59 protein-coding genes and 1 pseudogene (1 of these 60 only partly in view) are annotated in these 56,461 nt (G+C 65.4%); 37 read left to right on the top strand and 23 right to left on the bottom strand.

Going from position 1 to position 56,461, the window contains the following annotated elements; genetic code table 11:
• The 5 genes from EV648_RS34560 to EV648_RS34540 form a co-directional block, all read left to right on the top strand.
• On the top strand, positions 1-253 hold the 3' portion of the coding sequence (locus EV648_RS34560) for an MXAN_6230/SCO0854 family RING domain-containing protein (protein ID WP_132299304.1). 2,300 nt of this gene lie to the left of the window's left edge; 253 of the gene's 2,553 nt are visible here — the last part of the coding sequence; the start codon falls outside the window, past its left edge; the stop codon is at positions 251-253.
• 268 nt (positions 254-521) lie between these two features.
• Positions 522-821, top strand: a complete 300-nt coding sequence (locus EV648_RS34555; protein ID WP_132299303.1) for a hypothetical protein — start codon at positions 522-524, stop codon at positions 819-821.
• Positions 818-2,515 carry an amidase gene (locus tag EV648_RS34550; protein WP_241995887.1) on the top strand — a complete coding sequence of 566 codons (1,698 nt, stop codon included), beginning with the start codon at positions 818-820 and terminating at the stop codon, positions 2,513-2,515. The genes EV648_RS34555 and EV648_RS34550 overlap by 4 nt, the downstream gene beginning before the upstream one ends.
• Before the next feature lie 104 nt (positions 2,516-2,619).
• Positions 2,620-3,120 (top strand): hypothetical protein, encoded by a 501-nt coding sequence (locus EV648_RS34545; protein ID WP_132299302.1) that lies wholly within the window; start codon positions 2,620-2,622, stop codon positions 3,118-3,120.
• Between the two features lie 134 nt (positions 3,121-3,254).
• Positions 3,255-4,235, top strand: coding sequence for a type IV toxin-antitoxin system AbiEi family antitoxin domain-containing protein (locus EV648_RS34540; RefSeq protein WP_132299301.1), 981 nt, complete (start codon positions 3,255-3,257; stop codon positions 4,233-4,235).
• Positions 4,236-4,342: 107 nt separating this feature from the next.
• Here EV648_RS34540 and EV648_RS34535 read toward each other — a convergent pair whose 3' ends face one another.
• Positions 4,343-5,113 (bottom strand): FadR/GntR family transcriptional regulator, encoded by a 771-nt coding sequence (locus tag EV648_RS34535; protein ID WP_241995886.1) that lies wholly within the window; start codon positions 5,111-5,113, stop codon positions 4,343-4,345.
• A gap of 174 nt (positions 5,114-5,287) precedes the next feature.
• Between EV648_RS34535 and EV648_RS34530 the strand changes: the two genes are divergently transcribed.
• The 11 genes from EV648_RS34530 (at position 5,288) to EV648_RS34485 (ending at position 16,297) form a co-directional block, all read left to right on the top strand.
• Positions 5,288-6,799 carry an ABC transporter substrate-binding protein gene (locus tag EV648_RS34530; protein WP_132299300.1) on the top strand — a complete coding sequence of 504 codons (1,512 nt, stop codon included), beginning with the start codon at positions 5,288-5,290 and terminating at the stop codon, positions 6,797-6,799.
• A gap of 27 nt (positions 6,800-6,826) precedes the next feature.
• Positions 6,827-7,771 (top strand): ABC transporter permease, encoded by a 945-nt coding sequence (locus tag EV648_RS34525; protein ID WP_370452761.1) that lies wholly within the window; start codon positions 6,827-6,829, stop codon positions 7,769-7,771.
• The gene (locus EV648_RS34520) at positions 7,768-8,586 is read left to right on the top strand and encodes an ABC transporter permease (protein WP_132299298.1); all 819 of its coding nucleotides are present in this window, start codon (positions 7,768-7,770) and stop codon (positions 8,584-8,586) included. Before EV648_RS34525 ends, EV648_RS34520 begins: the two co-directional genes overlap by 4 nt.
• Entirely contained in the window at positions 8,583-9,545 is a 963-nt protein-coding gene (locus EV648_RS34515; protein ID WP_132299297.1) for an ABC transporter ATP-binding protein, read from the top strand. The genes EV648_RS34520 and EV648_RS34515 overlap by 4 nt, the downstream gene beginning before the upstream one ends.
• A complete protein-coding gene (locus EV648_RS34510; protein ID WP_241995885.1) occupies positions 9,538-10,437 on the top strand; it encodes an ATP-binding cassette domain-containing protein in 900 nt (299 codons plus the stop codon). The genes EV648_RS34515 and EV648_RS34510 overlap by 8 nt, the downstream gene beginning before the upstream one ends.
• Complete coding sequence (locus EV648_RS34505; protein ID WP_132299296.1) at positions 10,434-11,960, top strand: aldehyde dehydrogenase family protein; 1,527 nt, start codon at positions 10,434-10,436, stop codon at positions 11,958-11,960. The genes EV648_RS34510 and EV648_RS34505 overlap by 4 nt, the downstream gene beginning before the upstream one ends.
• A gap of 73 nt (positions 11,961-12,033) precedes the next feature.
• Positions 12,034-12,807, top strand: coding sequence for an SDR family NAD(P)-dependent oxidoreductase (locus EV648_RS34500; RefSeq protein ID WP_132197390.1), 774 nt, complete (start codon positions 12,034-12,036; stop codon positions 12,805-12,807).
• A gap of 20 nt (positions 12,808-12,827) precedes the next feature.
• Complete coding sequence (locus EV648_RS34495) at positions 12,828-14,213, top strand: amidase (RefSeq protein WP_132299295.1); 1,386 nt, start codon at positions 12,828-12,830, stop codon at positions 14,211-14,213.
• Positions 14,214-14,289: 76 nt separating this feature from the next.
• Positions 14,290-14,436 carry a hypothetical protein gene (locus tag EV648_RS44445; RefSeq protein ID WP_241995884.1) on the top strand — a complete coding sequence of 49 codons (147 nt, stop codon included), beginning with the start codon at positions 14,290-14,292 and terminating at the stop codon, positions 14,434-14,436.
• Positions 14,433-15,290: an RNA polymerase subunit sigma-70 gene (locus tag EV648_RS34490; protein ID WP_370452760.1), complete on the top strand. Its 858-nt coding sequence runs from the start codon at positions 14,433-14,435 to the stop codon at positions 15,288-15,290. Before EV648_RS44445 ends, EV648_RS34490 begins: the two co-directional genes overlap by 4 nt.
• 53 nt (positions 15,291-15,343) lie before the next feature.
• Positions 15,344-16,297, top strand: coding sequence for a nitronate monooxygenase family protein (locus EV648_RS34485; RefSeq protein ID WP_132299294.1), 954 nt, complete (start codon positions 15,344-15,346; stop codon positions 16,295-16,297).
• On the opposite strand, the gene EV648_RS34480 is transcribed toward EV648_RS34485, so the two are convergent.
• The 5 genes from EV648_RS34480 to EV648_RS43475 form a co-directional block, all read right to left on the bottom strand.
• Entirely contained in the window at positions 16,298-17,110 is an 813-nt protein-coding gene (locus EV648_RS34480; RefSeq protein ID WP_132299293.1) for a L,D-transpeptidase family protein, read from the bottom strand. It lies immediately after the preceding gene.
• A gap of 89 nt (positions 17,111-17,199) precedes the next feature.
• On the bottom strand, positions 17,200-17,589 hold the full coding sequence (locus tag EV648_RS34475; protein WP_158294151.1) for a VOC family protein: 390 nt from the start codon (positions 17,587-17,589) through the stop codon (positions 17,200-17,202).
• Positions 17,590-17,696: 107 nt separating this feature from the next.
• On the bottom strand, positions 17,697-18,209 hold the full coding sequence (locus EV648_RS34470; protein ID WP_241995883.1) for a GNAT family N-acetyltransferase: 513 nt from the start codon (positions 18,207-18,209) through the stop codon (positions 17,697-17,699).
• A 243-nt stretch (positions 18,210-18,452) separates the two neighbouring features.
• Positions 18,453-18,857: a hypothetical protein gene (locus EV648_RS34465; RefSeq protein WP_132299290.1), complete on the bottom strand. Its 405-nt coding sequence runs from the start codon at positions 18,855-18,857 to the stop codon at positions 18,453-18,455.
• A 58-nt stretch (positions 18,858-18,915) separates the two neighbouring features.
• Positions 18,916-19,809, bottom strand: coding sequence for an SEC-C metal-binding domain-containing protein (locus EV648_RS43475; protein ID WP_199234975.1), 894 nt, complete (start codon positions 19,807-19,809; stop codon positions 18,916-18,918).
• A 218-nt stretch (positions 19,810-20,027) separates the two neighbouring features.
• Between EV648_RS43475 and EV648_RS34455 the strand changes: the two genes are divergently transcribed.
• A complete protein-coding gene (locus EV648_RS34455) occupies positions 20,028-20,915 on the top strand; it encodes a LysR family transcriptional regulator (protein ID WP_132299289.1) in 888 nt (295 codons plus the stop codon).
• Between the two features lie 167 nt (positions 20,916-21,082).
• Here EV648_RS34455 and EV648_RS34450 read toward each other — a convergent pair whose 3' ends face one another.
• Positions 21,083-21,778: a hypothetical protein gene (locus EV648_RS34450; RefSeq protein WP_132299288.1), complete on the bottom strand. Its 696-nt coding sequence runs from the start codon at positions 21,776-21,778 to the stop codon at positions 21,083-21,085.
• Positions 21,779-21,820: 42 nt separating this feature from the next.
• On the bottom strand, positions 21,821-22,312 hold the full coding sequence (locus EV648_RS34445; RefSeq protein WP_241995882.1) for an aldo/keto reductase: 492 nt from the start codon (positions 22,310-22,312) through the stop codon (positions 21,821-21,823).
• Positions 22,313-22,452: 140 nt separating this feature from the next.
• On the opposite strand from EV648_RS34445, the gene EV648_RS34440 reads away from it, so the two are divergent.
• Entirely contained in the window at positions 22,453-22,662 is a 210-nt protein-coding gene (locus tag EV648_RS34440) for a hypothetical protein (RefSeq protein WP_132299287.1), read from the top strand.
• A gap of 387 nt (positions 22,663-23,049) precedes the next feature.
• On the opposite strand, the gene EV648_RS34435 is transcribed toward EV648_RS34440, so the two are convergent.
• The 3 genes from EV648_RS34435 to EV648_RS34425 form a co-directional block, all read right to left on the bottom strand.
• Positions 23,050-23,484 (bottom strand): hypothetical protein, encoded by a 435-nt coding sequence (locus EV648_RS34435; RefSeq protein WP_132299286.1) that lies wholly within the window; start codon positions 23,482-23,484, stop codon positions 23,050-23,052.
• Positions 23,485-23,492: 8 nt separating this feature from the next.
• On the bottom strand, positions 23,493-23,945 hold the full coding sequence (locus tag EV648_RS34430; RefSeq protein ID WP_132299285.1) for a hypothetical protein: 453 nt from the start codon (positions 23,943-23,945) through the stop codon (positions 23,493-23,495).
• Between the two features lie 286 nt (positions 23,946-24,231).
• Positions 24,232-24,492 (bottom strand): hypothetical protein, encoded by a 261-nt coding sequence (locus tag EV648_RS34425; RefSeq protein ID WP_132299284.1) that lies wholly within the window; start codon positions 24,490-24,492, stop codon positions 24,232-24,234.
• A 161-nt stretch (positions 24,493-24,653) separates the two neighbouring features.
• Between EV648_RS34425 and EV648_RS34420 the strand changes: the two genes are divergently transcribed.
• From EV648_RS34420 to EV648_RS44435, 6 genes and pseudogenes are all read left to right on the top strand, one after another.
• Entirely contained in the window at positions 24,654-25,748 is a 1,095-nt protein-coding gene (locus tag EV648_RS34420) for a helix-turn-helix transcriptional regulator (RefSeq protein WP_241995881.1), read from the top strand.
• Between the two features lie 73 nt (positions 25,749-25,821).
• Complete coding sequence (locus tag EV648_RS34415; RefSeq protein ID WP_132299283.1) at positions 25,822-26,340, top strand: HD family hydrolase; 519 nt, start codon at positions 25,822-25,824, stop codon at positions 26,338-26,340.
• Positions 26,341-26,377: 37 nt separating this feature from the next.
• Positions 26,378-26,554: pseudogene (locus tag EV648_RS45365) on the top strand (helix-turn-helix transcriptional regulator); the annotation flags it as partial.
• A gap of 108 nt (positions 26,555-26,662) precedes the next feature.
• A complete protein-coding gene (locus tag EV648_RS44440) occupies positions 26,663-26,899 on the top strand; it encodes a hypothetical protein (RefSeq protein WP_241995879.1) in 237 nt (78 codons plus the stop codon).
• Between the two features lie 461 nt (positions 26,900-27,360).
• On the top strand, positions 27,361-27,636 hold the full coding sequence (locus EV648_RS34405) for a hypothetical protein (protein WP_199234973.1): 276 nt from the start codon (positions 27,361-27,363) through the stop codon (positions 27,634-27,636).
• Positions 27,633-28,241, top strand: a complete 609-nt coding sequence (locus EV648_RS44435; protein WP_199234972.1) for a dihydrofolate reductase family protein — start codon at positions 27,633-27,635, stop codon at positions 28,239-28,241. Before EV648_RS34405 ends, EV648_RS44435 begins: the two co-directional genes overlap by 4 nt.
• Before the next feature lie 179 nt (positions 28,242-28,420).
• Here the strand turns inward: EV648_RS44435 and EV648_RS34400 are convergent, their stop codons facing one another.
• The 4 genes from EV648_RS34400 to EV648_RS34385 all read right to left on the bottom strand — a co-directional run bounded on the left by EV648_RS34400 (position 28,421) and on the right by EV648_RS34385 (position 31,339).
• Positions 28,421-29,269 (bottom strand): hypothetical protein, encoded by an 849-nt coding sequence (locus tag EV648_RS34400; protein WP_199234971.1) that lies wholly within the window; start codon positions 29,267-29,269, stop codon positions 28,421-28,423.
• Positions 29,236-30,222, bottom strand: coding sequence for an SEC-C metal-binding domain-containing protein (locus EV648_RS34395; RefSeq protein WP_132299281.1), 987 nt, complete (start codon positions 30,220-30,222; stop codon positions 29,236-29,238). Before EV648_RS34395 ends, EV648_RS34400 begins: the two co-directional genes overlap by 34 nt.
• 123 nt (positions 30,223-30,345) lie before the next feature.
• On the bottom strand, positions 30,346-30,852 hold the full coding sequence (locus tag EV648_RS34390) for a hypothetical protein (protein WP_132299280.1): 507 nt from the start codon (positions 30,850-30,852) through the stop codon (positions 30,346-30,348).
• Between the two features lie 28 nt (positions 30,853-30,880).
• Positions 30,881-31,339, bottom strand: a complete 459-nt coding sequence (locus EV648_RS34385) for a hypothetical protein (RefSeq protein WP_132299279.1) — start codon at positions 31,337-31,339, stop codon at positions 30,881-30,883.
• A gap of 156 nt (positions 31,340-31,495) precedes the next feature.
• Here EV648_RS34385 and EV648_RS34380 point away from each other — a divergent pair, with 156 nt between their 5' ends.
• The 3 genes from EV648_RS34380 (at position 31,496) to EV648_RS34370 (ending at position 35,834) form a co-directional block, all read left to right on the top strand.
• Positions 31,496-33,490 carry a sensor histidine kinase gene (locus tag EV648_RS34380; RefSeq protein ID WP_158294149.1) on the top strand — a complete coding sequence of 665 codons (1,995 nt, stop codon included), beginning with the start codon at positions 31,496-31,498 and terminating at the stop codon, positions 33,488-33,490.
• Positions 33,487-34,149 carry a response regulator transcription factor gene (locus EV648_RS34375; protein ID WP_132299277.1) on the top strand — a complete coding sequence of 221 codons (663 nt, stop codon included), beginning with the start codon at positions 33,487-33,489 and terminating at the stop codon, positions 34,147-34,149. The genes EV648_RS34380 and EV648_RS34375 overlap by 4 nt, the downstream gene beginning before the upstream one ends.
• 125 nt (positions 34,150-34,274) lie before the next feature.
• On the top strand, positions 34,275-35,834 hold the full coding sequence (locus EV648_RS34370; RefSeq protein WP_132299276.1) for a plasmid pRiA4b ORF-3 family protein: 1,560 nt from the start codon (positions 34,275-34,277) through the stop codon (positions 35,832-35,834).
• Between the two features lie 131 nt (positions 35,835-35,965).
• Here EV648_RS34370 and EV648_RS34365 read toward each other — a convergent pair whose 3' ends face one another.
• Together EV648_RS34365 and EV648_RS34360 are read right to left on the bottom strand one after the other, a co-directional pair.
• Positions 35,966-36,940, bottom strand: coding sequence for an aldo/keto reductase (locus EV648_RS34365; protein WP_132299275.1), 975 nt, complete (start codon positions 36,938-36,940; stop codon positions 35,966-35,968).
• Between the two features lie 90 nt (positions 36,941-37,030).
• Entirely contained in the window at positions 37,031-37,486 is a 456-nt protein-coding gene (locus tag EV648_RS34360) for a very short patch repair endonuclease (protein WP_241995877.1), read from the bottom strand.
• An 89-nt stretch (positions 37,487-37,575) separates the two neighbouring features.
• Here EV648_RS34360 and EV648_RS34355 point away from each other — a divergent pair, with 89 nt between their 5' ends.
• Positions 37,576-38,862: an ATP-binding protein gene (locus EV648_RS34355; protein ID WP_132299274.1), complete on the top strand. Its 1,287-nt coding sequence runs from the start codon at positions 37,576-37,578 to the stop codon at positions 38,860-38,862.
• Here the strand turns inward: EV648_RS34355 and dcm are convergent.
• Complete coding sequence (dcm, locus tag EV648_RS34350; protein WP_132299273.1) at positions 38,851-40,800, bottom strand: DNA cytosine methyltransferase; 1,950 nt, start codon at positions 40,798-40,800, stop codon at positions 38,851-38,853. The two genes, EV648_RS34355 and dcm, sit on opposite strands and share 12 nt — an antisense overlap.
• Positions 40,801-41,190: 390 nt before the next feature.
• Between dcm and EV648_RS34345 the strand changes: the two genes are divergently transcribed.
• The 6 genes from EV648_RS34345 to EV648_RS34320 are packed head-to-tail and all read left to right on the top strand — an operon-like array spanning position 41,191 to position 49,473.
• The gene (locus EV648_RS34345; RefSeq protein ID WP_132299272.1) at positions 41,191-43,857 is read left to right on the top strand and encodes a Z1 domain-containing protein; all 2,667 of its coding nucleotides are present in this window, start codon (positions 41,191-41,193) and stop codon (positions 43,855-43,857) included.
• A 14-nt stretch (positions 43,858-43,871) separates the two neighbouring features.
• Positions 43,872-44,846 carry a PD-(D/E)XK motif protein gene (locus tag EV648_RS34340; RefSeq protein ID WP_132299271.1) on the top strand — a complete coding sequence of 325 codons (975 nt, stop codon included), beginning with the start codon at positions 43,872-43,874 and terminating at the stop codon, positions 44,844-44,846.
• Positions 44,839-46,839, top strand: coding sequence for a hypothetical protein (locus EV648_RS34335; RefSeq protein WP_132299270.1), 2,001 nt, complete (start codon positions 44,839-44,841; stop codon positions 46,837-46,839). Before EV648_RS34340 ends, EV648_RS34335 begins: the two co-directional genes overlap by 8 nt.
• Positions 46,836-47,726, top strand: a complete 891-nt coding sequence (locus EV648_RS34330; RefSeq protein WP_132299269.1) for a hypothetical protein — start codon at positions 46,836-46,838, stop codon at positions 47,724-47,726. Before EV648_RS34335 ends, EV648_RS34330 begins: the two co-directional genes overlap by 4 nt.
• Positions 47,723-48,934, top strand: coding sequence for a DUF6339 family protein (locus EV648_RS34325; RefSeq protein ID WP_132299268.1), 1,212 nt, complete (start codon positions 47,723-47,725; stop codon positions 48,932-48,934). Before EV648_RS34330 ends, EV648_RS34325 begins: the two co-directional genes overlap by 4 nt.
• Positions 48,931-49,473: a hypothetical protein gene (locus EV648_RS34320; RefSeq protein WP_132299267.1), complete on the top strand. Its 543-nt coding sequence runs from the start codon at positions 48,931-48,933 to the stop codon at positions 49,471-49,473. The genes EV648_RS34325 and EV648_RS34320 overlap by 4 nt, the downstream gene beginning before the upstream one ends.
• Here EV648_RS34320 and EV648_RS34315 read toward each other — a convergent pair.
• Positions 49,470-51,362 (bottom strand): DUF2075 domain-containing protein, encoded by a 1,893-nt coding sequence (locus tag EV648_RS34315; protein WP_132299266.1) that lies wholly within the window; start codon positions 51,360-51,362, stop codon positions 49,470-49,472. The genes EV648_RS34320 and EV648_RS34315 overlap by 4 nt on opposite strands.
• Positions 51,363-51,508: 146 nt before the next feature.
• Between EV648_RS34315 and EV648_RS34310 the strand changes: the two genes are divergently transcribed.
• The 3 genes from EV648_RS34310 (at position 51,509) to EV648_RS42845 (ending at position 53,350) form a co-directional block, all read left to right on the top strand.
• Entirely contained in the window at positions 51,509-51,856 is a 348-nt protein-coding gene (locus tag EV648_RS34310; protein ID WP_241995876.1) for a nucleotide pyrophosphohydrolase, read from the top strand.
• 171 nt (positions 51,857-52,027) lie between these two features.
• Positions 52,028-52,987 carry a YafY family protein gene (locus EV648_RS34305; RefSeq protein WP_132299265.1) on the top strand — a complete coding sequence of 320 codons (960 nt, stop codon included), beginning with the start codon at positions 52,028-52,030 and terminating at the stop codon, positions 52,985-52,987.
• Between the two features lie 219 nt (positions 52,988-53,206).
• The gene (locus EV648_RS42845) at positions 53,207-53,350 is read left to right on the top strand and encodes a hypothetical protein (RefSeq protein ID WP_158294148.1); all 144 of its coding nucleotides are present in this window, start codon (positions 53,207-53,209) and stop codon (positions 53,348-53,350) included.
• A gap of 263 nt (positions 53,351-53,613) precedes the next feature.
• Here the strand turns inward: EV648_RS42845 and EV648_RS34300 are convergent, their stop codons facing one another.
• The 4 genes from EV648_RS34300 to EV648_RS34285 all read right to left on the bottom strand — a co-directional run bounded on the left by EV648_RS34300 (position 53,614) and on the right by EV648_RS34285 (position 56,278).
• Complete coding sequence (locus EV648_RS34300) at positions 53,614-53,967, bottom strand: hypothetical protein (protein ID WP_132299264.1); 354 nt, start codon at positions 53,965-53,967, stop codon at positions 53,614-53,616.
• Positions 53,968-54,062: 95 nt separating this feature from the next.
• Complete coding sequence (locus EV648_RS34295; RefSeq protein WP_132299263.1) at positions 54,063-54,356, bottom strand: DUF1330 domain-containing protein; 294 nt, start codon at positions 54,354-54,356, stop codon at positions 54,063-54,065.
• Between the two features lie 33 nt (positions 54,357-54,389).
• On the bottom strand, positions 54,390-55,823 hold the full coding sequence (locus EV648_RS34290) for an MFS transporter (RefSeq protein ID WP_132299262.1): 1,434 nt from the start codon (positions 55,821-55,823) through the stop codon (positions 54,390-54,392).
• The gene (locus tag EV648_RS34285; RefSeq protein ID WP_241995874.1) at positions 55,820-56,278 is read right to left on the bottom strand and encodes a MarR family winged helix-turn-helix transcriptional regulator; all 459 of its coding nucleotides are present in this window, start codon (positions 56,276-56,278) and stop codon (positions 55,820-55,822) included. The genes EV648_RS34290 and EV648_RS34285 overlap by 4 nt, the downstream gene beginning before the upstream one ends.
• Between the last annotated feature and the right edge of the window lie 183 nt (positions 56,279-56,461).

Here is a 56,461-nt window from a genome sequence, read left to right as displayed (position 1 = left end):
TTCCGAGGAGCTCCCCGACTTCGCTCGCCGCCTCACCGCCCGCCTCGAACCCGACCGCTACTGGGACCTCGACGCAGCCAACCGCGCCGACTTCATCGCCGTCATCACCGGCGACATCGACCCCAAAGCCGGCGCCGAGGTCTACGCCCTCCACCCCCACCTCCTGGACCCGACCAACCTCACCCTCACAGCCGCCCCCGACCTCCTAACCCCGCTAACCCCAGACACCCGAGCCAACCTCCCCACCCACTAACCCGAACCACCGCCCCCGAGGTCCCGCCCCCCTGGCCCGGACACCGCCCGCGGCCACGCCGGCTGCGCTCGAAGGCGCCGCGATACGCAGGGTCGGGCTCGCTGCCGATTCCACCGACCCTCCGCCTCGGTCGACCGAGATGAAGTCACCGTCGGTCGGCGCGTGGGTGGGGAGTTAACTTTGCTGCGACATCAGTGAAATGTGGGGACATACATGTCGTGACATAACAGGTCTGCAGTCTTTCCGCCGCAGACCTCGAGGAGCACGAGTGAGCCTCACCCCACCCTCAGATGCCGAGCTGGACGTGATGATTCGCGCCCGGCTTGCCGCGATCGGCATCGATCTCGACCAACTCCCTGCCGGTACCGAGCCCGACCCCGAAACCGGCAGCCCCGGGCGCGACACCGCGCTGGCCGGCCTCCGCAGTTTCGTCCGTACGACGATCGTCCCGCTTGCCGCCTACCAGTTCGCGGCCGCCGGTCCGGATAGTGACCGCGCCGCCCTCGCGCAGCAGGTGTCCCCGCCCGCCCTCTTCCCGTCCATCGACATCATGAGGCAGTCCCGGTGACCGCCCCGCTGAACCACGTGGTCGTCACCACGGCCGACGAGCCGATGGACACCCGAGTCGACCGTCGTTCCTTCATCCATCGCGTCGGCGCCCTCGCCGCAGCCGCGACGGTCGGCACGGTCGCCCTGCCCGCCGTCGCGTACGCAGGACCGCAGGGCAACCTCCAATCGACCACCACCCCGGACGTCCCGGTCCGCCCCGAGGCGATCGCCGACGTCACCGAACTCACGATCGCCGAGGCCGCCACGCTGATCCGCAGCGGCAAGCTTCGTCCTGAGCGCCTCCTGGAGGCCTACCTCGACCGGATCGGCGCCTTCGACGCGACGTACCAGGCGTTCAACCTGGTCCTCGCTGACGAGGCCCTCGCCCGCGCCCGTTCGCTCGGCCGCACCCGCGGTGGCGAGCTGCACGGCATCCCGCTCGCGATCAAGGACAACTACTACACTCGCGGCATCCCGACCACGGCGAACTCGTACCTCTTCGAGAAGTTCGAGCCACCCTTCGACGCGACCGCAGTACGGCGCCTGACGGGTGCGGGCGGCATCGTCCTCGGCAAGACCCAGATGGGTCCACTGGCCACGACGAGGGCCACAACGCCGGACGGCAGGATCACCACCGTCAACGCGTGGACGCCCGCGGACCCGTCCACCGACCCGGGCGGTTCCTCGTCCGGATCGGCCACTGCGGTCGCGTCCCGGATGGCGACCTCCGCCGTCGGAACGCAGACGGGCGGCTCGATCATCGCGCCGTCCAATGCGCAGAACCTGACCGGCCTCAAGCCGACGATGGGCCGCGTGTCCCTCTACGGCATCGTGCCGCTCAGCTACACGCGCGACCACCCAGGACCGCTCGCCCGGGATGCCAAGGACGCGGCGATCATGCTCACCGCGATGGCCGGCGAGGACCCGAACGACCCGCGCACACAGGGCCTCCCACCCGTCCCCGACCTGATCACCGCGGCCACACCCGTACTGCGGGGTCGCAAGGTGCGGGTGCGCTGGCGTACCAGGGTCGGCGTGATCCCGGGCTTCACCACGGGTACTTCGGAGACTGCCGCCGCGCGCCGGGCCGCACTGAGCAAGCTCGCCGAGGTGGAAGACCTGCAGTTGGTCGACGTGACGATGCCCGACGAGTGGGACGTCCTCACCAACGCAGCGTTCAACAACGTCAGGTTGCCCGAGCGGAGCGAACCCTTCCTGCCGATGCTGCGGTCGGATCTCCGGGGATTCGGCGTGTCGGTGACAGGTTGGCTGCAGGGCGCGTTGCTCGGCGCCGACGAATACCTGATCGGTCAGCGAGCAAAGGTGCTTCTGCTGCAGCGCGTTCTGGACGACCTGTTCGAGCAGTGCGACGTCGTGGTCCAGACCAGTCCCAACCCGTTCGACGCGATCGGTCTGCCCGAGCTCGCTCTGCCGATCGGTTTCACCGCCAAGGGTGTGCCGATCGGGACGATTCTCGGCGGGAAGCCCTTCGGGGAGGATCGCCTGCTCGCCGTCGCCGCGGCGTACCAGGCGCTGACCGACTGGCATCATCGCCGCCCCGCGGACCCGCAGTCCGCAGTACCGCTGGCTGCGACCGGTACAGAATCGGCAGGCAAGGCTGACGCGCGGCGGGCCACCGGTCGCGTCCAGGCGCTGGCCGCCGGTGACCGTGGTCGGCTCCTCGCCCACGAGATCCCGGACCTGATGCAGTGAGTCCGAGGCAGGGAGTTTGACAATTCGATGAAGTTGCCGGGGCTTTGACGGGATTCGCCGGCCCTTTGGGGTTACAAAGGAAGGGTCGGCGAAGGGAGCCACGAATGACGTACGACGTGGTGGTGCTCATCGAGCGGGAGATGAGCGAGGGCGACGCACGACGCGTGGCCGCCCTGCACGCAAGGCGGGAAGATCTGGTGGACTACCACCTGCTCGTCTCCAGTCATCCGACCGAGGGAATCGGCGGACCACTGGCGCTGCTCGGGTCGAGCTTCGCGGATGTCGCGGGCATGTCCTCGGTCTCTCGCGCGGCGGCTGCGTCGACCGCGACGGCGCTGGCGGATCCGGACACCGACCTGGCCTCGGTGATCGAGCACAGCTCGCGCCGGTTGCGCGGCCTGAACGACTGCCGGGTCAACGTCTCGATCACCCACGGCGAGATCCTGCTGGCCCTGAAGACCCTGGTGAACAGAACGAAGAGCCAGGAGGTCGTCGTGGTCGCGTGGCCCGAGACCGCCGCGAGCTTCGTCTGCTCCGACTGGGCCCACCGCGCCAAACGCGAACTCAAGGTCCCCCGAGTCCGCGTCGTGGAGCACGAAACCTGACCCGATGACGGTTTGTCCGACCGCTGGCACCTTGTAAGCCGCCAGCGGTCGAACAGACAGTGATCGGTACCGCGCCGTCCACAAGCCGGCAAATCACAGACACGGGCTGCTCCGGGCTCGGCATGTTCTCTGGCATGAACATGAAACTGGCTGCGACGGCAGCGAAGCGAGGCGGCTGGTTCGATCGGCAGGACGCGCTTGCGGCTGGATACACCGATGACGAGGTCCACGCGCGAGTGAGGGACGGCCGTTGGCTGCGACTCTGCCGTGGTGCCTACGCGATACCTGGACCTGACGACGACTCTCGGGCTGACTGGGACAAGGCGATCTGGCAGCACCGGATGACGGCTAGAGCGATCTATCACCGGCTCGGCGGCCGCGCGATCGTCAGCCATCAGTCGGCCTTGCTGCTGCATGGCGTCGAGGTGTCGGACCTCGACCTGAGTCGGGTTCATCTCACCAGGGTGGACGGCTTCGGTAGATCGAACGGATCGGTTTGCCAGCATGCGGCTCGTCCGCCGGTCCCGGACTCGGTCGAGGTCGATCGGGTGCGGTTGACGCCTGGAGCACGGTCGGTGGTCGAGACGATCCGCGGCACGCAGTACCCGGTGGCTGTGTCTGTGGTCGATGCGGCGCTGCGGCAGGGGATCGCTACTGCGGAGCAGTTCGCCGATGCGCTGGGTCTATTCGCCGGCCGGACCGGCATCGGGACGGCACAGCGGGCGGCGTCGTTCGGCGACGCGCGATCGGAGTCGGTCGGCGAGTCGCGCCTGCGCGTTCTGCTGGCGGATCTCGGCCTGCCCGCGCCTGTGCTGCAAGCCGAGATCCGGGACGTCGGCGGAAGGCTGGTGGCGAGAGTCGACTTCTTGCTCGAACATTGGGGAGTGATCGTCGAGTTCGATGGTGCGCTCAAGTACGCCGGCGTCGGCGCCGAGGTGCTGATCGCCGAAAAGGCTCGCGAGGACGAGCTCCGAGACCTCGGCTATGAGGTGGTGCGAGCTGTTTGGGCAGACCTCGCACAGCCCGTCGAGCTGGTCGCCCGAATCCGGCGTGCCATCGCGCGATCGTTGCACCGTCGAGGTCCAGTGGCGGGGTATGTGGCGACTGGCACCTAGTAAGCCGCCAGCGGTCGAACAACCCGACAGTGGCCGTCGCGAAACAGCCGGGCCCGCGGCCGGGGTACGAGCGGCCGGTGCGGCCGTGGTTACCAGCCGCCGGGCGGCTAGTCGTCGATCAGGGCTCGGAGGGGTTCTCGTTCCGGGGCCGGGACGTAGCTGGCGTAGTAGTCGTAGAGGTTCTGGCGGGCGATCCGGGCGGCGGCGTGACCGTCGCCGGCGCGGATCGCCTCGACCACCTCGGCATGGTGCTGCAGTGACTCGAGCATCAGCGCGCGGCTGTTCGCGGCGTGCGTGACCTTGTCCGCGATCAACCCCAGTACGACGCCGCGCACCACCTCGTTGCAGGTCTGGATCAGCGAGTTGCGACTGACCCGGGCGACGGCGTCGTGGAACGCCACGTCCGCCTCGCTGAACGCGTCGAAGTCCTCCTCGATCGCCTCGCGCATCGCGACCAGGGTCTGCTCCATCTCGACCAGTTGCTCCGGCGTACGCAACCGCGACGCGAGCTGGATCGCCGCGCCGTCCATGATCATCCGGAACGCGATCAGCTCGCTCAGGGTCAGCTCGTCCACGCGCGCCAGCCGGGTCATCTGCTTGCGCAGTGGGCCGGCGGAGAACGGCAGTATCTCCGGGCCGTTCGGATCGCCCGGCCGGGAACGGACGACACCGTTGCTCTCCAGTACCCGGAGCGCCTCGCGCACGGTCGACCGGCTGACCGCGAACTGGGTGACGAGCTCCCGCTCACTGGGGAGCCGTTGGCCAGGGGCGAGGTCACCGCGGACGAGCGCTTCCTCGATCTGCTCGACGATCCGCTGGTAGGCGCGGACGGGCTGCACCGGCTGGAACCGCAGTCCCTTCGCCATCTCGGCCCCCATCGCTTGACAGTCCGTTCGGTAGCGACAAACCTAGTGGCCTATTGAGACCTAGTCCACTGGTCTGACCAGCTGAACTCTGGCACGGTCATCGGCGATCCGGTGGCGTGGCCGCACCGATGGACAGGCAAAATGCGGCGAATGAGGGCAACAGCCGGCGGCACCAGAGGAGTTCGCGTGAAGTCGTATCCCACCCGAGCGGTCGCACTGCTCGCAACCGCCGGACTCCTGGTCGTCACGGCCTGCTCGGCCGGCTCGAGTACGTCGTCGGGCTCGTCCCCGGGCGCCGACCAGTCGCTCTCGATCGGCCTGGTCGCCGAGCCGGCCAGCCTCGACTTCACCACCACGGACGGTGCCGCGATCCCGCAGGCGCTGCTCGGCAACGTCTACAACGGACTCGTCAAGCAGGACGAGACCGGCAAGATCGTGCCGGACCTGGCGAAGTCGTGGACCGTCTCGCCGGACCGCAAGACCTACACCTTCACCCTGGTCGACAACGCGAAGTTCACCAACGGCGCCGCGTTCACCGCAGCCGACGCGGTCTTCAGCATCAACCAGGTGAAGACCAAGTGGACGACCTCGCTGAAGGCTGCGATGGACGTCGTCCAGAACGCGAAGGCCGACTCGCCCACCAAGCTCACGGTGACGCTTGCCAAGCCGAGCAACGACTGGCTGTTCCGGATGACCACCCGGATCGGCGCGATGTTCTCCCAGACCGGCGTCGACAAGCTCGCCACAGACCCGGTCGGCACCGGCCCGTACAAGCTGGGCTCGTGGAAGCGCGGCGACTCGATCGTGCTGCAGCGCAGCGACACCTACTGGGGGACGAAGCCGTTCTTCAACCAGGTCACGCTGAAATACTTCAAGGACCCGACCGCGCTGAACAACGCGCTGCTGACCGGCACGATCAACGTGGTCGGCACGGTGCAGGCGCCGGAGGCCCTCAGCCAATTCACCAGCAACGACAAGTACCAGGTGATCGAGGGCACCACGAACGGCGAGGTTCTCCTGTCGTTCAACAACTCGCGCCCGGTCTTCAAGGATGTCCGGGTCCGCCAGGCGATCCGGCAGGCCATCGACCACAAGGCCTTGCTGGACACGTGTTTCGCCGGTCGCGGCAAGCTGATCGGTTCGATGGTGCCGCCGACGGACCCGTGGTACGAGGACCTGACCAGCGTCGCGCCGTACGACCTGGCGAAGGCGAAGTCGTTGCTGCAGGCAGCGGGTGCCACCGGCGCCTCGCTCCGGCTCCGGCTGCCGACGTTGCCCTACGCAACCTCTTGCGGTCAGGTGGTCAAGAGTCAGCTGGAGCAGGCCGGGCTGAAGGTGACCATCGACCAGCTGGAGTTCCCGGCCGCGTGGCTGACCACCGTGTTCAAGAACGCCGACTACGACATGTCGATCATCGCGCACGTCGAACCCCGCGACCTCGGCGCCGTCTTCAACGCGAAGTACTACACCCGGTACGACGACCCCACGCTGCAGGCGCTGCTCGCCTCGGCGGACGCGGGCGACGAGGCCACCCAGGTCGCGGACATGAAGAAGGCCGCGAGGCGGGTGTCCGAGCAGGCGGCCGGCGACTGGCTCTTCCTACTGCCGAACCTGATGGTCGCGGAGAAGAACATCACCGGCCTGCCGCAGAACGCCATCACAGAGTCCTTCGACCTGTCCCACCTCGCGCGTTCCTGACCTGCCCACCGAGAGGACCCGATGATCATCCGCCTGATCGAGCGCACCGCGGTGCTCCTGGTCAGCCTTGTGGTCAGCTCGGTGCTGGTGTTCGCGTTCATGGCGGTGCTCCCGGGTGATCCAGCCCGGGTCGCGCTCGGCGTGAACGCGTCCGAGGAGGCCGTCGCGCAGCTTCGCGAGCAGTTCGGGTTGGACCGGCCGCTGCCCACGCAGTACCTCGACTGGCTGGGCGGACTGCTGCGGGGCGACTTCGGGATCTCGTACGTGTCGAAGGCTGCTATCGGGCCCCAGATCATCGACCGGTTCCAGGTGACGCTCTGGCTGGTGGTGGCGGGCATGATCATCGCGCTGGTGATCGCGGTTCCGGCCGGCACGGTGATGGCTGCGCGGCATCGGCACGTCTCCGGGCTGGCGTTGTCCGCGCTGTCTCAGGTCGGTGTGGCCGTGCCTGCGTTTCTGGCGGGCATCCTGCTGATCACGCTGTTCGCCGTGAAGCTGGGCTGGTTGCCCGCGAACGGATGGACTCCACCGGCTGAGGATCCCGGGATGTTCTTGCAGCAGTTGATCCTTCCGGCGTTGGCGCTCGGCCTGGTGCAGGGCGCGGTACTGACTCGGTACGTCCGCAGTGCTGTGCTCGAAGTGCTGCGCGAGGACTACTTGCGAACCGCGCGAGCGAAGGGATTGCGGCCGTTTCCTGCTCTGTGGCGGCACGGTCTGCGCAACGCGGCGGTGCCGGTGGTGACCGTGCTCGGACTGCAGCTCGCGACGCTGTTGATCGGCGCCGTTGTGGTCGAGCGGGTCTTCGTCATCCCGGGGCTCGGCAGCCTGCTGCTGGACGCTGTCTCGAACCGGGATCTCCTACTGGTGCAAGACGTCGTGATGGTGCTGGTGGTCGCGGTCCTGGTCGTCAACTTCTTCGTCGATCTGCTGTACGTCGCGCTGGATCCCCGGTTGCGGGTGAGTTCGCGATGAGGAGGCTGAACCCGAGCCTTGTGGCCGGCGGAGTGATCGTCCTGTTGATCGTGGTCACCGCTCTGGTGTCGTTCGTCTGGACCCCGTACGACGCGACGCTCGTGGATCCGGCCAGTCGTCTTCTCAAGCCGTCGTGGTCTCACTGGTTCGGGACCGACAAGTTCGGGCGGGACGTGCTGAGCCAGATCATGGTCGGGTCGCGGACGACGTTGTTCGTCGGCATCGTGGCGGTCGGGGTGGCGGCAGTGATCGGCGTACCGCTGGGGATCCTCGCGGCGATGTCGCGGAGGTGGTCCAGCGAGGTGATCATGCGGAGCAACGATCTGCTGCTGGCATTTCCCGCGTTGCTGTTGGCAATCATGTTCGGAGCAGTCTTCGGGGCGAGCACGTTGACGGCGATGATTGCCATCGGCATCGCTTCGATTCCGAGCTTCGCGCGGGTGATTCGTAGTGGTGCGTTGCAGGTGATGCGAACGGAGTATGTGTTGGCAGCGCGGGCGGCCGGGCGGCAGCCGTTTCCCATCGCGGTGCGGCATGTGCTGCCGAATGTGGCCAGCTTGATCACCGTGCAGGCTTCCGTGTCGTTTGCGATCGCAGTACTGGCTGAGGCTGCGCTGTCGTTTCTTGGGTATGGGACTCCGCCGCCGACGCCTTCGTGGGGGCGGATGCTGCAGGAGAGTCAGGAGTTCCTCTTCAGTGCGCCGCGGCTGGCTGTGTTCCCAGGCCTTGCGATTGCTCTGGCTGTGCTGGGCTTCAACTTGCTGGGCGATGGATTGCGGGATCGCTTCGATCCGAAGCTGGAGGATCGGCGATGAACTCCGTCTTGGCTGTTGAAGACCTGACCGTGACTGTGCGGGACAAGACGCTCGTGCAGGACGTCTCGCTGACGGTGGATCCGGGGGAGCGCGTCGGGCTGATCGGCGAATCCGGGTCGGGGAAGTCGCTGACTGCTCTCAGCGTGATGGGGCTGTTGCCCGAGGATGTGCACGCTTCCGGCTCGGTGCGGTTGGCTGGGGTCGATCACGACCTGATCGGTGCTGACGAGCGGCGGCTGTCACGCGTTCGCGGGCGGCAGCTGGCGATCGTCTTCCAGGAACCGATGACCGCTCTGAACCCGACGATGCGGGTGGGGGATCAGGTCGCCGAGGCGATGCTGATCCACGACACGGTTCCTGGTCGACGCGCGGCTCGTGCGGCTGCCATTGAACTGCTCGGGCGGGTGCAGTTGCCTGACGTTCTTCGTGCCTATCCACATCAGTTGTCTGGTGGCCAGCGGCAACGAGTGGTTCTGGCTCTTGCTTTGGCCAACGATCCTTCGTTGCTGATCTGCGACGAGCCCACCACGGCGCTGGACGTGACCGTGCAGGCGATGGTGCTCGATCTGATCGTGCGTGGGGTCACCGATCGCTCGTCGGCTCTGCTGTTCATCACCCATGATCTGGCGGTGGTTGCGACCGTGTGCCAACGCGTGCTGGTGATGTATGGCGGGCGGATCGTGGAATCGGGTCCGGTGAACGAGGTGTTCACTTCTCCGCGCCACCGGTACACGCAGGGCCTCATCGCGGCGTCCGACCTCGAATCAGCCGACCGTCGCTTGCCGACGATCCCGGGCAATGTACCGGCCGCCGGTCAATTCCCGAACGGCTGCGTGTTCCGCACTCGCTGCGCGCACGCGACCGAGATCTGCGCAACGGCCCCTCCGTGGAGTGGCACGGCCTCCCGCGGTTTCGCCTGCCACCACCCCGCCCCAGCCTTGGAGCCAGCCGATGCCTGACCCCACGGCCAACCACCGCCCCTCGGATCTTTCCGTGGCCGATCCTGCGATCCGGGTGGTCGATGTCGTGCGCGACTACCCGCGCCCTCGTACGTCGTTGTTGCGCCCGGCTCCCGTCGTACGTGCACTGCGCGGGGTGAGCCTCGAAGTACAGGCGGGTGAACGCTTCGGCATCGTCGGCGAATCAGGCTGCGGCAAGTCCACCCTGCTGCGCATCATCGCCGCCCTCGACCGCGTGACCTCGGGCCAGGTTGTTGTCGAAGGCACCGACATCACCCACCTGCCGGAACGCCGGCTCCGCTTCCTCCGCGAGAACCTGCAGCTCGTCTTCCAGGATCCGATGAGCTCGCTCGACCCGCGCATGCGAGTCCGCGACATCATTGCCGAACCTCTCGTAGTACAAGGGCATCCCGCCTCGGGAGAGCGCGTTCGCGAGTTGCTGGAAGCCGTCGGCCTGTCCGCTGACGCCGGCGACCGCTACCCTCACCAGTTCTCCGGCGGTCAACGCCAGCGCATCTCCATCGCTCGAGCCTTGGCTCCGCGCCCACGTATCCTCATCGCCGACGAACCGGTGAGCGCTCTCGACGTCTCCGTCCGCGCCCAGGTCCTCAACCTGATCTCCGACCTCGTCGACGAACTCAACCTCACCCTGATCTTCGTCTCCCACGACCTCTCGGTGATCAAGCACGTCTGCGACCGAGTAGCCGTGATGAACGCCGGCGAGATCGTCGAAACCGGCCCGACCGGCGACGTCTACGCCGCTCCGGCCCACCCGTACACCCGCCGACTCGTCTCGTCCATCCCGACCCTGCCCCGCGCCCTCGCCGGCGCCACCACCGCGGACCTGTTATCAGGCACCCCGTCCGACCCGCCGAAGGGAGCCCTCGCATGACGGACCAGCAACCCACGACGCCACCCGAACCCGCCGACCAGTCTCAGCCGGGCAAGCTCCCATTCCCCACCGGCCTCCCGATCGGCTCGGAGTGGGTAGCAGCGCCGTCAACGGCCCCTGTGCACTTCCCGTACGACGGGTCAGTGGTTGCTGAGGCGCCCGTCGGGGATGTGGACCTGGCTCGGCAGGCACTCGAGAACGCGCTCTCTGTGCGTTTCGAGGTTGGTCGCCTGCCTTCACATGTCCGCAGGTCAGCTCTTCAAGGAGCGCTCTCCGCTGTCCGCGACCAGCGTGACGCCTTCGTCGATCTCTTGATTCTGGAGACCGGCAAGCCGCTCGTCGATTGCCGCGTCGAGGTGGAGCGGACTCTTCTGACGCTTGAAACCGCAGCGGAAGAAGTCGCCCGCCTCCACGGCGAGACAGTCCCGCTGGATCTACTCCCGAGCGGCGACGGCCTGATGGGTTTCTGGGTCCGCAAGCCGATCGGGGTAGTCATCGGCATCGCCGGCTTCAACTATCCGCTCCTGCTCGCGTCCCACAAGATCGCCCCAGCCCTCGCCGCCGGCTGCCCCATCATCGTCAAGCCCGCCCCGCAAACTCCACTCGCAACCCTCTGGCTCGTCCACCTGGTCCGCGAGGCACTTGCTGGCGCCGGCGGGCCGGCATCGGCCGTGCAGCTGGTCACCGGGGGAGTAGACGTCGGCTCCACCCTCACCACCGACCCACGAATCGGCGCAGTCTCCTTCACCGGTTCAGCCGCAGTCGGCCACCAGATCGCGCGCGACGCGGCCCCCACGAAGGTGCTCCTGGAGCTCGGTTCCAACTCAGCACTCGTGGTTGCCGCCGACGCGGACATCCCAGCCGCCGCCGACGCCGTAGTACGAGGCGGCTACTACGCCTCCGGCCAAGCCTGCATCAGCGTCCAACGAGTAATAGTCGTCGAGTCAGTCCGCGCACCCTTCCTCGCCGAACTAACTCCACGCCTAGACCAGCTGGTCGTCGGCGACCCCCGCCACCCCGAAACCCGAGTCTCAGCCCTAATCGACGACCGCTCCACCCACCGAGTCCACACCTGGATCAACGAAGCCATAACTGCCGGCGCCACCCTCGCCCACCCTGCTCATTCAGCCGCCGACACCTCGACGAGGCCAGAGATCGTCGGGCCGACGGTGTTGTTGGACCTTCCGCACGGGCAGTTGGCTTGGGACGAGGAGATCTTCGGGCCGGTGATCGCGATCCGCTCGGTGCCTGACATCGCCACCGCCTTCCGCACGGTCAACGCGTCGCGGTACGGGCTGCACGCCAGCGTCTTCACCTCCTCTCTAGAGACAGCCTTCGACGCGATCGATCAACTCGACGTCGGGGGAGTGGTGATCAACGAGGTACCCGGGTTCCGCTCGGACGTGATGCCGTACGGCGGCGTCAAGGACTCCGGTACCGGTCGCGAAGGACCCCGCTTCGCCATCGAGGAACTCACCACCACCCGGATGGCAATCATCCGCCCGACACCCCGGCACCCGTGATCATGCCCATGCCCACGCGCCCCTCGAACACATCGACGTCAGCCGCGCGGGCACGGGGAACGAGGAGGCACTGATGGAGCGGGATTACTCGAAGTTGTTCCGGCTCGACGGCAAGCACGCGGTCGTCGTCGGAGCAGGGAGCGGGATCGGGCGCGAGTCGGCGCTGGCTCTGGCGGCTCAGGGAGCCCGCGTGACCTGCGCGGACCGGGATCTCGCCGCGGCCGAGGAAACCGTCTCGCGTGGCGAACACCTTACGGCGTACAGAGTTGATGTTCTCGATGAAGACGCGATCATCCGTGCGGCTGCCGAGCTGCAGGACGTCGACGTACTGGTGTTCACGGCCGCGACCAACGTGCGGAAGCGAATCCTCGACTACACCGGCGAGGAGTTCGATCGGGTGGTCGCGCTCAACCTGCGGGCGTCGTTCGACCTGATCCGCGCGTTCGGAGGACCGATGGCCGAGCGGGGGAGCGGCAGCATCATGGGATTCAGCTCGATCCGTGCTACCACCGTGGAACCCGGCCAATCGGTGTACGCGGCAACCAAAGCCGGCCTCGTCCAACTCCTGCGAACTGCCGCCGCCGAGCTCGGCCCCAGCGGCGTACGGGTGAACGCGATCGCACCCGGCGTCGTCGAGACTCCGCTCACCGCACAGATCAAGGCGAACCAGGCCTGGTACGACGCCTACGCGCAGAAGGGCGCCCTCGGCCGTTGGGCAACTCCCGACGAACTGGCCGGCGCTGTCGTCTATCTCGCCTCGGATGCCTCCTCGTTCGTCACCGGCAGCGTCCTGCACGTCGACGGAGGCTGGACCGCCGTCGACGGCCGCTTCGACCCCCCGAACTAATCGACCGTCTGGAGCCGCGGATGACTGAGAACCTCGCCGATCTGACCGCCACGGATCTGCTGGCGTACTACCGGGACGGCTCGCTCTCGCCGGTCGAGGTGACCGAGGCCGTGCTCGCCCGGGTGGAGTCGCTCGAGCCCAAACTCTGCGCGCTCTACGCCCTCGATCCCACGGCAGCTCGCGAGGGAGCTCGCGAATCCGAGCTCCGCTGGCTCCGCAACGACCCAGCCGGCCCGCTTGACGGCGTACCGATCACCATCAAGGAAAACATCGCCACCCGCGGCACCCCGGTACCGCAAGGCACGGCCGCGACCGAACTCATCCCAGCAACCGAAGACGCTCCCGCCGCAGCCCGCCTCCGCGCGGCCGGCGCCGTCATCTTCAGCAAGACCACGATGCCCGAATACGGCATGCTCTCGTCCGGCGTCTCCACCTTCCACCACCTGTCGCGCAACCCCTGGGATACGACCCGTACGCCAGGAGGCTCGAGCGCAGGCGCCGCCGCAGCCGCCGCAGCGGGGTACGGGCCTATCCACATCGGCACCGACATCGGCGGCTCCATCCGCCTCCCCGCCGGTTGGTGCGGCGTAGTCGGCCTCAAACCAACCCACGGCCGAGTAGCAGTCGGCAACCCCTACCCAGGCAGAGCAATCGGCCCACTAGCCCGTACTGCGGCAGACGCCGCGCTCGCCTTGACCGTGATGACCGGCCCCGACCGCCGCGACCCAACCTCGCTCCCGCGCATCGCGGACACCTACACAGAGCCTGGCCCGATCGAAGGCACCCGCATCGGCCTGCTCCTAGACGCGGGCGTCGGCCTACCAGTGGACCCCGAGGTCACCGCCGCCGTCTCCGCCGCAGCCGCCCTCCTGGAAAAGGCCGGCGCAATCGTCGAACCGATCGCCCCGATCATCACCCGCGAGATGCTGGACGGCCTCGATCGCTTCTGGCGGGTCCGTTCGGCGTACGACATCAACGCCCTTCCCGAAGACCGCCGCGCCAAGGTCCTCCCCGAGATCCGCCGCTGGGTCTCCACCGCCACCGACCTGACCGCGTTCGACGTCTTTCACGGCCACACTCAGATGACCGCCATGGCCACCGCGGTGAACGCCGCCTTCGCGTCCTACGACTTCCTGATCTCCCCAGTCGCCCCCATCACCGCCTTTCCCGCAGAACTCGCCTACCCGACAGACGACCCCCTGAAGCCGTTCGAGCACATCGCCTTCACCGTCCCGTACAACATGTCCGCCCACCCCGCCGCAACGGTCAACTGCGGCTGGTCCTCCGACGGCCTCCCCATCGGCCTCCAAATAGCCGCCCCCCGCTTCGAAGACATGGCAACCCTCCGCCTCGCAACCACCATCGACTCCCTGCAACGGGACCGCCGCGACTGGCCTACGGGGTGAGGCAGTCGCCCACGTCGTCGTACTGTCGTAGATTCGGACCAGGCTCTGAATCGAGGAATCAGCAGAAGCAGTAGCCATGGCAGACCATCTCGGCAGTGACGACCTCCGCGCCGATTCGCTCCGGCGGGACTTGCTCGCGCACTGTTACCGCATGCTCGGCTCGGTGCGCAACGCCGAGACGGTGTCCAGGGACGTCTTCCGACGCGCAGACCTCCACGTCTGATCGGCCGAACCTCTCCGCAGACGCCGCTGTACCGGCTCGCGACCCAGGCCTGTTTCGCTGAAGTCGACCGCATCGGCCGGCGCCCTCTGCCGACGGGTCTCGCCGGACCGAGCGGTGAGCCGGAGGGCAAGCTCGCCCAGCGGCCGGAGGTGCTGTGGCTCGAGCCGATTCCCGATGCGCTCGTCGGGGGCGGCCGCGACACTGTCGGGCTGGAGGTCATCGCCGCCTTGCAGTACCTGCCGCCGCAGCATCGGGCCGCGCTGATCTTGCGCGACCTCGAGGGATGGCCGGCGGCCGAGGTCGCCGAGGTACTCGACGCTCGCCCGCTTGCGGTCGACGACCTCCTGGCAGAAGCGAGGGTGCTCTTCGATCCAGGACCGGGCGACGTCGTCGATCACACCCGACCCGATTCAGTTGTATTACTCGACCGATACGCCCAGGCGTTCGAGCAGTACGACGTACCGGCCATCGTCGAGTTGTTCGCTGACGATGCTGTCTGGGAGATGCCGCCGTTCACCTCGTGGTTCCGGGGCGCCAAGAACATCGGCCGGCTGATCTCCACACACTGCCCGGCGAAGGGCCCGGGCGACCAGGTTCTCGTGCCGATCAAGGCGAACGGCCAGCCAGCCTTCGCGGTCTACATGCGCGACCCGGTCGACAACACGCACCGCGCATTCCAGATCCAGGTCCTGACACTCACAGCGGCAGGCATCATCCACGCCGTCGCCTTCTTCGATCTGAGCCTGTTCGACGCCTTCGCCCTCCCGGACCTCCTGGCCGGCCTCCCGGAATCCGTCGGCGGTCAGCGCCCGCGGTTCCACATCGAGCGCATCCGGCACAACCACAACGACTGACCAGTCCGGCTGTGTGATGACAGCTCGTGGGCCGGGAGAAACGGGGGAGCGATATGCGAACAGGGGTCTGTGAGCTGTTGGGGATTGAGGTGCCGATCGTGCTGGCGCCGTTCGGGCCCTGGGACCAGGTCGACCTTGCGGCTGCCGTCTGCGAGGCGGGCGGGTTGGGAAGCGTCGGTACTGCGGTCCTACCGTTGGCGCAACTGGAGGCTCAGTGGCAGCGGTTGCGATCGCTGACCGATGCGCCGTTCGCGATCAACCACACTGGCCGGCCCTTCAACGAGGAGGCGTTTTTGGCGACGCTCGAAGTGGTTCCGAAGGCGATCTCGTTCCACATGGGCGTGCCGGCGGAGTTGATCAAGCGTGCTCATGATCGCGGGATCCTGTGGCTCCAGACCGTCGGCGATCCCGCCTCGGCGGAGGTGGCTCTGGCCGCCGGCGCCGACGTACTGGTTGCGCAGGGCACAGAAGCCGGCGGGAACTCGGGCTGGATCTCCACGCTGGTGTTGGTTCCGGCGATCGCCGACCTGGCCGGCGCAGTACCGGTGCTCGCCGCAGGCGGTATCGCCGATGGCCGGGGGCTCGCCGCCGCTCTGGCGCTCGGCGCGCAAGGCGCCTGGATCGGGACCCGGTTCCTCGCCACCACCGAGATGGCAGCCTCCGCTGGGTGGAAGGACCGGCTCGTGGCGTCACATGCGCTCGACGCCGTGAAGGTCCGGCACAGTGAGGTGGCGATGCCGCCGTTCACCCTGCCGCAGCTCGGCGTACCAATGGCGCCTCGTGCGCTGCGCACCGACTTCATCGATCGGCTCGAGCGCGATCCAGCCTCGGTGGATGACGCCGAGCGATCACGCTTGCTCGAGTTGATCCGGAGCGGTCATGGTGACGAGGCCCTGCCGTTTGCGGGTCAGTCGGTGGAGCTGATCCACGACATCGTCCCGGCAGGTGTCCTGGTCAGGCGGATCGTGGCCGAGGCGGATCGGATCCTGGCGGACCTGGCCCCGTGATCAGTACTGGCCGTAGACGCTGACCTTGGTGCCGATGGGGGTTTCGGCGAAGATGTGGTGGATCTGGGGACGCATGACCCGTACGCAGCGGTGGCTCGCGGGGTACGTCTTGATCAGGGTGTTCACGCGGGAGCCGTGCAGGGCGATGCCCGGGCGGTCCTTGAGGAAGTAGATCGAGTCGTACATGTACGCGTCGTCGTACAGGCTGCTCTCGTGCGCGCCGGCCCACTTGCGCCAGACCTTGCCGGTGCGGTTCGGGGTGTCGTACCCGGGGCCGCCGGTGGAGACCCAGACGATCCGGCGGTACGTCTTGCCGACCACCTGGTACAGCACCTGGCAGGTCTTGTTGACGTAGATGCCGGGCTCCTTGTTGGCGGCTGGGCGCTTTGTTGCCGTGAGCACCGATCGGACGTCGGCAGAGGTGAGCCCGCCGCGGCTGATCGGGAGGCCGTTGGTTTCGCGCCAGGCGCAGAGGGCCTGCTTCGCGCGCTTGGTGATCTCGCCGTCGACGTCGCCGACCGGGTAGCCGAGGGCGTCGAGCTTGGCCTCGACCTGCTTCGCGTACGCCGCGGGCGGTCGTGGCTTGGGCTTTGCGGTCGGCTTAGCGGTGGGCTTCGGGGTCGGCTTGACCGGTGGAGTGCTGGTCGGTGTGCCGCTCGGGTTCGCGGACGGAGTACTGCTGGATGTTGTGGCGGATTGCGTCGGGGAACCGGACGAGGGCGCCGTCCCGGGATCGGCCGCTACGTCGGCGCAACCGGTGAGGACCAGCGCGAGCAGCAGTGCACCAGCAACGAGACCACGTCGTCCGGACATAGTTCCCCTCCCTCTTCAGTTCAGCGTCGCAGAATCGCAGCCGCACACCTGGAAGACCCGCCGTACGCCGCAGCCGCCCGCCGAGGCTATTACTCCGCAGGGTTCTCCGAGCCCGGCTGCTCCACCCCCGTCACCGAACCGTTGTCATCCGTTGCGTACAGCCCCTTCGACAAGTCGAGCAACACCAGGTTGTTGCCGAACGCATCGGCCACGACAACGCACCGCCCGACCGGGATGTCGAACGGCTCCGTGACGATCCCGCCGCCTGCTTCGACGAACACCTGGGCAGCATCGTCGGCATCTTCGACAAGCCAACTCGGCGCATAGTCGAGCTCCGTCGCAAGCACGATCTCGGTGTCAGCATCGGCCAATGCGAGACCTGCTTGTCCGATCTCGTCGTTCCGCCAGAGCAGGTGGTGGCCGAGCTTGTCGCGATAGAACGCCAACCCACTCTCAAGATCGGGCACCCTCACGGTCACCGCATCGACCTTCCGCAGCAGGGGCTCCCCTCTCGGTGAACCACTGCCGTCCGAGCCGCTCATGCCAGTGCTGCTCGGGTCATTGATGCCGATGCTGCCGGGGTCGTTCATGCCGGGGGATCGCTGCGCAGCCGGCTGTACAGATGCCCATCCCGATACTCACCGGCCCGGAACTCACACGCGCGAATCACGCCTTCAAGCTGGAACCCAGCCTTCTCCAACGACCTCTGCTCAGCCTTGTTCTCCGGATGCGTGGCGGCCTGGATCCGCTGCACCGGTGTATGCAGAAACAAATACTCGGTCAGCATCTTCTGCGCCCGCCACCCGATCCCACGCCCCCGGTACTCCGGCAACAACGAGATCCCGATCTCCCAGTACGTCGTGATCTCGTCGAAAGACCCCGCCGTCCACATGACAAACCCAGCAACCTCCGCACGCTCCTCCACCATCAACTTCCCGTGGTCGTCCGCCAGGAACCCGTCCTCCTCAAAGTCCCGCGCCGCCTTCTGCGCATCCCTGAACCCACCCCAGTCCAGCCCAATCAACCCCGGCTCAACAGCAAACCGCCTGAACATGGCCAAGTCGTCCTCGACAACCGGCCGCAACCTCAACTCGTCCACCACCACACCCCTTCCGCCAATCCCCAGACCCGTCCGACAGTACGACGCCCGGCCGGCAATTCCGGTTCGTCCCACAGGCGAGTAGGAGGCGACCGCGAGGAAGAGGCGACCACGAGGGCAGGCCGCTTCGCCCGCTCCGCGGTCCGGGGCGGCGGGCGAATAGCCGGTCAACTGAAACGAGCCGGTACGCCGAGCCGCGTTGGCTCGGCGTACCGGCTCGTTCGTCCTGTCCGGGCGGCTGCGTCAGAGACCGAGGTCGCGGAGGAACTCAGGCTTGTAGGTCTGCATCACCACATAGTTCCTGTCCGGGGTCTCGACGCCTTCATAGCTGGGCTCGGGAGCGTCCTCGTCCTCGGGAACACTCGGGTCCGTCCACTCCTGCTTCGCGTGGCTCCACCGTGACAGTTTGTAATCGGCGGTCAGGTGATCGTCCGTGACGACCTCACGCACCGTCTTCTCGGCCTCGCGAGCGTCTTCCTCGGTGTTCGCGTAGATCAGCAACCGCGAACCGTCCCGAGTCACCGTCACCTGGCCCCCGAGCCGCTTCTTCGCGTCCTCATCCACGCCCAGCGCCCGCAGCCGCTCCCAGAACGACAACCCATGCTCAGAGTCGTTCAGCTCAACCTCAACGCGGTACTCGTCAGCCATAGGTCCACCTTACCGATCGCCGGCCCCTAACCCGCGCAACCCCTCGACTGGGTGAGGGTCATGGTGGCGGCCTGTTCGCCCCGCAGCACTTCTTGTATTTGGTTCCCGAACCGCACCAGCACGGCTGGTTCCGCCCTGGTGGCCACTCGACAGCCGTGCCCGGGTTGTTCCGGGTGACGATGGTCTGAAGATCGTCGGAGTGCTTGGCGTTGTAAGCCAGCTGTACGAGGCGCGTCCAATCAGCACCTTCCAGCCGAGTCACAACGACCCGGCCTCCGTCATGGGCTCGAAGTAATCGTTCGATCTTCAGGTAGTAGGCGGCGGGTCGCTCCAGCCGGATGGCGGTTCCCGAAGGCCTGTCCAGCGACTCAAGCAGCTCGCGATCCCAGAAATGAAGTTGTCCGTCAACCACCTCGGGTTCATCGATGACGGTGAGTAGTCGCAACTGCTTCTGTCGCGTTTCAAAGTGACCGATCTTGGCCAGCAGATCTGTATCGGTGAGGCGGATCCCCGCTTCCCATCTCAACCTGCGACAGGTTGCAGCCAGATGGAGGAGGCGGGATGCTCTGGCAGGATTTCGGACATTCTCGGGTGTGATGCAGTCGATGGCCGACATGCACAAGTGGAGAGCAACTTCCGGTTCGTGCTGCTCGACCATCTCGACTGCGCGCAGCCACGACTTGCTGAAGATTCGCCACGGCGCCAACACTGCATGCAGTTGGGTATAGGCGTCGTCATACTCGTATTCGTCGAACAGATGCTCGGCATAGTCGAGGCGGGCTGAGTCGGCGTACACGCCACCCTTCAAGACGAGCTCCTTCCAAATCTCTACCGCCTGGTCCAAGTCTCCGTTCCGGAGATGGTCTTGGGCCGCGTCCAACAAGACCGCACCTCGATCGAGCGGCGTCCTGGTCCAGTGAGTGCGGATCTCATCCGCGATCGAGCGTTCCATGCCAGAGAAAGTAAGCAGTCCGGACCTCAGCGAACGGCCTTTCTTGCAGGCTGTGGACAACCGGCTCTCCGGCCTCACCCGCAAGTCGAGTGGGCCAGGCACGCGCTGCTGTCGCCCCAGTCACACGTCGATCCGGGTGCCTAGAACTGCCCCAGCCGATCTCGGCGAGATGCCGTAGAGGAGAATCCGCTGGGTTCGATCGACTAGAGTTCTCAGTCATGGAGCTGAGGCATCTCGAGCACTTCGTCGCCGTCGCAGAGCAGAAGCACTTCACGCGAGCCGCGGAGGCGATGTCGATCTCGCAGTCCGGCCTCTCAGCCTCGATCCGAGCACTCGAACGTGAACTGCGCGCCTCACTCTTCGTCCGCAACACCCGCAGCGTCGAACTCACCGAAGCCGGCCGAGCCCTCCTGTGCGAAGGCCGCCGCACCCTCGCCGCCGCCGAGGCCGCCAAGGACGCCGTCGCCGCAGTACAGGGTCTGCTGCGCGGTCACCTGACCGTTGGTTTGGAGCAGTGCCTTGGGGTTGTGGATGTACCCGCGCTCCTGGCGAAGTTCCGTTCGGCGTACCCGGGAGTCGAGATCGAAGTACGCCAGGGCGGCTCAACCCCCATGCTCGACGAGTTGGCTTCCGGCCGCCTCGACGTGGCCTTCGTGGCAACCGCCGGTCACCCGATCGAGGGCCTGGACCTCCGCCCCCTGTCGACCGAATCCATGGTCATGGTCTGCTCTGCCGAACACCGCCTGGCCAACGCACCCCAGGTCGCCCTGCACGACCTGGCGGGGGAGGCCTTCGTCGACTTCGACCCCACCTGGGGCGCCCGAGCCATCTCCGACCACGCCTTCGCCGCCGCCGGCGTCGCCCACCCCGTCACGATCGAGGTCAACGACGTCCACACCCTCCTGGCCCTGGTCAGCCACAACCTGGGCGTCGCCCTAGTCCCCGAACGCATCGCCGCCAAACGAGGCGACCACATCACCGTCCCCCTCGCCCCCAACTCCGCCGACTCCTGGCAAGTCTCAGTAGCCATCCCCACCGGCTCAGCAGCCTCCCTAGCCGCCGACGCCCTAATCGGCATGCTCCCGACGACGCTGTCCGTCAGCTAGGCAGTCTGAGGCCGCGCCGACAGTGGTCGAGATCAGGACTCTGTGCCTTGGCCGACCCAGGTCAGCCGTTGCATTTCCGGGGTATGCCGGGGCCGATGTGAGCGCCGCCTACCAAATCAACTCGGCGTTGGGTGTGGGTTGACGAGCGCCCCTGGTGGGTTTGGTCGCTATTCGGGCCAGCCGCCGAAGCGGGCACTCGGTTCGCCGCGGTCGGTGAGGAGCCAAGCTTCGATGCGGGCGCCGCGAAGGCTCTGGTCGATCTCGCTCAGGAGGGCGCCGTATCGGGCAGCGTCCGGCAGCGCGATGACGACGCGGGAATCCGGATCGGCACCTCTCATCCGCATCGCCTTGAGCAACGCGCTTGCTAGCCAATGCGATGCCTGCAGCGTTGATGGCATGGGCTTGGGCTCGCCGGCTTTGGGGCCGCGGGCATGCGTCGGGCCTGGGTACCCCTTCACCTCGACCAGGAGCCTCGCGCCGTCGCGATCGGCGATGACGTCGGTGCCTTGCTCCTGTGCCTCGGCGTCCGCGACTCGAATGATCCGCCAGTTTTCCCGGACGAGCCAGCCGACGAGGGCGCCCTGAACTGCAACTTCGTGAGGCCAAGGATGAGCGGGCGGACTGTTTCGCACGGTGATCGGCGGGGGAGCTGACTGGCTGGACACGACACCGCCGGACCGCACCAGACGGTTGACGATCGTGCCGCTCGCTGCGTCCCTGACGAGCAGCCCTTCGGTCGCCAACTGCCGACAACGCTTGTTGATTTGCTGATGTTGCTTGCCGAGTCTCTCGGCCAGCTGGGCGTCCGTCATGCCTTCGGTATGGCTCTCCAGAACCTGAACAACCTCATCGCGGAGCCTCATCTGACCGCCACCTAGCACTAGCCGCGCCTATCCGTACTCCGATTATGCGTCGCTGGTGGATTGCCGCCGATCAGTCCGTATCACCACGAATCGCCCGTACGCCGGCTTTCGGCGTACGGGGGCGATTCGTCGAGCTATCACCAGGCGTAGTCCTCGGGGCCCGTCTTGTAGCCCGGGAAGATCTCGTCGAGGCGGCCAGGCCTTGTCGTCGAGCTTGACGTCGACCGCGCGTACCGCGGACTCGAGTTGCTCCATCGTGCGGGGGCCGACGATCGGGCCGGTCACTGCGGGCTGGAGGAGCAACCAGGCGAGCGCGACGTCGCCCGACTCGTGGCCGAGCTCATCGCCGAACGCCTCGTACTGCTCGATCTGCGGTCGCAGCTTCTCCACGGTCTCCCTGGCGCGACCCTCGAGTCGGCGAACGCCCTCGTTCTCCTTGCGGATCACGCCGCCGAGCAGACCACCCTGCAGAGGCGACCAGGGGATGACGCCGAGGCGGTATTCCTGCGCGGCCGGCAACACCTCGCGGTCCACATCCCGCACGAGAGCGGCTGGCCGTGCTTTGAGGGGGACTGATGGCTCAGGGCATCGAGAAGGAATTTGATCGTCGCATGGTCGGGATCCATGAGCGCGCCAAGGCTGAGACCGGCTATCACGCGACCTAATTCTTGCGGATGCTGAGCGAGCATGGTGGGTTGGAAACGGCGCGCCGATTGGTCGGCAGCAGTCAGCCGTCGGAACGTTTCACAACGTTGTATCTCAAGCACCACCTCGACCTGACCGTCGAACATCTAGTGATTGACGAGTCATTCAGCAGCTTGTGCCCCGTCGAGCTGATCGAGACTGCCAGGGATCGCTTGCGGGACTACGGCATGCAGGTGTAGCCATTGCTGTACGAATTAGCCGTCACCGTGTTCCAAACCGGTGAAGTTCGGAGACCGCTTTTTCTGGTCGGTCACCGCATGGAGTTCTGGTCGCGCGGGGCTTTGCCACCCGATGGCCAGGATAACTGGCTGGCTTGGTCCGGTCGACTCGACTGATATCCACCTGAACCTTGCCGCCGAGAAATCTCGCTACGTCGTTTCCACCACAAGTTGGTAGCCGACCCCGGCGCCGTACACACGATCGCCCCCCTCGGCGGCCACTAGGTGAGGAAGGACGATCCCACAATCGTCGCCAAGCGATCGAACGACCTCATCCACTCGGCTAGCCGGCAACGAATCCATCCGGCATCGATTCGAGTGCCCTCCAGCCGGACGCTGGCCAGAGGTTCAGAGGCTCTTGATCTTCAGTCCCGCCGCCGCACACGCACGCTGAAGATGACCGACCGCGCAGAACGGCTGTCCGGCCAGTTCCCACGCCGCGATCTGAGGTGGCTCACCGGGTAGCGAGAGCACGCCGACATAGCCGCCCGAGTTGTCCACTAGTTCGGGCCACGGCCGCCCGTGCTCGCCCATGACGTCATCCTGCATTTGATAGGCCGCGTACCAACACGCCTGTTCCGTTCCACCCTCCAGGTGCAGCGGAAACTCGTGCCCACCGCGAACGGCTACCACGCTCTCCGGGCCGCGCGAAACATCGACGCCAGACCATTGCGGATCGATCCGGAACTCGATCGTCAGGCCCGTCTCGACGAAGTCAGCGGAGATGCGCTCGGCAACAAACTGCGTTGCCGAAGCGATCCTGTCCTCGGTCCACGTCTCCACGAGCATGATCACACCAGTCTGCACTTGATGAAGAACTTCTGAACAACGCCGCCGTTGGCATCATACGAGGTCCCGGCGAGTTTGAAGACCTGTCCGGTTTTGTAGGTCCGAACCGAACGGCCACGTTTGTCCCGGACCCTTGCCGGGAGGGACCCGTGCGGAGCGTAGCTCTGGTTCTTCCCGTCGATCTTCTGATCTCCGATGTAGATGCCGACGATGTACTTCTCGGCTGGCAGTTTCGGATACGCGCCCCACTGGATGGAGGTGCCCGGGCCTTTCTGCTGAACCGACAATCGGCCGAGTTTGTTCTCGTCGGTGTAGCTCGGCGAGCAGGAGTGAATCGTCTGCGAGTGCGATCCGGGCGTGCCGCCCGCAGGTACGCATGCCTTGGGGGTCAGGCCAAGTAGAGCCACGATCGCCACCACATGGGCTGACTTCCTTTGCGCCACGAGGTCCCTCATGCTTCCTCCGAACGTGGAACGGCTGGCGCGGTACGGCGTGCCGCCACGCACTCGCCCTTCGGTGTTGGGCCCTGCCCGAGCCAGGAGGGCTGGCAGGGGATCGCATAGCCCAGACAGGGACGATCTGCGACGGAGCCGGCATCCGGCAGTGAAGTCTCCCCGCCGGGTGAGAGCTGTGCAGAGCAGTTGCGTTTGGAACAGCGGACGGACGCAGATACAGGGACCAGTACGTCCGCCCGCTGGCTCAGTGGGGGAGAGGCAAGGCCTGCCTCGTTGATCAATCGGCTCACGATGCCGGCTCATCCGTGAAGTGCGGGTCAACGCCGTCCAGGTAGATGACCTCGCTGGCACCGGCGTGACCATGTACTGCCAGCACGGCTCGTACTCCCGCTTCGTAGAAGGTCGTCGACGCGTGTTCACTTCGCCATCGGAGGGAGACCGAGCCGTCTGTCCACTCGGTTCCCTCGGCAACAACGCCGGTGCCGCTGACTCCTGAGACGTCGGCGTGGCGGACCAGGAGGAAGGGCCTCGGAACTGTCGATCGCATCTTCGATGTCACCATCCGCTTATCCACACCCCTGTTGGCATGTCGACAACGATGACGCCGCGTTGACCTATCCTGAACAGACGGTAGGTGGGTGAATTTGGCCGGTTCGCCGGGCAGGAAGGGGGAACCCGCGGGTGCGCAAGCCAAGAACACTGACTGAGATGCAGGGTTCCTCTGCCGCTGGGCGTGACATCGGTGTGGTTTCTGGCTACGTCCTCAAGTTGCTTCGTGGTTCTCTCGGTCGTAGCCAGGCATCCCTCGCGGAGCAACTCGAGGTCGACGTCAGCACAGTCCAGGGCTGGGAGAGCGGCCGTCGCCCGCTTACCTCGCTCCGAGTATCAGACTTCCGTCGCCTGCAGGCTCGCCTCGCAGCGTTCGGCGCTCCGCCGGCAGCGGTAACTTCACTGCATGACGCCGTCGAGGCAGACGGAGTGCTCTCTCAGATCATCGCAGGCGATGATCATCCTGCCGCGATTCAGCAGAACCCTCTTGCGGTGGCTGTCCACCGGCGTCGACTCGTCAATCTGCTCACCTGGCCTTTCACTGGCATCACGCCTCCGCAACTGCGCGATTTGCCTGCCCGACCCGGACGTGGACCTGTCGCGGATCGACCCGCCTTGACCTCCGACGACCGGCGGAGTTTCTTCGACACGCTCCTTAACGTGGCTCATTCGAAAGCGTCCAAGGACATGCCGGTCCTGCGCCGCCAGGCGATCTACCTGCTCGGATTCGACGAGCGCAGCGAGTCTGCCGATTGGCTGGCCGCTCAGCATCAGCGGGCGTTCGCCGGCCGAAGGGCGGAGGATCCGACGAGCGGCATCGCGGCCCGCTCAGCGGCAGTCGCTCTGGCACGCAGGGGCGACGGCGATCCCCTGCGGCATTTCATCAATAACACTCTGAACGACGAGAGGCATGCCGCCGCAAACCTTGCCTACTGGGCCTACTGGCTTGGCGAGATCAACGAGCCTCACGCCGATGACGGCTTCCTGCTGACTGCGACCGCCTCTCGGACCTGGTCAGGAGTCCGCCTTGCCGATCACCTGCTGGAGCATCTGACAGATCAGGTGAACGCCACACTGAACATCCATAGCTTGTGGCACCTTGTTCTGGCTCGGCCTGAACTGCTCACGTACGACACCGACCTCCGCCGAAGGACCGGCGAGCGTGTCGAACAGGCGCTGGACGACGGGCCCGACGTGCACGCCACCGTAGAGTTGAATAACCTGCGCTGTGCTGTGCAGCTTGCCAACCGATGACAGAAGGGCAACAGCCGTGACGGATGACACCACCGACCGGGACGCAGCAGGAACCGTCGCCTTCGCCTAGGAGATGGGCGTTCTCAAGCGACTCCGCCGATCTGGTTGGTGGCACGTTGGCGTGCGTGACCCAGAATCCGTCGCTGAGCACAGCCTCAGGGTCGCTCAACTCGCCGCCCTGATCGCCGCCGAGGAAGGCGGCGACCCGGCGCGTGCCGCTTACCTGGGCCTGTGGCACGACTCCCAAGAGACCCGCATCGGCGACATCCCCCACAGCGCGCGGCCGTACGTCGACGCAGCGAGCAATGAGCGGATCACCGAAGACCAAACCGCCGTGCTACCTGACAACGCGGCCAAGAGCATCCGCGAGGCCGTCATCGAGTACGAGGCAGTCGAGACCATCGAGGCCCGCTGTGCCAAGGACGCCGACCGCCTCGAATGCCTCATGCAAGCCGTCGAGTACGGAGAAGCTGGCTACAAGCGCGTCGACGGCTGGATCGAATCCTCCCGGGCCCGTATCCAAACCCTCTTCGGCCGCCGCCTCGCCGAGGCAGCCCTCCACACCTCTCCACTCGCCTGGCGCGACCGATGACATAGCGGTTCACGGGATCGCGTCCTCGGTTCGAGTCATGGCAAGCAGGCGGGTGCGACTTGCGCAGCGGCGCAAAGCAGCCGGTCATAGCCAGGAGAACTTGGCTGCCCTGTGCGGTGTCGACCGCTCAACAATTGTGCGGTGGGAAGCCGCTGACACTGCGCCTCAACCGTGGCTGCGCCCCAAACTTGCTGAGGCGATAGGTATTACGGTCCACGAGCTTGATGGATTGCTCGACGACATTTGTGATCCAATCGAGCGACGCGATGCTGTCCCGGGCGCGCGGCCCGGCATGTCAGTCAGGTTGAGCGACGGTCCACGCTTGGACGCTGTCGTGGAGCTCCTCCGCGAGCAGTGGCATCTGCTCGTCAAGACAGACAACCTGCTCGGCCCTCGACATGCGCTCAGCGGAGTGCTTGGCCAACTCGACACCATTGACGAGCTGCTCGCCACAGCTGGCACCGCCAGTCGACCGCAGGTGGTGCGCCTCGCTGCGCAGTACGCCGAGTCCGCCTCGTGGCTCTATGAGGACAGCGGCGGGATAGCTGAGGCGCGCTAGTGGAGCGGCCGCGCTTTGGAATGGGCCATCGATGCAAACGATCCGCTGATGACGTCCTGGGTTTTGTTCTGTCGTAGTCAGCAGGCTGTGCCGAGCGGCAATGCTGCCCAGGTGCTAGGGCTTGCTGGCGCGGCCCGTCGCGCAGCCCCCGATTTGCTCCCGCCCATGCGTGCCGCTCTCGACCAACAAGAAGCACAAGGGTTCGCCTTGGACGGCGATGAATCTGCTGCTCATCGGAAGCTGGATGACGCTCACACATGGGCTGCCGCTGACGCAGCCGGCGACGCGCGGACCGGGCACGGTTCCTTCTGTACGGCGAGCTACATCGAGGGACAACGTGCTGGGTGTTGGCTGCCGCTCGGCAAACCTGACCGGGCGATCTCCGTGTACGAGGCGACGTCGCCCGGCCTGGCTGCCGTGTCACAGCTCATGCGCGAGCTAGCTGTGGAGCCTCGGTAGTCATGGCGACAGCTCACGAAGAGGAGGCAATGCGTCGAGCTATCGCCTTATCGGCTTTGGGGCTCGGCTCGACGAGTCCCAATCCGCCGGTCGGCTGCGTAGTACTTGATGTCGAGGGCAACGTTGTTGGCGAGGGCTACCACCGCCGCACGGGCGAGGCCCACGCAGAATTCAACGCGCTTGCTGCGGCGGGGCAGCGGGCCCGCGACGGCACGGCAGTCGTCACGTTGGAGCCATGCAACCACCAGGGAACAACCCGCCCTGCAGGCAGGCCTTGATCGACGCAGGCATCGCGCGGGTGGTGATCGCGGTGATTGACCCGACGTCGCGTGAAGAGGGTGGGGCAGCGCGCCTCAAGGCGGCCGGGGTAGATGTCGAGGCTGACGTCCTGAGCGACGAGGCTCGCCTGGTCACAGGGCCATGGCTCGAAGCACTTGCATCAGGACTCCCGCACGTGCACTGGGCTTACGTGGTGGACAGCGAGTCGCGCCTGGATCCTGTTTCAGATGGGGTGGTGACCTTTCGGCCCGAGCTCGACGCGATTCTGACTTCCGACGGCCGGCTTGAGGAGGGCGTTCCCGGCGCGCATTCACCGGACGTGTTCTCATTGCTGGCGATGGCTGGAGTCGAGCCCACCGCGGTCTTGGCGGATCTGTTCAGTCGAGGCGTGCGGTCGCTGTTGGTATCTGGACGGACGAAGCTTGCGGTGGCCATGGCAGATTCGGGCCTGGTGAAGCGCATCACCATCTACGTCCCTCGACAGCCGGCGTCGAGCCGTCCCGCGGCGTCGGTCGGGCAGCTTCCTGACGCACCAGCCGGGTATGAAGTCCATGCTGTTGCGGCGGCTGGCCCCTACGTCAGGCTGGATCTCGTCAAGGATTGACAGGGACGCATCTCGCGCCACTCGGGCGGATGAGAACCGCTGGATAGAATGCAGCCATCGTCGAGGAGGTGGGAGGCGGGTATGGCGATCAGGCGACACCGCCCCGCACAGCACTACGACCCTGCACCGACGCCAGCACGTTTCCCTGTGCTGGGAGCCGAATCCCCCTGAGCCAGTCATCATCGGCGACGACCGGCGGCCTTGGCGACTCTGCCTTCGGAAACCTCTTCGGGGTCGTAGAGATCACCGTCGGTGGTGATGACGGCTGTGAAGTGGTAGTTGCCGCGTCCTACCGATCTGTCGAGGGTGCGCATGACGCGGGTGGCGTTGTCGTAGGGGCCTTGTTGGAAGTAGGGCTTGCCGTCCAGGCCGAATCGGATCTGGCTGGGCGGCTGCCAGGCGCCAAGGTGCGGTTTTGCGAGATAGAAATCCGGGTTGGGGTCGAAGCCCAGGCTCTGGGCGTACTCGACGGCGCCGAGCACCAGGTTCTGGGCGAGTTCGATCGGGGCGGGTAGCGGCTCGCCCTCATATGCGCTGAAGAAGTGGGCGAGATATGCGGTGAGGTCGCGTCGGTCCATCATGTGTGGGGGAACTGCGTTCTTGACGCCCTGGCAGTAGGTGTCCACGAGGTATCCGCAGACGCTGACCTCTTTGTCGCTGTGTTCGCGCACGACCGCGACGCTGGGAAGTCCGGCGCCCATGGCAAGCGGAGGAAGTTCGTCGTCGTCGATCCAGTCCGACGGCCGGTTCTCGATGGTCAATCCGTTGCTCCACTGCCGGGTGATCCAGCAACCGATGAGTTGTTTCTCCGGGGTGGTGGTGCCGCGATCCCGCCGTGGGGTTGCACCATTGTGTACCAGAGATACGGCCTTGGACCGTGGGATCCCCAGCGTGCGGGCGATCTGTTTGGGTGTGCTGCCGGCGGCCCGCAGTGCCTGCACGCGCGAAGCCAGATCGTCACTGTTCATTGCGACATCTTCATGCGGGATCCGAACTAGGTCAAAGCCTGGGTCGGGGCGCCGCAGCACTTCTTGTACTTCGTACCCGAGCCGCACCAACAGGGCTTGTTCCGCGGTGGCGGCCACTGGAAATAATGACCCTCGCTGTAGCGGGCGTCGAGATAGTCCCGCCGTGCGGCCGACGAGTCCAACGGACGGTCGCCGCCGGCGTCGAGGTACACGGCGAAGCTTTCGACGCTGCAGGGCACGGCATCGACCCGACGGGCTCCCCCGCTCGCCATGGCGTCCAGCTTGACCTCGAGGTCTTGGTAGTACTCCGACTGGCTCCCATCCTGGTCGATCGCGTCAGGCCAACGCTCGCGCGCCTGGTCGAACTCAGACCGCGGCCAGAACAAGAGCCGGACCTCGGTCGCCGCCCCGCGACGGGCATGCATCGTGTCCACGGCGTCTTCGATCGACGAGAACCGCCGACGGACGAGTTCCAGGAGCCCCTCCTCAGCCGGCACCAGTTGATCGGTCTGGTCGGGGGCCAAGCCCATCGCCGTCCGCACTTCACGGCGGCGTCGTACCAACATGCCAGGCGCTGACACCCAGCCGGCCCCGTCGCCGAGGGTTGCCATCTCGTCGGTCGTGAATCGCTCGGTCGCGATCGTGTACCAGGCCAGCGCTTCGGCCAGCTCGCCACGTTCTTCGAGCAATTCCGCCGCGAGCTGCCATCCGCCGCCGGCCGTCCGACGTGTCGCCTTCAGCGCCGCCAGTTCGGTGCGGGCACTCTCGTCCTCACCTATGCCGAACAGGTACTCGGCAAGCTCGACTCGCGCGTAATCCTCGTCCTCGCCGCCTTCGGCGATCAGGTCGCGCCAGATGATGACCGCCCGGTCCGGCTCGCCTGCCTCGAGCCAAGCGGCGGCGATCTCGAGCAGGATCTCGCCGCGCTGATCGGGGTACTCGTCGAGTTCAGCCTCCAACTCCCGGAGATGCGCCCGTGTGTCGTCAGTCGCCAATGCAAGTTGGTCCGCCACAGGATGACAATAGTCAGTCCTCCGAGCGAATCGAGTGAGCGGTACGGGCGTTTCGGCTTCTGGCTCAGCGTCAAAGTGAGCACATCGCGTCCTAGCCCGTAGGCCGCCACGGCCCAACGCTTCCTAATCGCAGGTGAAGGTGTCTCGGGACACCACGACGACACCGTTGGCGTTCATCGTGAACTTGCCGGATAGCCGAAGGCTGAGGGTCGAACCGTCGGTGCCCCGGAGCGTGCTTCGCAGCCGGTACTGCGACACGCGTGAGGTGTCGCCCTCCTCGGTAAAGGAGGTCACCACCGCGTTCACCTTCTCCCGGTACGTGCCCGAGTACGTCGGTAGTCCGGCGGCGTCCGGGATCAGTTCGACCAGGCCGTTGATCACGCCGTTGAGGTGGAACTCTCCCTCGGCTTGGCCGCCAGGCGCGGTGACCAATCGGTACCCGCCGGACCGGACCTCGTGGAACGTCCCCGCCCAGGAGACGCATGGGCCGTCGCCAGGCGCGAAGGGTTCGTAGGCGTTGTAGTCCTCGATGAGGAACGCGTGTTCGGCCCCGCCCGCCGCGGCCGCGGGGCCTGCAGTGACCCCGACGAGCGCGAAGGCGCCGAGCACGGTGGCCAGCTTGTGCTTCATGACATGACTCCTCTGACAACGATCTTGTTCAGCCGAATAGGCAGGTGATGGCGGCCGCGATGAAGGCGATCGCGCCGAGGATGAGTGCGGTCAGGGTGGCGGCGGAGAACGAGCCGACCCGGCGGCGGTGCTCGACGGCGAGTACGACAGCGACTGCACCGAAGACCTGTGGCCAGCCCGACCAGAAGGCGACGTACGTGACGGCCGCTGCGATGGAGAGACCGAGCGCTGTCGCGGACAGCCGCCTCGGCGAGCCGGCTCGGGCACGGAGACCGAGCCAGACTGCGATGAGCATCGCGGCGACCACGACCCCGACGTACAGGGCGATTTCCCACCCGCTGGTTGCCGGTCCTGTGTCCGAGTCGGTGTTGAGGTCGAACACGTCGCCGGCAATCATCGTGAGGCCGAAGGTGACTGCGCCGGTCGCCGCGGCGATCACCGGGTTAAGCACGTCGAATCGGTTCGACGTTGTGGTGGCGGTGCTCATGGGAGCCCCCTCTGGATGGAAGTGAGGCTTCGAGAGCACCACGGTTGGCCGCCAGGACGGATCCGTCACGGGACGGGGTCCGACCGGGAGGCCCTCCCGTACGCCCCGGGACTTCTGTCCCGGGACAGCCGGCCCGATCGGGCGCACACTTTGGGCATGGGAGCGGTGCGTGACGACGACCGAGTACGCCGGATCGGCGGCTGGTCGCTCGCTGCGCTCACGCTGCTCCTATTCGCGACGATCCCGTTCTCACTAGCGGGCGGCGTCATGTCCCGTCCCGAGGTCGTCGCCCCAGGCCCCGACCTGTGGTTGGGACTGATCGTTGCCGCATTCGCTATCTCGGGTGCCGCGCTGATCCAGGTGCGCCCACGGAACTGGATCGGCTGGCTCCTGGTCGCCTCGGGTTTGCTCCAAGTGACCAACGTGGCCGCCGATGCGTACGCCACGCGCGCGCTCACCGATCCCGACCAATCCCTCCCGCTGGGCCTCGCGGCTGTGTGGCTCGCATCGTGGACCTGGATCCCGTCGCTGCTCTTGCCGGTCATCGTGCTCCCACCGCTGTATCCCACCGGCCGACCGGCGTCCGCCTTCTGGTCGTGGCACGTGCGGGTGGCGCTCGTTGGCATCGGGCTGATCGTGCTGGCGGCCGCGACCAGCCCCGGTGGCGTTGACGACACCGTGCGCGGAACCCGGCTGCCGTGGGACGCCCCGACCTGGTGGGTGTGGGTAGTCGGGCTGTCGGCGGCCGCCCTCCTGATCTCCACCGCGGCAGTCACCGTGATCGGGACCCTGGTCCGCGCGATCCGCGCCAAGACCCCCGAGCGGCAGCAGTTGCTGTGGCTGCTCAGCGTGGTCGCAGCGATGGCGGCCACTGTCTTTACCGAGTACCGCGTGCTGTTCGGAATTGCCTACGGACTGGTTCCCGTCGCGGTGGCGATCGGCGTACTGCGCTATCGGCTGCTGGGCATCGAGGTAGTGCTACGTCGCACTCTGCTGTACGTCCCCATGACGTTGCTGGTCGCTCTCGTCATCGGCGGGCTCACCACTGCGTTCGCCCGGCTCGTACCCGAGGGACCGTTGCCGCTGCTGGCCGCGTCAGCAGTGGTGGCGGTGCTCGTGGTGCCCGTCGCCGGGCGGTTGCGGACCCTCGTCGATCGGCTGGTCCTGGGGGAGCGTGCCGATCCACTCACTCTTGTGGACCGGGTTGGTGCCGGTCTCGAGGTCGAGCACGATGACCCGGTCGCCTCGATGCTTGAAGCAGTCGCCTCAGCCGCCGGTACGTCGTGCGCCATCGTCCGGGACATCCACGGTGGGGTGATCGCCAAGGTGGGTGAGGCGGCGGAGGCAACGCTCGATCTCCCGCTGCGCCACAGGGGAGCGCAGCTCGGCACGTTGACCATCGGGCCGCGCCGCGGTGCAACTGGGGTCACCGAGCAGGATGCGCGGCTCGTGACAGCTCTCGCGCCGCACCTGGCTGTCGTCGTCGGCGCGGCACGGCTCGCCGAAGAACTCGCACGCGAACGCACGCGCGTCACCATGGCCACCCTCGCGGAACGGGACCGTCTCCGCAGGGACCTGCACGACGGGCTCGGTCCCTCGCTCGCCGGCATCGCGCTGGGTCTGCAGGCCGCAAGCGCCGCACATCGCATCGATCCCGATGCCGTACCCGCGCTGCTCGAGCGAACACATGCCGAGGCCGAGGTGGCGGTCCGCGAGATCCGCCGGGTCCTCGACGGGTTGCGGCCGACATCGCTCGACCTGCACGGGCTCGAAGGGGCAGTGCGAGACACCGCGTCCTCGCTCGGCATGGGTCATCCCGGTGGTCCGGCGTTCGATCTCAAGACGGATGCGTTGCCTTTGTTGCGGCCTCAGGTCGAGGAGGCGGCGTTCCGGATCGTGGCGGAGTCCCTGACGAATGTCGCGCGACACTCGGCCGCGGTGCACTGCGCCGTACGGCTCAATCAGGCGAACGGAGATCTTCGTATCCGGGTGTTGGATGACGGTAGGGGACTGAGTCCTGACGCCGGCTCGGGACATGGCCTCGACTCGATGCGCCGGCGTGCCGCCGATGTAGGAGGCAGCCTCCTCGTGGAAGCCGCGAACCCGCACGGGACACTCGTGACCGCAGTACTGCCGCTGGAGCTGTCATGATCCGCGTGGTGCTGGCCGACGACCACCCGATGTACCGGTATGGGCTGACCGCGATCCTCGAGCAGGCCGAGGCCATCGACGTGATCGCCAGCGTGGGGGACGGGGCGGCGTTGGTGAGTGCGGTGGGGGAGTTCTCGCCGGACGTCGTGCTCACCGACCTGTCCATGCCTCGCTTCGACGGCGTCACAGCGATCGCGCAACTGCTCGAGACGCAGCCCGAGCTGCCGATTCTCGTGCTCACCATGCACGAGGACGACGAGCACGTCTTCGCGGCGCTCCGCGCGGGCGCCCGCGGCTACCTCGTCAAGGGCTCCGATGGAGAGGAGATCGTCCGCGCCGTCCATTCGGTCGCCTCGGGTGAGGCGGTGTATGGCGGTGCGGTCGCCCGGCGGATCGTCGCGTTCTACTCCGGCCGTCAGGTCGAGTCGCCCACGGCTCGCGCCTTCCCGGACCTGACTCCTCGCGAGCGTGAGGTGTTGGAGTTGTTGGCCGCCGGCTGCCGCAACCACGAGATCGCCCGCCGCCTCGGCATGTCCGAGAAGACCGTGCGCAACCACGTCTCCCAGGTCCTCACCAAACTCCAGGTCCCCGACCGCACAGCCGCCGCCCTCAAGGCAAAGGAATCCGGCATCGGCAATCCTCCAGCCGGCTTTCGCTAACGCGCATGGCCCGTACTACGTGACGTCGTACGGGCGATGCGGTGTGCTGACGAGGTCCGGTGGGTCGTGCTGCGACTGCGTAGGCTGCTCGATGTCTCACAGTCGGCGGCGGTAGCGTTGCCCGCATGGCGCGCAACGACGATCCTCATCTGTCCCCGGCCAGCCAGGCTGAGCTGTTGGAGCAGTTCAAGGCGAGTCTTACCGGCCTGGGGGCCGAGGAGCTACGCAAACTGCTTCCGCAGGTTCTAGCCGCTGCGACGCCAGGGGTGTATCCGTTCGAACAGACACCACCGCCGTCGAGGCGGCGAGCTCGTCGTGACGACGTGACCACCTACCAGGTGCGTGTCGATCTCACAGGGACCAAGCCACCGGTTTGGCGGCGACTGGAGCTCGCATCTGACCTGTTCTTGAACGAGGTCCACGAAATCCTCCAGATCGCGTTCGGCTGGACCGACAGCCACTTGCACGAGTTCGCGTCGGGCAAGGACTACTACCACCACTTGACCGAGCACTACCTGTGTCCGTTCGAAGCCGACGAGGGCAAGACTGGCGTGCCAGAAGCGGACGTACGCCTCGACGAGGTCCTTGCGAAGCCGGGCGACAAGCTCCTCTACTTGTACGACTTCGGCGACGACTGGATGCACGTCATCAAGCTCGAAGCCGAGCGCCCGCGGGACGATTCCGCTCCAAGGGCCGTCTGTACCGACGGCCGCCGCCCTGGCCCGAGTGAGGACTGCGGCGGGGTATCCGGCTTTGAGTTGATCGCCGCTGCCCTCGATCCCGGCCATCCCGAGCATGCCGAGGCGGTCGCCGAGTATGCCGACATGTACGGCGGCGACGCCAACCCGGGCCATTACGCACCCACCCCGTTCGACCTCGAGTCGATCAACAAGACCCTGGCCGATCCCAGTGATGGCCGACTGGCTCTTCTTCTCGGACCGCTCGGCGAACTCGCGGACGCAATCCGCCCCATAGCCCAGAGATACCTGTTCGAGCAGATGATCGAAGACGCGGACCTGGACGCCTCTATTGAGCTTGACGCCGATACCGCGGCCCGGATGGTCTCGCCGTACAGCTGGCTGCTGGATCGCGTCGGGGCTGACGGCATCAAGTTGACCGGGGCCGGCTACTTGCCGCCTGTCCACGTGGAAGCCGCTATGGCCGATCTCGGGCTGGGCGAGGAATGGATCGGCAAGGGCAACCGTGAGATCCAGACCCTGCCAGTACTACACCTGCGAGAATCGGCACAGGCTATGGGCCTGCTGCGCAAGCATCGTGGAACGCTCGTGCTCACAAAGCGCGGACGTGCCGTCCGCAATGATCCGCTCGCACTGTGGTGGCATCTCGCCGAACAGATGCCACTACGCTCCAGGGACGCCTGCGAAACCCAAGCCGGGCTCCTCCTCCTCCTGGCCACTGTCGCCGCACGATCCACCGGTGACCCGTACAGGACGATCGCGGAGCTTCTCGCCGCGATCGGCTGGACGAACATTGATGGAACTCCGATGACGCCGTCGATGGCAGGCCAGGCGGCCTGGGACACCGATGCCGTACTGCACCGCGTCGGCGCCCTCATCGACGAGCCAGGCATCCACTGCCGGTCCGCGAAGTCCACACCGGAAGGCGTGGTGTTCGCCAGGGCCGCACTGCGCACCTGGCCCGGAACGGCGCACCACCAGGCGTAGTCCTCGGGGGGCAGCGGTCACTCGTAGGCGCCCCGCAGGGGTAGGGATGCTCTCGAGACAAACAAACAATCGCCCGTACGCCGACCGGTCGGCGTACGGGCGATTCGCTGACCGTACTCACACCATCAGTGTCACCAAGCGTAGTCCTCAGGGGCCGTCTTGTAGCCCGGGAAGATCTCGTCGAGGCGGGCCAAGGCCTTGTCGTCGAGCTTGACGTCGACCGCGCGTACTGCGGACTCGAGCTGCTCCATCGTGCGGGGGCCGACGATCGGGCCGGTCACCGCCGGCTGGTGGAGGAGCCAAGCGAGTGCGACATCTCCCGGCGCGTGTCCGAGCTCGTCCGCGAACGCCTCGTACTGCTCGATCTGAGGGCGCAGCTTCTCCACGGTCTCCCTGGAGCGGCCCTCTAGCCGGCGGACGCCCTCGTTCTCCTTGCGGAGCACACCGCCAAGCAGACCACCCTGCAGCGGCGACCAGGGGATGACGCCGAGACCGTATTCCTGGGCGGCCGGCAGCACCTCGCGCTCGACGTCCCGCACGATCAGGTTGTAGATCGACTGCTCGCTGACGAGCCCGGTGTAGTTGCGCTTGTCCGCGGCCGCCTGCGCCTGGGCGATGTGCCACCCGGCGAAGTTGCTGGACCCGGCGTACAGAATCTTCCCCTGCTGTACCGCGACCTCCATCGCCTGCCAGATCTCATCCCACGGAGTGGCCCGGTCGACGTGGTGGAACTGGTACAGATCGATGTAGTCCGTCTGCAACCGCTTCAGACTCGCGTCAAGTGCCCGGCGGATGTTGAGCGCCGAGAGCTTGCCCTCGTTAGGCCACCCCTCGCCCATGTCGCCGTACACCTTGGTAGCGAGCACAGTCTTGTGCCGGTTCGCCGGGTCCTTCGCGAACCACTCACCAACGATCTCCTCAGTACGCCCCGGGTAGATCGACCGCCCGTACCCGTTGGCGGTATCGAAGAAGTTGATCCCCTTCTCATGGGCCGCATCCATGATCGCGTGGGAGTCCTCCACGCTCGTGTGCGGCCCGAAGTTCATCGTGCCCAGGCAAATACGGCTGACAGTAAGGCCGGTCCGGCCAAGATGAGTGAAGTCCATACCTCCAACCTCGCGCCGCCAAGTGCAGATGTCCAACAGGGGAATCCGCTCAATACGATCGCTGCAGCTGATAACTGGATCGGTAGACCCTTAGGTCCGAGGCTCGCGTAGTTGTCCTACAGTCTCGGCGATCTGATCGGCGACCAGCTCTGGCTTCTCGTGCTCCCAGAAGCGCAGCACGGTCCACCCCGCGGCCCTCAACATTCCGTCCGTATGCCGGTCTCTCGTCTGATTGGCCCCGATCTTCTGCAGCCAGAAGGCCATATTGGTTTTCGGTGTCTGGAAGTGTTCGACGCAACCGTGCCAGTAGCAACCATCGATGAAGATTGCGAGCTGGAGGCGCGGGAACGTGATGTCTGCGCGGCGCCGACGGTCGAACTCAAGAGGTGCGTTCACCCTATAGCGTAGTCCGCGCGCGTGAAGCAGGGAGCGGATCGCGAGCTCGGGAGAAGTGTCCCGGCCGCGGTTCGCCTGCATGTTGCGCCGGACCGCTGGTGACGAGGCCCACGACTTCATCGCGGGTCGTTCGGGCTGGGTTGTCGGCACGATGACCTAGTCTTCCGTTCGACACACGAGAGATCTACCAGCCACGCTCTCGGTCCCGTGCAATCGTTAGTTCTGATCATGGAGGTGGCATGTCCCGCACTCTGCCGAAGTCTCTAGAGGTGACGCCATCAGCAGCTCGCCTGACCGGCTCCCTACGAGACATCGGTTACGACTTCCACACGGCCATCGCTGACTTGGTGGACAACTCGGTTGCTGCGAACGCGACAAGAGTAGACGTCGAGATCGCCTTCGATCCCGGCGAATCGTATGTCACTATCAGTGATGACGGTGACGGTATGTCAGCGAACGGGTTGGTAGAAGCGCTGAGATATGGCACTCGCCGGGCGTACGGTCGCGGCGACTTGGGCCGCTTCGGGCTTGGACTGAAGACTGCTTCATTATCGCAATGTCGCAGGTTGACGGTTGCTTCACGACGCTCGGCGTCGGTGGCTCGGATCAGTACAAGGACTCTCGATCTCGATCTGATCGAGGAGTGGGATGAGTGGCTGATCGTTGACGACGAACCAACGGAGCTGCTCCGGCGTGCGACCAGTGCGTTGGGGGAGGGGCCGGGGACGGTGGTCATCTGGCAGAAGTTGGACCGCGTTCTGGCCGGCAGGCAGGCCGAGACCGGGTGGGGTCGTCGGCGGATGGCCGGTTTGGCGCAGAAGACTGCGCAGCACCTCCGGATGGTGTTCCACCGGTTCATCTCTGGCCTACCCGATGGCCGGCAACTTGTGTTGTCCGTCAACGGTGAGAAGTTGAAGCCATGGGATCCTTTCGCGGTGGATGAGCTGGCGACGGTGTCATTTCCTCCGCAGCTCTTCGAGCTGGAGGTCGGTGGGACGACCGGCGAGGTTGCAATGCGCGGCTTCGTACTGCCGCCCAAGAACAAGTTCTCGTCCCCGGCCGAGTTCGAGGAACTCTCGGGTCCTTTGAAATGGAATCGACAACAGGGGCTATATATCTATCGTGCGAATCGCATGGTCCAGTTCGGAGGCTGGAGCGGCCTCCGCGCGGTCGACGAGCACACCAAGCTCGCGCGTGCCTCGCTCGACTTCGACACTGACCTGGACGAGGCCTTCCAGATCAACGTTGCCAAGATGCGGGTCAATATCCCGCCTTCGCTCAAGCAGATGCTGGAGCGGCCGGTTCATGAGCTCTGCGTAACTGCTGATGACACCTACCGGAAAGCCAGTCGTTCAAAGCCTGCTGCAACCACGTCCGACCGCCGGCAGGTCGACCTGGGGGACGTCGGGGTCTCACTCCGAGCTGCCGCTATGGAAGCCGGTCAACTCGGAGCGCTCACACAGGCATTCGAGGTTCTGAAGGTGCGCAACCCGGACCTCTGGAAGGCCCTCGGGCTAGACCGATGAACCTGCCGCGTCCATCGTGACGGGGGAGGAGCTGCACGCACGGCTGAGCGGGCATCTATCGCACGCAGGCTCAGTCGGACCGCAGATGTCCGACGCGAGCTCGATGAGGGCAAGATGCGCCTGCCGACTGGCGAAGCCATAGCCAATCATCCGCGCGACGGCCAGCCTCCCGTCCGTCTTCCGGTTGCGACGGTCGATTGTTTCGCCGACGAACCGTGCCGCCACTCTGAGGACTCCCTTGGTGACGAGGACCGGCTCTTCTCCGTCATCCGCTGCACCTTCAGGGACAACGAGGGACGCCAGATCGGCTTCCGCCTCCGTGACCAGTCGCTCCGTCGCGAGCTGGCGTACAGTTGCGTCGTCGAGCGGTGGTTCACCGCGTCCTGTTAACGCCGTAGCGATCTGGCCGACTGCTGATGCTCGTCCTTCGCGCCCTATCCAGCCGCCCATCATCAGCAGCTCTTCTTGATGGTCAGCGACGTCACGCGGCGACTTCCACCGTTGCAGCAACGGCCACAGCGAGTTGATGCTAGTGGTCGGAGCGCGGTCCAGCAGACGCTCGGCCATCAGAACCTGCCAACGGTTCTCGGCCTTGAGCCAAGGCAGAAAGAGATGTTCTGTCGCCTGGAACCAGGCGGCCAGGCTTGCGGCAAGTTCTTCAGAGGTGAAATCAGCGCGCTGGCCCCGGCCGAGAGCCTCCTGTATGCCGGCCCCGATCACTGCTCCCAAGCGGGGCGGGACGGCGTTTCCGATCTGACGGAAGGCCGCGGACGGCGGACCGGCGAAACGAAAGTGATCCGGGAATGTCTGGAGGCGGGCAGCTTCGCGGATCGTCAGCGTACGGTTCTGAACAGGGTGGATATACCAGTAGCCGTCTTTGGCGATATGCGCGGTGATCGTGCGCGAGAGGTCGTCACCGTCCAAGCGCTTGTACTTGTCGTCGAAGATGTCATCCCTGTAGCGCTTCAACTCGTCCGGCAGCTCCGAGTAGCGCATATTCGAGCCGAGTAGCTCGAACGCAACCGCATCGTCCTCACGGACAGGGCGAGTGATGTGGTCGTAAACCTTCTTGTGGGCGTCGGGGTCAACCTGACGGCGCATGGCCTTCTGGAACTCAGTGACCGGGCCGTCATACTCCGCCCATCCCTCGGCGCCACCGGCCGGCCGCCAGCCACCTGCAACGGGTGGCAAGTCCGAAATGGCATTGCTGACCGTGACCTTCTTCTCCGTCTCCGCAGGCCACTCGAAGACCTGACGATCCCGCAATGCGACAAGGATCAGCCTCTGCCGGAACTGTGGAACGCCGTAACGCCAGGTGTCGACGATTCTCTCTTCGACGGCGTAACCCATCTGCTCCAGTTCAAGCACCATCGTTCGCAGGATGAAGATCTCGCGGTCGAGCGCCATGTCCGGAACGTTCTCCATGATCACGGCCGACGGGCCGGCAAGGCGGACAACTTCCAAGAAGGAACGCCAGAGATCCCGGCGTTGATCGATCGGCTCGCGAAGGCCCTGCCGGACTCGGTGTCGAATGCCCGACCTTCCAGCTTTCGAGAACGGCTGACAGGGCGGTCCGCCCGCCAGGACGTCCACCCCACCTTTCTTGACCAGATGAGCGACCTTCTCGACGACACGCGGATCCCCGAGATCCCAGTCGACCATCAGGCCACCGAAATGGTGACGATGTGTCTCCAAGGCTTCAGTATCGTGATCGGCGGCTAGGACGACACGCATGCCTGACTGTTCCAAGCCGTGGCTGAGACCACCAGCGCCAGCGAACAGATCTGCGGCGAGGAGCTGCCCAGATTTCTTGCGTAGCCGGTCACACAGTTCTAGGTATGACTCCTCGGTCGTGCAGTGCTCGGGATGCGGTTCAAGTCGTACGAAGGGGCCCCGAACGAGCTTGACCCCCATCTTGCGTTGCCCAGCGGTCGTCATCATCACTCCTTCGCCGCAGTCTAAGGGGCCGCCAGGAGGTCAGAGCCGGACGACACGGTCTCACTCATCCGATGCTTCCCGTCCGAGGAGGGGTGCCGTCGTGGCGCGCCGTAACGCTGCAGGCAGCCGAACGATAGACGCGCTAGTGGCACAACGTGGCCACCCAGCACGTCAGTGCGCCGAGTATCTGGTGGAGCTCATCGCTCAACGGTAACGTCAGGCTACGGAGCGCGATGACAGTGATTTCATAAACTAACGAGGGGCTCGCGTGGGGATAGACCGGCAGGCACATCCAGAAGCAGACCGGCGCGGAAGTATGCCTTTCACGCGCGGAAGTATGCCTTTCACGCCTGGGGCTCTGCGCTGCACTATTCCCGGCAGGTGGATTGTATGAGTGAGTCATTCAGTGATCTGGATGCTTTGAGCGCCGACGATCCAGTGATCCGGAACCTCGCTCGGACGATGCGCGACGGTCGCGGAGTCAGCCTCGAGCAGGCGGTCGCGGAAGCCCGGGAGTACATCGACCATGCCCGGGTGGATGCTGCGGCCGCACGGATCAGGGAGTTGGCCGAGCAGATTCAGACGGCGCAGAATCCGAGGGCGGTGGTTGCCGGAAACATCGAGTCCTGGTACGCCGGACCGCGGGCCGAAGACCAGAACTGGACCTCGCTAGTCGAGATCCTTGAGGCTGACGGGTGGGGAGGAGACGCGTTACGCGACCTGGATGACGCCTCAACCAAGGTCGTTGCCCAACTGCCCAATCCTCATGGCCAGACTGACTATCAATGTCGTGGCCTTGTCCTCGGGTATGTGCAGAGTGGCAAGACGACGAACTTCACGGCCGTGATCGCGAAGGCCGCGGATGCAGGTTATCGATTCTTCATCGTCCTGTCCGGCATCCACGACGCACTCCGCCAGCAGACGCAGGACCGCCTGAACGAGCAGCTCTGGGAGCGGAATCCCGACTTGTGGAACCGTCTCACCAACGAAGGCGACTTCCGCGCGACCGCAAATGTGGATGCCCTGCTGGCTACGCGGAACCAGCGGGTGCTGGCGATCGTGAAGAAGAACGGACCCAGGCTGCGTGCCCTGAACAAATGGTTGTTCGCAGCGCGTGCGAATGTCCTCGCGGACTGTCCAGTACTCATCATCGATGATGAGGCGGACCAAGCGACTGTCAATACCGCGAAGCCGGACCGCCAGCCAAGTACGATAAATAGCCTGATACGCAGCATAGTCAACAAGCTTCCGAAGTCTGCCTATGTCGGCTACACGGCAACGCCGTTCGCCAATGTTCTGATTGATCCGAAGAATTATGAGGATCTGTACCCGCGGGACTTCATCGTTGACCTTCCCAGGCCGGAAATCTATATCGGGCCCGAGGCGATCTTTGGGCGGGAGCCGATTGAGTTCGATGCGGAGGACGTCGGCGACGACGGCCATGACTTCGTCCGCAGCGTCGCCATCGAGGAGATCGACGGGCTCCGCCCTCGCGGGGCGGCTACCCGGCATGAATTCGAACCGACGATCACGCCGAGCCTGGATGAGGCGCTGAAGTACTTCCTGCTGAGTACCGCTGCGCGCAGGATCCGCGCCAAAGGCAATCGCCATGCGACGGCGCTCGTTCACACTTCACAACACATCGATGTGCACGAACGCTTGGCTGAGGCGATCAGCAGTCACCTGGAATCACTCGCGAAGGCGCTCGCACGGCGCGACGCAGATCTCGTCGCAGCCTTGGAATTTGTCTGGCAGGAGGAATGCAAGAGGGTTCCGGCGTCGGACTTCGGACAGTCAGCGGTGGAGTGGGACGATGTCCTGGCGCTGTTGCCGGCGGTCGCAGAAGATGCAGTGGTAGTAACCGATAACTCGCGCAGCACCGAGCGGTTGAACTTCGATGATAGCGATCCGCGAGTGATTGTAGCTGTGGGTGGTAACACTTTGTCGCGTGGACTGACCCTGGAAGGGCTGGCAGTGTCGTTCTTCGTGCGTACTGCATCTGCATACGACACGTTGCTCCAAATGGGAAGGTGGTTCGGATACAGGAACGGATATGCGGATCTGACCCGGATCTGGATGACAGATGAGATGCGTGAGTGGTTCCATCACCTCGCCACGGTCGAGCAGGAAATAAGGTACGATATCGAGCGTTATGAGAGAGAGCACGTCAAACCGGATGTCCTCGGTGTCAATATTCGCACCCATCCGAAATTGGCTATTACTGCGGCCTCGAAGATGCAGACCGCGCGGCAAGCGGATATCTCCTACTCTGGGCGACGGATCCAGACCATCCTGTTCAATCATCGTGATCCTGATTGGCTCGGAAATAATATCGCGGCCGTGAAAAGTCTTATGGACTCCGTCCATGATAGTGTAATCACGCAAGTGAGACCCGGTATAACGGTCGTCGGTCCGGTTTCGTCAGTGCGTGTTGTAGAATTCTTGGACGCATATAAGTTCCATGAGAACAGTCGGGATCTCGACAGTGGTCTTCTGCGGCGGTACATCGAGGCGCGGCGGGAGGAGGGGGAGTTGATGCACTTCAAGATCGCAATCATGGCTAGGGCGGGTAAATCTGATTATCTCGGCGATGTCGACCTCGGTCTGCCGGAGCTGTCCGGTTGCATAAACCGCGCGCGCCTGAAAGTGGTCGGTGGGGCTACGTACGCTGATATCAAGACGCTCATGAGCCGCAACGACCGCGTGATCGATCTCGGGATATCCGCAGCTGAGTTGTCCGGCGAGATCACCAACGCAGACATGGCTAGGATGAGGAACCTTCCCTCGCAAGGCGGCCGAGGTGATGGTTCCGGGATTCTTCTTGTCTACCCCGTATCGAAGGATAGTCGGCCGGTGCGAGGGACGGCGAAGACAAGAATCGACCTCAAAGCTGCCGATCATGTGATCGGTCTCGGTCTCGTCTTCCCTGAAAGCAGCTCAAGGGCAGCGAAGCTTGAGTATCTGACGGCAGATGTCGCGTCCATGAGTGTGGAAGTGGAGGCTCCCGACGAGGCCGACGAGCCGGACGAGTCGGACGCTGACCGGGGCGCGATGTGATCGACGATATCCGGATGACCTACGTGGCTCTGCGCACAGCATCACCGGGCAATGATGAGTTGATGATTCGCAGACTGGACGGGTCCAGTGAAATCTTTCTAGGAGTTGATGCCGATCGCCGGCAACACCTCCTCCTGCCTTCTGACGGCCAAGTGCCAGAGATCAGAGTCGCGACGCTGAAGGTTGCCTTGCGTGACCTCTATGTTGGCGGCCGGACCACTCGCTTTATCGATATTGAATGCGTGCTCGAGGCATTGGAGGAAGTATTCGAGCACTTTGTTCTCGCTGTTTCCCACCAGCTTGAGGTGGATCGATCATCGCCAGCGCGAGTGGTGGAACAAGTTCTTGATCGATGGCAACTGTTCCTATCCGGTGATGGTCCGCCGCCGAGCCGCGATATGCTGGCCGCCCTGTTCGGTGAGATGCTATTGCTTTTGGATATAGTGAGAGCGGACGCCCGCCGTCGGACGGACGTGTGGGGAGGACCGTTCGGCTCGCGGCATGACTTCCGACGCGGACCGTTGGCGATGGAAGTCAAGGTGACGCGGTCGCATACGTCACGCGTGGTGACTATTCATGGGGATGATCAGCTCGAATCGCCGGAAGGGGGCGCGCTCTTCCTTCATTTTGTTAGGTTGGAGGAGTCTGCGCAGGCTGGCAGATCGATACCATCGGTGGTCGATGAACTATTGGCGCTCGGCGTCAATACCGAGAGTCTGTTCACTTCGCTGACGCGCTCAGGTGTGAATATCGGACAGCTTGGCCTACTGTCGGATATTGGATTCGAGGTGCGTGAACGGCTGACGTTTCCCGTTGATGACTCGATGCCTCGAATTATATCGTCGTCGTACAAGAATGAAGCCCGGCCGCTCGGGGTGATTGATGTGAGGTATCAGGTCGATTTGGATCATGCGCTTGAGCATGCGCTGGATATGGTTGGATATATGGATATCGTAAACGGGCTCGCGACGGGCGAATCGGATGGGTGAGGTTGCCGCGAGATATTCGGAGCCTTACAATCCGACGGGCGGTCTGGCTGCCGAAGGCGTTCTCAATCAGCTCGGCCGACCTGACATCGAGGCGCTGGAGGTGCTCGTCCGGGAGGCAGTCCAGAACTGCTGGGATGCGAAGCGACCAGACGTGGGTAAGATCCAAGTCGAGATCGGTCGGCGGATATTAGATGACCAACGCCTGGCCGCAGTCCGCCAAGAATTCCTGGTAGATCCGCCGCCGGGTCTACCGCTCGCCGAACAGCTGACTCCTGGGATGGAAATCCTGTACTTCGCTGACTTCGGCACCGACGGCCTGGGTGGCCCGACCCGGGCGGATCGACCAGGTATGAAGCGGGACTTCGTCGATTTCGTCCGAAATATCGGACAGCCGCCGGACAAGGATCTGGGCGGTGGTTCCTTCGGTTATGGCAAGGCCGCGTTCTATATAGCGAGCCGGGCGCGGACGATCATTGTCGATACCTTGTGTATCAATGGTGACGGTCAACTCGAGCGGCGGCTACTTGCGTGCGCGCTCGGTGAGAATTTCGATGAGGACGGACGGCCCTACACCGGCAGACACTGGTGGGGCGTGATAGAGGACGATGTTCCCGAGCCGCTGACCGGCAATCGGGCGAACGAGGTAGCGGAGCTCCTGGGCCTTCCCGACAGGTCTGATATCTCGGAGCTCGGCACCACCGTGGTCGTCGTTGCGCCCGGAGTCGCACCGGAGTCCGACGACGAGAAGGACCGTACGCTCGAGTTCATCGCGGATGCAGTGATCTGGAACTTCTGGCCTCGAATCATCTCCACCAGCGGTGGTGTGGCGCGCACGATGGAGTTCCGTTTGCTCGAAAACGGTCGTCCTGTTCGGTTGCCTGACCCCCGGACGCACCCACGCCTTCGCGGCTTCGTCGAGGCGATGGATCGACTTCGCGAAGATCCCGATGGTGATGACGAACTCGTCCTCGATCGGCAGATCGAGTGCCGGAGACCGATGCGGTCCCTCGGGCGGATAGTGATACAGAAGGGGCCGGTGGCTCCATTGCTGCCTGTGAAGCGCGCCGTGCCGCAGGGCGCGCGGATCACGGCGGATTCGGTTCATCATGTCGCGTTGATGCGGAACGCGGAGCTCGTCGTCAAATATCTCCCCGGTCCGTCCCCGATCGTCGGACGGCTGGGCTACTCAGGCGTCTTTCGATGCAGTGTGGACGTCGACGAGGCGTTCCGTCGGGCCGAGCCGCCTACCCATGACGATTGGATCTACCGCTCCGTCTCGCGGGAGGACCATCAGCGGACATTCGTGAAGGTCGCGTTGGAACGAATTGCTTCCTTGTGTCGGGAGGCTGCAGGCTACAACGGTGCAGGCGGGACAGTTGTCGATGGCGACGCGGTCCCGCTCGGAGAATTCGCGGACTCACTTGCGCTGCTGCTGCCGGGTGCGGAGGGGCCGGGAGCCCGTCGACCAGCCGCATCAACGGCGAAGCATGTGAGAAAACGTCGGAACGCACCTGGCCGTGCTGGTGTCAGCAAGGCATCAGACGGGGTGTGGGTCTCGGAGGGTGTGGGCGGCGCGCCTCAGGGAGGCTCGTCCGAGGGTGCGTCTGCGGGCTCCACACGGGACGCGGACGCTCCACCTCCGGTGCGCAGGAGGTATCCGGAGCTAAGATCTGTTGGAGAGCCGTCCCTAGCCATCGCGAATGACGGTACGGCTGTAGTGCGCTATGCGTTCGAACTCCGCACGTACGGGCAGCGGGTTGCTCTAGACGCCCGCGTGGAGGTTATGACGAACGACGGATCTCAGGTCGAGGCAGATGCACCGCTTGGTTACTCACCACCCGTGGTAAGGAGCTGGTCAGGTCCGGGCCCCCGCGAGCACCATGAGGGGCGGCCGGTCGTCGGTCCGGACGATGTCGACGGACGCTGGTATGTGGAGATCCCGCTTCGTGACGAGGCGATGATGCGGGTTGACATCTCGGCGGTGGTCGCGTGAAGACATTGCCCGCCACGCCGTATCTTCTCCCGCCCGAGGATGCTGTCTCTGCTCATGCATGGACCTGGCTCGACGGCTCCGATGTCGCTGATCGTGTCGACCACTGGGATCCCTACACGGATCTGGAGATCATCCGGGACATAGATGTTGATCTGGATGTTGTTCGAGAGTCATGTGGACTCGGAAGCGATGCATCGTTCAGCGTGGTTGCCTCGTGGTATTCGAACAGGACCAGACTGGCGGATACGAGTGTCGTCAGTCTCGGGAGCCTGGACGGACTCGTGCGTGCACCGGTGACTCTTCGAATACCGAGTCGCTTGTCGGGCGGCCGACTCGATCTCCATACCAGGGTGGTTCTTCAGTACCCGGGGGCGGAGGCAAGTCGGATCTCTCCTAATCGCGCCGGCGCGACCCTCTGGCATGAGAAATCGAGTGTCCAACTCGAAGGCGGAGCCGCCAGGTTCCCCATCACGGCTGTTTCCTTCTTGTCGATCCCGCGGTTGCCTGACCGAGGATCATGGGCCCTTGACTGGGACAGGGATGAGCTTGAAGCACCGGTGCTGGGTGGTCTTCGTCTGCTGGTCAACGCCGATGACGTCAAGCTGATGACGGCATTGCGCTCGGGCAGTAAGGATCCCACCGCGGGGCTTGTCAGGACCTTCGTGATGTACGACGTGTCGCGTTCCTTGGTGCACGGAGCTCTCGAGAACGAGAGATTCGTCGAGGATGCGGAGATCTTCGATGAGGGAACAATCGGGCGCATGCTCTTCGACCTACTGTCGATGTACTGGCCGGAGTACTCGGTGAAGGCGCTGGCGGCTCGCCGCAAGGAGGATCCGTCGAGGCTTGACGCTGAGCTCCAGACTCGGTCGGGAGTGTTCGGATGACGACCGTCCTACCTAGATTGGCCAAGGAAGACGCCCGGGGCATCCTTGAGCGTTACTCAGACAGCGGCCTCGACGTCATCGGTGAGTCAATGCCTATAGTGCACGAGTCGCTGACGTACTCGGCGGTCGGCGGCGCCCCGTTGGGGGACCCACAGTTGCGCGCACTGAGGTCGGAGCTCCTTACGCTAGCCCGTGAGCACGGTATGCCGAACCAATTGAGCCGTCAGGGCGTAGCGGCCTTCGAAGGTCAGGCAGCGGAGATCATCCACAGGTCCTTGCCGATCACCCCTCACGAAGCAGCACATGAAGAGGTGTGGAGCTACCTAACCTGCTGCTGGCTCCTGGATGTCGCTGTGTGGCGATTCGGCATGGACGCTGACGAACGTCGATTCATCGGCAACGTCAACCGGAACACATTTCGTCGTCTCTGGTGGCGCGTAGAGGTACTCGGTGCCGAGACGGACCTGACCCGGCTGGGTGAGGACGAGTTGGTCAACATCATGGAACGCCCGACTATTTCGTCGGACCGGAGGTTGGCCAAACTGATCGCTGCCGAGTTCCTGCTCCGAGTGGATCGCGATGAGGCAGCCGAACGCATGCAGCTCATGCGCGAGGCTATGAAGAGATTCCTGCGGCTCACTCCGTTCGTCTCGTTCTCTGCTCTCGATGACAAGGCGTTGGAGTCCACGGTCAGTGGGACATTCGATGATGCAGCCGCATCTCTTGTCGGCCTGGCACTGGGTGCTGGGACCAAGCCGCTGGCTACCTCAAGCGCGCCGTCGCCTGACGTGTACAAACTGGACAGAGTCACCATTGGCGAGTCCGACAGTGCGGCCAGCTCCTCGATGGCGTCCGCGCTGGACGAGAGCAGCTTCGTCGACATCGCCCAAGCGGCTCTTGCGATCGCCCGTCGCACAGGCCGGGTCACCAATGCAACCTTGCGGGAGGCCGTTCCGGTGACGTCGGAGGATGCGCGCAGAGTGCTGAAGACTCTGACTGCTCAAGGCATACTTGAGAACCGCGGAGCCCGCCGAGGCAGCCACTATGTCGTGGTTGAGAGCGATCCCGTTCTGACTGATAGCGGGGTTGAGTCCATGCCGGGCGTCGACACATCTGGTGAGGCTTCGGCTCTTTCTCACGAGATCCCGGACACGGATCGCAAGCCCGTTGACGATGCTCTGCGCCGGCTGCTGAGAAGGAGGCGGTGACATTGGCCTCAAGTGGCCCTCTGCGGCCGTTACGCGAGGACTCGTCGGTAGTCGACGCTACGTTCGAGATCAACACGGTCGTCGTTTTCGATATCGTGTACCACCACAAGGCGGGAGGGCGCGGGAGCGATCGATCGGTGAACGCTGACTATCATGAGGGACTTGAGCTGCTTCTCAGCCGCCTGATTAGTCTGAGGCTCACGATTCTGGGCATCGCTGTCGACTCAAGCGTCGCGCGAGCAATTCCGGTCGATGAGCGCGAGCTCCGGCTGGACTTCCCGATCTACCTCCCCGGGCAGGACGCGCATCTCTTGCGGAGGGATATAACGCGCGCGCAGAAGAGCATTGCAAGGCGGAAAGACGCGAAGCCGGGCGGAGGCAACGATCAGAAACGCATCGTCATAACGATTGCTGACAGCCAGGGGAGGTTAACGGCCGAGCGCCTTCGGACTGTCTTGCTGACCGGTCGCGATCAGGCAGCAACAGAACATGCGGTGTCGCGCGCCCAAGGCTTGGGAGCGCCTATCGTCGGTGACTAGGCGCGAATGAGCCCTGTGGTCATGAGCTCGTGCAAGGCGTCGCGGGTTTCTGGGTCGGGGGAGTAGAGGATGGTGCCGACCATGCCTCGAGTCAGAAGGACTTTGTAGGTGTTGCGGACTAGGCGGTCGAAGGTGTGGTCGTCGATGGTTTTGCGGTTCTTGAAGGCTGGATCCTTGTTAGCGTTGCGGACTGTGGTGAAGCGGCCGTGGCGCCAGACGAGGTCGGGGCCGATGATTACGCCGCTCCAGTCGTATTCGAAGCCTTGGGCGGTGTAGACGCAGCCGACCTGGTCGAAGCCGTTAGGGTCGGTGGCCCATAGGGCTGCTGGTGGGGCGTCGCCCACCTTGCGGTCGCCTTTGAGGTTCCACGGACGTGCCCAGTCGCCGATCTGTACGTCAGGTACGAGGGTCTTGTCCGGGCGTGGGTCGCTCCAGGGCCAGCAGTAGCCGGCGGCGATTCGGGCTCCGTAGCCTTCGGCGGCCTTGGCTCTGAGGATTGCCTCCATGGCCTCAGGTGTGTCCGCGATCTCCACGGCGAAGGATGGATCGCCTGCCCACGGAGTCGGCTCTCCGTCCGCCAGTCCCAGCAGGTTCATCACGCACCGGACGTACTCCTCGCTGCCACCGCAGCGGAACTGGCCGTCGAGGTTGATGTGGATCGGTGCGGGCAGGCCAACGGAGGCGGCGTACCTCTCGATGTCGGCGACGGTACCGAGCTCGCCTGGCTTGACGACCTGGTGCTCATCGAGGAGGAAGACCGGTACTCGAGCGGCCGCGACCAGCTCCTCGATCTGCGGACGGCCGGTACGGAACTGGGCAGGGGTGTAGCGGTCGACTGACGTCTCGCGGATGCGGTGGGCCTCGTCGAGGATCAGTACGTCGAGGTCGTTGGGCTCGGCATCCATGAACTGGTTGAAGTACTTGAACATCCGCTGGACCCGCGGTTGACGTGCGCCGGCGACCTTGCGAAGCGTCTGCGTGAACGAGCGAGAGCCGGTCGCGTGCAACACGCTGCGGCCGCGGCGGGAGAGTTCGCCGAACAGGGACAGGGCGATCACGCTCTTACCGCTGCCAGGTCCGCCGGTGACGATGATGATGGACTTCTGGTCCGCCTGCCGAGCTCGTTCCACCTTGTGCAGCACCATCGAATGAACGAGCTTCTGCTCCGCGAGGAGTACGAACTGCTCACGCCTCTGGACCTCGTCAGCTGCAACCGCCAGCAGTTGCTTCGACGGCGCGACCGCCGAATTGATCAGCTGATCGGCGTACGGGCTGCCGGGAACCTTCGGATCGAGCCGATCACGCAGGAAGTCGACGAACTCCGTTCGGCGGGCTCCAATGAAGAGCCGACCACGTTGGTCCTGCGGGTAGTCGAACAGGTCGCGTACGGCGGACTCGGCGACCGCGTTGTGCAAGTACGCCGCGCCGGCGACGGCATCCGTCTGACCGTCGAGGATCTTGGTGAAGTCGGACAGATAGTCGCAGTACCCGCGAACCTGGGCCACAGGGTGGAGGCGTGGGGAGTTCGGGTAGCCGTCGATGAGGACGAGCTCGCGGTCGTCTTGCCACGCTGCCGCGCGACTCCACTGTTTGAGCTCGACGACCACGTACGACGCGGCGCCGGTCTTCGGGTGGCGGCCGGCCAGTACGACATCGGCACGTTTCGAGGTCAGCGGGAGGTGGTGCTCGATCAGGACTTCGACGTTGTCGAGGCCGGCCTGGATGAGGTCCTGGGCGAGGATCGGCAGGCTGCGTTCCCATGAGAGGAGCTCGGCCGGAGCGGGGCGGCGGCCGGTGAGGTAGCGCATCTGCTCGGCGATCCTCACGGCCAAGGTTCCATCCAGCGTCAGCTCGGCGAAACCGACCGCAGAGTGGCGAAACAACGTCACGGGTTACATCCCCCAGGCAGCACGAACAGAGTCGTGCGGGTGGGGGCGTGTCCTGTGAACGCTGAGGTTCGGCGGAAGCCCGTCGGGCCGCGCCTCGAACTCTATCCAGTGGGCGACCTCGGCAGGGTCCGTGTCATGCTCGCGGCGTGTCAGATTTGATCGAGTTGCGAGACCGGATGCGGGCGTTCACCGACGAGCGTGACTGGGCGCAGTTCCACGATCCGAAGTCGCTGATCCTGGCCCTCGTGGGGGAGGTCGGCGAGCTCGCCGAGCTGTTCCAATGGTTGCCGGCCGACGAGGCGGCACAGAAGGTCAGCAATGACCCGCTGCGTTGGCGGGTTGGGGAGGAGATGGCTGACGTACTCGCCTACCTGGTCCGCCTGGCCGATGTGCTGGACATCGATCTGGCCGAGGTTGCCAGGCAGAAGCTCGAGAATTCGGCAGAACGGTTCCCAGCCACCGACTTCCGTGGCGAAGCACCCGAGAAGACCTGACCGGCCGAGGACTCGTCTGCAGCAGATGCGCGATCCGTCGAGACGTGTGGTGAGGATCGCTCAGCGGTCGAGGACGCGTGCGTTGATCTCTCTGACAGCCGGCGACGTGAGGGCGCTGATCTCGCCCAATTGCGGAAGGTTCTTGGCCGCGATCGGAGGCATCATGGGGGCATGTTGGAGACTTCGGCGCGGTTGCTTCGGTTGTTGTCGTTGTTGCAGGGGCGGCGGGACTGGGGTGGGCCGGAGTTGGCGGGGCGGCTCGGTGTGTCGACACGAACGCTCCGGGCCGATGTGGAGAAGCTGCGTGCCCTCGGATATCCGGTAGAGGCTCGGCCGGGGGTCGCTGGTGGGTATCGGTTGGGGGCTGGGGGGCAGATGCCGCCGTTGTTGTTGGATGACGAGGAGGCTGTGGCTGTGGCGGTGGGATTGGGGGCTGCTGCTGGTGGGGGTGTGACGGGGATTCAGGAGACGTCTGTCAGGGCGTTGGTGAAGTTGGAGCAGGTGTTGCCGGCTCGCCTTCGGCATCGGGTGAGGGCGTTGCAGGCGGCGACGGTGACTCTGCCGGGGTCCGGGCCGACTGTGGATGCTGAGGTGTTGACGGCGATCGCTGGGGCGATCAGGGCTGGTGAGCGGTTGCGGTTTGACTACCTGAAGCGCGACGGCGCGGCGAGCACCCGTACGACGGAGCCGCATCGGCTGGTGGCTTGGGGGCGGCGGTGGTATTTGGTGGCGTGGGATGTGGAGCGGGGGGATTGGCGGACGTTCCGGGTGGATCGGGTGGTGCCTCGTACGCCGACTGGGCCGCGGTTCGTGCCTCGGGAGCTCGACGAGGAGAGCGTCAAGGAGTTCGTACAGCGGACTGTCGGGACGGCGTCCTGGCAGTACCGGGCGAAGGTGCGGGTACATGCTTCGGCGGAGTACGTGCAGGGGCGGATGCCGATTCCGATCGATCCTGAGGTGATCGACGACAGCACGTGCGAGGTGGAGTTGGGCTCGGACGCGCCGCATCAGCTGGCACTGTGGTTGGGTCTGCTCGACGCCGACTTCGAAGTACTCGATGCTCCTGAGTTGGCGGCTGCTGTGAAGGACGTCGGCGACCGGTATCACCGCGCGGCGGCGAGGTTTCAGTAGTCAACGCTGTCGGTCGGGAGGTGCCGCTGGGCGACCGCGGCGGGCAGGAACTGGGCCGGCGCCGGGATTGTTGACGGCTCCGCGGGCGGGCGCGACACCGGAGGCCGCGGTGAGGGCGGCTCGCAAGTCGGGTGGTAGGGGTTGGCGGATTGGCGCTGCTTCGCCCGGACCTCGAGTACCGAACTGCGGGCGCGTGTGAGACAGGGCGTCCATTGTTTGGTGTCTGGCGCCAACCTCGCGACGGAGACGGGTGCCGGCTACTTCAAAAGGGCGGTCGTTGCCCCGATGCTCGAACGAGATCACTTCCCGGTACGGCGGACCGTCGTCTTCTGCCTCGAACTCTCGATAGACAAGACGATGTGACGGACCCAGCTCCTGGTTGTGCCGGGTTTCCCGCACAACTGGCAACTTGATCGCGGCGCAGTCCCTGAGGTCGTGATGGTTGGGCGAGAAGCCGAGTCGCTTGCCGTCGAAGGATTCTTCTCGCCCGTTGGCCAAAGCCAGGAGTCCGACCTTGAGTGCGCGGAGCTCGCGCTCGCGGAGACCGCCCGGCTGCGTCGTCGCCGCGTGGCTCAATGCGGCTAACTGTCGGCTGACTCCGAGCTGCAACAGAAGCCGGTACTGCGTCATTTCGGCTTGCGGAAGTCGGAGTCGTCGATCTCCTCGTCCAGATCCCAGCCGATCTCGGCCGCTACGTCTTCAAGCGGTACGGAAGGCTGGTTGTCCGCCAGGCGTTGGCGGGTGATGTCGTAGAGATGCTCGAAGCCGTCCTCGTCCGCAGCGAGGGCGTCAAGTCGCTGCCACAGCTCCCACGGGATGACCACTCCCTCTGGATGGCCGGCGTCCCCGAAGACCATCGGCTCGGATTTCCCCGAGCGGAAGAGTTGGAGGAGGTTCGGCAGCAGCGTCGAGGCCTCCGAGGTCGCGATCACCCAGACACGCTCCCCGTCGGGGAGCAAGTACGGCGTTTCAGGGTTCATCGAGGTCCCTCTCCGGTCGGAAGTCTCAACAGAATAGGCCGATTGGGACGCCGCCCTCTGGAGTTATCCACAGTGAAGATCCGGCTGGACCTCGGTCAGTCGATGCCTTCGACGATGCGGAAGTCGCGCTCGACGCTGTCGGAGAGGGCGACCAGCGCCTCCTGGTAGGCGGCACTCTCGTGCGCCGCGACGGCCTGCTCGAAGCTGTCGAACTCGATCAGGACGGTGCGCTCGGCGATTCCGGCGTCATGCGCCACGACCCGACTGCCACGGGGGAGGACCCGACCGCCCGCGGCCTTGACGGCCGGAGGGGCCAGCTTGTTGTAAGCAGCTAGCTTCTCAGGGTCTGAAATGGTGCGGTAGGCGCTGACCCAGTAGCCCTTGGGCATGGAACCTCCAGTGTTGGGATGAGTGCATCTGACTTACGGGTTGGTCTCGGACGAGCGTCGGCGGGCGAGAGCGAGGCTTGTCAGCGTCGTGATCGCCATGGCGCCGATGCCGACCAGCGCCGCGGTGGTGTAGGCGCTGTCGTCGGGGAAGAGGTGGCCGGGGCGGGTGCCCGCGGCGAGGATCAGGCCGCCGATGGCGCTGCCCAGGGAGTACCCGACGCTTCGGACGACGTAGTTGAAGCTCATGGCGCTCGACGTCTCGCTCTTGGGGGTGACGGCCAGGATGACGCCGGGCATCGCGGCCGAGAAGCCGCCGACGCCGAAGCCGAGCACGCCCATCGCCGCGAACAGTTCGGCCAGGTCCGACCGGGCCGCCGCGAACAGGGCGAACCCGCCGCCGACCACGACGGCGCTGCCGGCCAGGAGCAGGGGGTCGGCGATCCGCGTCCGGACCCGGGGCGTGAGCTTGCCGGCGACGAACCCCAGCACCGAGAACGGGATGAGGACCAGTCCGGCGACGAAGGTGGTCAGCCCGAAGCCGTAGCCGGCGCTGTGCGGCGTCTGCGCGTACCGGGTGATGAGCGTGAGCAGGAGGTACATGCCGATCCCGCCGACGAACATGGCGAGGTTCGCCCCGGCGACCGCCGGGTGCCGGACCGCCCGCACATCGACCAGGGGTGTCGTGCTGCGCAGCTCGATGACGGCCCAGACGCAGAGCAGCACCACCGCGACGACGGCGAGGCCCGCCGCCACGGCGAGGTGCCGGCTCCACAGATTCCGTTCGCCGGCGAGGAACAGCACCAGGAGCAGCGCAGCGGCCAGGACGACCGCGCCTGCCACGTCCACGTGGGCGGAGCGGCCTTCGGGGGCTTCGGGCATGGAGCGCCACGCGGTCAGGAAGGCGACGGCGGTGACGAGCAGACCGAAGCCGTAGGCGGCGCGCACCCCGCCGAGTTCGGCGAGCAGCCCGGCGAGGGGGTAACCGACGCCGACCCCGATGATCGAGACCACCGAGATCAGGGCGATGGTGGCCGCGCTGCGCGCCTCGGGGAGATGGTCGCGGGCCACGCCCATCATCAGCGCCGTCAGACCGAGCCCCACACCTTGGGCAGCCCTGCCGACGAGCAGCCACGCGAACGGCATTGGGAGCACGGTGAGCGCGCTGCCGGCGACGACTACCGCCAGCGTGACGAGAATCGTGGCTCGCCGGTGGGGGCCTGCTCCGAGCCGGCCGAGGACGGGCGTGGCGACGGCGCCGCTCAGCAAAGCGATGGTCAGCGTCCACTGCGCGCTGCCGAGCGAGACGTGGAACGTGGTCGCCACGCTGGTGATGAGCGGCGCCCCGAGGCTGGCGACTGCCGCGACGACCAGGGCGATGAACATCAGGGCGGGGACCAGCAGCCGCGCTTCGGAACGCGCCACCGGGAACGCCTTCACCGGGACCCCGCCGACCGGCTGCCCGGTCACTGCTTCGGCCCTTCGCGGTCCTGGCTTTCGAGCTCTGCCAGATGCTTCAGCGCCGGAAGGGCCGCCACCAGCGCCTCGACCTCGTCGCCGGTGAGCTCGCCGATCAACCGCTCGAACGCGTGGACGCCCGCCTGGCGCCGCGTCCGGACATAGGAGGCGCCAGCCTCGGTCAGGCACACCAGCGTGACCCGCTTGTCGGACGCGTCGCCCCACCGCTCGACCAGGCCGGACTCCTCCATCACCCGGACCAGGGCGGTCATCGCGGGCTGGGTGACGCCCTCGACCGCGGCCAGATCGGTAATGCGCCGCGGGCCGGTCCGGTCCAGGGTGGCCAGGGTGGCGGCGGACGTCAGGCTCATGTCCCGGGGCAGGCGTCTCGTGGCCCTGGTGGCCAGGCCGTAGAGGGCTGCCCCGATGGCGGCGAACGCGCCAGGAGCGGTGTCTTGACGACTCATGCTCGAAGCATAGCATCTTTATATTCATCGTTTATGGAAATGGTCAACTGGCGCGGGCGGCCTCGATCCGCACCCGCGACGGCGGCCGGCCATCGCGCTCGGTGCGCGACCGGAACCTGCCGCGCCCGTCGACCAAGAAGTGCCCGCCGGCGCGCCCAAGGCCTCACCACGAAAGAGATCATG

The organism is Kribbella sp. VKM Ac-2568 (assembly GCF_004345365.1).
In the GTDB taxonomy this organism is placed as follows: Bacteria; Actinomycetota; Actinomycetes; order Propionibacteriales; family Kribbellaceae; genus Kribbella; species Kribbella orskensis.
This window is presented reverse-complemented; position numbering and strand designations above follow the sequence as displayed.

Bases quoted from the DNA above. Each gene is read 5' to 3' on its own strand.
- EV648_RS34545 (WP_132299302.1), top strand. From the start codon at position 2,620: ATGACGTACGACGTGGTGGTGCTCATCGAGCGGGAGATGAGCGAGGGC.
- EV648_RS34540 (WP_132299301.1), top strand. From the start codon at position 3,255: ATGAACATGAAACTGGCTGCGACGGCAGCGAAGCGAGGCGGCTGGTTC.
- EV648_RS34535 (WP_241995886.1), bottom strand. From the start codon at position 5,113: ATGGGGGCCGAGATGGCGAAGGGACTGCGGTTCCAGCCGGTGCAGCCC.
- EV648_RS34520 (WP_132299298.1), top strand. From the start codon at position 7,768: ATGAGGAGGCTGAACCCGAGCCTTGTGGCCGGCGGAGTGATCGTCCTG.
- EV648_RS34515 (WP_132299297.1), top strand. From the start codon at position 8,583: ATGAACTCCGTCTTGGCTGTTGAAGACCTGACCGTGACTGTGCGGGAC.
- EV648_RS34510 (WP_241995885.1), top strand. From the start codon at position 9,538: ATGCCTGACCCCACGGCCAACCACCGCCCCTCGGATCTTTCCGTGGCC.
- EV648_RS34505 (WP_132299296.1), top strand. From the start codon at position 10,434: ATGACGGACCAGCAACCCACGACGCCACCCGAACCCGCCGACCAGTCT.
- EV648_RS34500 (WP_132197390.1), top strand. From the start codon at position 12,034: ATGGAGCGGGATTACTCGAAGTTGTTCCGGCTCGACGGCAAGCACGCG.
- EV648_RS34495 (WP_132299295.1), top strand. From the start codon at position 12,828: ATGACTGAGAACCTCGCCGATCTGACCGCCACGGATCTGCTGGCGTAC.
- EV648_RS44445 (WP_241995884.1), top strand. From the start codon at position 14,290: ATGGCAGACCATCTCGGCAGTGACGACCTCCGCGCCGATTCGCTCCGG.
- EV648_RS34485 (WP_132299294.1), top strand. From the start codon at position 15,344: ATGCGAACAGGGGTCTGTGAGCTGTTGGGGATTGAGGTGCCGATCGTG.
- EV648_RS34480 (WP_132299293.1), bottom strand. From the start codon at position 17,110: ATGTCCGGACGACGTGGTCTCGTTGCTGGTGCACTGCTGCTCGCGCTG.
- EV648_RS34465 (WP_132299290.1), bottom strand. From the start codon at position 18,857: ATGGCTGACGAGTACCGCGTTGAGGTTGAGCTGAACGACTCTGAGCAT.
- EV648_RS43475 (WP_199234975.1), bottom strand. From the start codon at position 19,809: ATGGAACGCTCGATCGCGGATGAGATCCGCACTCACTGGACCAGGACG.
- EV648_RS34455 (WP_132299289.1), top strand. From the start codon at position 20,028: ATGGAGCTGAGGCATCTCGAGCACTTCGTCGCCGTCGCAGAGCAGAAG.
- EV648_RS34450 (WP_132299288.1), bottom strand. From the start codon at position 21,778: ATGAGGCTCCGCGATGAGGTTGTTCAGGTTCTGGAGAGCCATACCGAA.
- EV648_RS34440 (WP_132299287.1), top strand. From the start codon at position 22,453: ATGCTGAGCGAGCATGGTGGGTTGGAAACGGCGCGCCGATTGGTCGGC.
- EV648_RS34430 (WP_132299285.1), bottom strand. From the start codon at position 23,945: ATGAGGGACCTCGTGGCGCAAAGGAAGTCAGCCCATGTGGTGGCGATC.
- EV648_RS34425 (WP_132299284.1), bottom strand. From the start codon at position 24,492: ATGCGATCGACAGTTCCGAGGCCCTTCCTCCTGGTCCGCCACGCCGAC.
- EV648_RS34420 (WP_241995881.1), top strand. From the start codon at position 24,654: ATGCAGGGTTCCTCTGCCGCTGGGCGTGACATCGGTGTGGTTTCTGGC.
- EV648_RS34415 (WP_132299283.1), top strand. From the start codon at position 25,822: ATGGGCGTTCTCAAGCGACTCCGCCGATCTGGTTGGTGGCACGTTGGC.
- EV648_RS34405 (WP_199234973.1), top strand. From the start codon at position 27,361: ATGGCGACAGCTCACGAAGAGGAGGCAATGCGTCGAGCTATCGCCTTA.
- EV648_RS34390 (WP_132299280.1), bottom strand. From the start codon at position 30,852: ATGAAGCACAAGCTGGCCACCGTGCTCGGCGCCTTCGCGCTCGTCGGG.
- EV648_RS34385 (WP_132299279.1), bottom strand. From the start codon at position 31,339: ATGAGCACCGCCACCACAACGTCGAACCGATTCGACGTGCTTAACCCG.
- EV648_RS34380 (WP_158294149.1), top strand. From the start codon at position 31,496: ATGGGAGCGGTGCGTGACGACGACCGAGTACGCCGGATCGGCGGCTGG.
- EV648_RS34375 (WP_132299277.1), top strand. From the start codon at position 33,487: ATGATCCGCGTGGTGCTGGCCGACGACCACCCGATGTACCGGTATGGG.
- EV648_RS34370 (WP_132299276.1), top strand. From the start codon at position 34,275: ATGGCGCGCAACGACGATCCTCATCTGTCCCCGGCCAGCCAGGCTGAG.
- EV648_RS34365 (WP_132299275.1), bottom strand. From the start codon at position 36,940: ATGGACTTCACTCATCTTGGCCGGACCGGCCTTACTGTCAGCCGTATT.
- EV648_RS34355 (WP_132299274.1), top strand. From the start codon at position 37,576: ATGTCCCGCACTCTGCCGAAGTCTCTAGAGGTGACGCCATCAGCAGCT.
- dcm (WP_132299273.1), bottom strand. From the start codon at position 40,800: ATGACGACCGCTGGGCAACGCAAGATGGGGGTCAAGCTCGTTCGGGGC.
- EV648_RS34345 (WP_132299272.1), top strand. From the start codon at position 41,191: ATGAGTGAGTCATTCAGTGATCTGGATGCTTTGAGCGCCGACGATCCA.
- EV648_RS34340 (WP_132299271.1), top strand. From the start codon at position 43,872: ATGACCTACGTGGCTCTGCGCACAGCATCACCGGGCAATGATGAGTTG.
- EV648_RS34335 (WP_132299270.1), top strand. From the start codon at position 44,839: ATGGGTGAGGTTGCCGCGAGATATTCGGAGCCTTACAATCCGACGGGC.
- EV648_RS34325 (WP_132299268.1), top strand. From the start codon at position 47,723: ATGACGACCGTCCTACCTAGATTGGCCAAGGAAGACGCCCGGGGCATC.
- EV648_RS34305 (WP_132299265.1), top strand. From the start codon at position 52,028: ATGTTGGAGACTTCGGCGCGGTTGCTTCGGTTGTTGTCGTTGTTGCAG.
- EV648_RS34300 (WP_132299264.1), bottom strand. From the start codon at position 53,967: ATGAACCCTGAAACGCCGTACTTGCTCCCCGACGGGGAGCGTGTCTGG.
- EV648_RS34295 (WP_132299263.1), bottom strand. From the start codon at position 54,356: ATGCCCAAGGGCTACTGGGTCAGCGCCTACCGCACCATTTCAGACCCT.
- EV648_RS34285 (WP_241995874.1), bottom strand. From the start codon at position 56,278: ATGAGTCGTCAAGACACCGCTCCTGGCGCGTTCGCCGCCATCGGGGCA.